This window comes from Pseudoalteromonas sp. D15MCD-2, assembly GCF_038562745.1.
In the GTDB taxonomy this organism is placed as follows: Bacteria; Pseudomonadota; Gammaproteobacteria; order Enterobacterales; family Alteromonadaceae; genus Pseudoalteromonas.
The window spans coordinates 959,952-1,017,622 of record NZ_JBCFQE010000001.1; the positions used below are offsets into that span (position 1 = coordinate 959,952).

Annotated in this window: 54 protein-coding genes (2 of these 54 cut by a window edge); 35 read left to right on the forward strand and 19 right to left on the reverse strand. The window is 40.2% G+C overall.

Annotation, left to right across the window (positions count from 1 at the left end; translation table 11 throughout):
* Together AADY36_RS04360 and AADY36_RS04365 are read left to right on the forward strand one after the other, a co-directional pair.
* Nucleotides 1-1,313 carry the 3' portion of a hypothetical protein gene (locus AADY36_RS04360; RefSeq protein ID WP_342408553.1) on the forward strand. 556 nt of this gene lie to the left of the window's left edge, so 1,313 of the gene's 1,869 nt are visible here — the last part of the coding sequence; its start codon lies beyond the left edge, outside the window; the stop codon is at nucleotides 1,311-1,313.
* Between the two features lie 18 nt (nucleotides 1,314-1,331).
* Nucleotides 1,332-3,089, forward strand: a complete 1,758-nt coding sequence (locus AADY36_RS04365; RefSeq protein WP_342408554.1) for a HEAT repeat domain-containing protein — start codon at nucleotides 1,332-1,334, stop codon at nucleotides 3,087-3,089.
* 541 nt (nucleotides 3,090-3,630) lie between these two features.
* On the opposite strand, the gene AADY36_RS04370 is transcribed toward AADY36_RS04365, so the two are convergent.
* Complete coding sequence (locus AADY36_RS04370) at nucleotides 3,631-4,320, reverse strand: alpha/beta fold hydrolase (protein ID WP_054560750.1); 690 nt, start codon at nucleotides 4,318-4,320, stop codon at nucleotides 3,631-3,633.
* Between the two features lie 471 nt (nucleotides 4,321-4,791).
* Here AADY36_RS04370 and AADY36_RS04375 point away from each other — a divergent pair, with 471 nt between their 5' ends.
* From AADY36_RS04375 to AADY36_RS04405, 7 genes are all read left to right on the forward strand, one after another.
* Nucleotides 4,792-5,658 (forward strand): hypothetical protein, encoded by an 867-nt coding sequence (locus AADY36_RS04375; RefSeq protein WP_055198075.1) that lies wholly within the window; start codon nucleotides 4,792-4,794, stop codon nucleotides 5,656-5,658.
* 9 nt (nucleotides 5,659-5,667) lie between these two features.
* On the forward strand, nucleotides 5,668-6,750 hold the full coding sequence (locus tag AADY36_RS04380; protein ID WP_054560748.1) for a DUF4785 domain-containing protein: 1,083 nt from the start codon (nucleotides 5,668-5,670) through the stop codon (nucleotides 6,748-6,750).
* Nucleotides 6,751-7,129: 379 nt separating this feature from the next.
* Entirely contained in the window at nucleotides 7,130-7,477 is a 348-nt protein-coding gene (locus tag AADY36_RS04385; RefSeq protein ID WP_342408555.1) for a hypothetical protein, read from the forward strand.
* An 11-nt stretch (nucleotides 7,478-7,488) separates the two neighbouring features.
* A complete protein-coding gene (locus AADY36_RS04390) occupies nucleotides 7,489-7,875 on the forward strand; it encodes a CPBP family glutamic-type intramembrane protease (RefSeq protein WP_342408556.1) in 387 nt (128 codons plus the stop codon).
* A 95-nt stretch (nucleotides 7,876-7,970) separates the two neighbouring features.
* Entirely contained in the window at nucleotides 7,971-8,693 is a 723-nt protein-coding gene (locus tag AADY36_RS04395) for a hypothetical protein (protein ID WP_054560746.1), read from the forward strand.
* Nucleotides 8,694-9,422: 729 nt separating this feature from the next.
* A complete protein-coding gene (locus AADY36_RS04400) occupies nucleotides 9,423-10,007 on the forward strand; it encodes an acyl carrier protein phosphodiesterase (RefSeq protein WP_342408557.1) in 585 nt (194 codons plus the stop codon).
* Between the two features lie 758 nt (nucleotides 10,008-10,765).
* Nucleotides 10,766-12,304, forward strand: a complete 1,539-nt coding sequence (locus tag AADY36_RS04405; RefSeq protein WP_054560744.1) for a glutamate synthase-related protein — start codon at nucleotides 10,766-10,768, stop codon at nucleotides 12,302-12,304.
* A 328-nt stretch (nucleotides 12,305-12,632) separates the two neighbouring features.
* On the opposite strand, the gene AADY36_RS04410 is transcribed toward AADY36_RS04405, so the two are convergent.
* Entirely contained in the window at nucleotides 12,633-12,941 is a 309-nt protein-coding gene (locus tag AADY36_RS04410) for a hypothetical protein (protein WP_058585610.1), read from the reverse strand.
* A gap of 159 nt (nucleotides 12,942-13,100) precedes the next feature.
* Between AADY36_RS04410 and AADY36_RS04415 the strand changes: the two genes are divergently transcribed.
* Nucleotides 13,101-14,414 (forward strand): hypothetical protein, encoded by a 1,314-nt coding sequence (locus AADY36_RS04415; protein ID WP_342408558.1) that lies wholly within the window; start codon nucleotides 13,101-13,103, stop codon nucleotides 14,412-14,414.
* Nucleotides 14,415-14,554: 140 nt separating this feature from the next.
* Here AADY36_RS04415 and AADY36_RS04420 read toward each other — a convergent pair whose 3' ends face one another.
* On the reverse strand, nucleotides 14,555-15,502 hold the full coding sequence (locus tag AADY36_RS04420; protein ID WP_055021315.1) for a GlxA family transcriptional regulator: 948 nt from the start codon (nucleotides 15,500-15,502) through the stop codon (nucleotides 14,555-14,557).
* Nucleotides 15,503-15,621: 119 nt separating this feature from the next.
* Here AADY36_RS04420 and AADY36_RS04425 point away from each other — a divergent pair, with 119 nt between their 5' ends.
* A complete protein-coding gene (locus tag AADY36_RS04425; RefSeq protein ID WP_055021314.1) occupies nucleotides 15,622-16,158 on the forward strand; it encodes a cysteine hydrolase family protein in 537 nt (178 codons plus the stop codon).
* On the opposite strand, the gene AADY36_RS04430 is transcribed toward AADY36_RS04425, so the two are convergent.
* Nucleotides 16,139-16,438 carry a LysR substrate-binding domain-containing protein gene (locus AADY36_RS04430; protein WP_342408559.1) on the reverse strand — a complete coding sequence of 100 codons (300 nt, stop codon included), beginning with the start codon at nucleotides 16,436-16,438 and terminating at the stop codon, nucleotides 16,139-16,141. The genes AADY36_RS04425 and AADY36_RS04430 overlap by 20 nt on opposite strands.
* Nucleotides 16,435-17,037 (reverse strand): LysR family transcriptional regulator, encoded by a 603-nt coding sequence (locus AADY36_RS04435; RefSeq protein ID WP_342408560.1) that lies wholly within the window; start codon nucleotides 17,035-17,037, stop codon nucleotides 16,435-16,437. The genes AADY36_RS04430 and AADY36_RS04435 overlap by 4 nt, the downstream gene beginning before the upstream one ends.
* Before the next feature lie 106 nt (nucleotides 17,038-17,143).
* Between AADY36_RS04435 and AADY36_RS04440 the strand changes: the two genes are divergently transcribed.
* Nucleotides 17,144-17,977, forward strand: a complete 834-nt coding sequence (locus AADY36_RS04440) for a type 1 glutamine amidotransferase domain-containing protein (RefSeq protein ID WP_055198442.1) — start codon at nucleotides 17,144-17,146, stop codon at nucleotides 17,975-17,977.
* Nucleotides 17,978-18,020: 43 nt separating this feature from the next.
* The gene (locus AADY36_RS04445) at nucleotides 18,021-19,175 is read left to right on the forward strand and encodes an iron-containing alcohol dehydrogenase (protein ID WP_055021311.1); all 1,155 of its coding nucleotides are present in this window, start codon (nucleotides 18,021-18,023) and stop codon (nucleotides 19,173-19,175) included.
* Nucleotides 19,176-19,353: 178 nt separating this feature from the next.
* Here the strand turns inward: AADY36_RS04445 and AADY36_RS04450 are convergent, their stop codons facing one another.
* Nucleotides 19,354-19,827, reverse strand: coding sequence for a YqhA family protein (locus tag AADY36_RS04450; RefSeq protein ID WP_054560737.1), 474 nt, complete (start codon nucleotides 19,825-19,827; stop codon nucleotides 19,354-19,356).
* Between the two features lie 199 nt (nucleotides 19,828-20,026).
* On the opposite strand from AADY36_RS04450, the gene AADY36_RS04455 reads away from it, so the two are divergent.
* Nucleotides 20,027-20,740: a hypothetical protein gene (locus tag AADY36_RS04455; protein WP_342408561.1), complete on the forward strand. Its 714-nt coding sequence runs from the start codon at nucleotides 20,027-20,029 to the stop codon at nucleotides 20,738-20,740.
* A gap of 69 nt (nucleotides 20,741-20,809) precedes the next feature.
* Here AADY36_RS04455 and AADY36_RS04460 read toward each other — a convergent pair whose 3' ends face one another.
* Nucleotides 20,810-21,478: a DUF1826 domain-containing protein gene (locus AADY36_RS04460; RefSeq protein ID WP_055021309.1), complete on the reverse strand. Its 669-nt coding sequence runs from the start codon at nucleotides 21,476-21,478 to the stop codon at nucleotides 20,810-20,812.
* Nucleotides 21,478-22,674, reverse strand: a complete 1,197-nt coding sequence (gene zigA / locus AADY36_RS04465) for a zinc metallochaperone GTPase ZigA (RefSeq protein ID WP_287199078.1) — start codon at nucleotides 22,672-22,674, stop codon at nucleotides 21,478-21,480. Before zigA ends, AADY36_RS04460 begins: the two co-directional genes overlap by 1 nt.
* Nucleotides 22,675-23,109: 435 nt before the next feature.
* Here zigA and AADY36_RS04470 point away from each other — a divergent pair, with 435 nt between their 5' ends.
* The 6 genes from AADY36_RS04470 to AADY36_RS04495 all read left to right on the forward strand — a co-directional run bounded on the left by AADY36_RS04470 (nucleotide 23,110) and on the right by AADY36_RS04495 (nucleotide 34,985).
* Entirely contained in the window at nucleotides 23,110-25,176 is a 2,067-nt protein-coding gene (locus tag AADY36_RS04470; RefSeq protein WP_342408562.1) for a catalase, read from the forward strand.
* A gap of 60 nt (nucleotides 25,177-25,236) precedes the next feature.
* Nucleotides 25,237-26,214, forward strand: coding sequence for a DNA topoisomerase IB (locus AADY36_RS04475; RefSeq protein WP_239963565.1), 978 nt, complete (start codon nucleotides 25,237-25,239; stop codon nucleotides 26,212-26,214).
* A gap of 137 nt (nucleotides 26,215-26,351) precedes the next feature.
* On the forward strand, nucleotides 26,352-27,350 hold the full coding sequence (locus tag AADY36_RS04480; protein WP_239963564.1) for a Kelch repeat-containing protein: 999 nt from the start codon (nucleotides 26,352-26,354) through the stop codon (nucleotides 27,348-27,350).
* Nucleotides 27,351-27,715: 365 nt separating this feature from the next.
* Nucleotides 27,716-31,906: a PKD domain-containing protein gene (locus AADY36_RS04485; RefSeq protein WP_055021306.1), complete on the forward strand. Its 4,191-nt coding sequence runs from the start codon at nucleotides 27,716-27,718 to the stop codon at nucleotides 31,904-31,906.
* A 478-nt stretch (nucleotides 31,907-32,384) separates the two neighbouring features.
* Nucleotides 32,385-33,761 carry a hypothetical protein gene (locus tag AADY36_RS04490; protein ID WP_055021305.1) on the forward strand — a complete coding sequence of 459 codons (1,377 nt, stop codon included), beginning with the start codon at nucleotides 32,385-32,387 and terminating at the stop codon, nucleotides 33,759-33,761.
* 222 nt (nucleotides 33,762-33,983) lie between these two features.
* Entirely contained in the window at nucleotides 33,984-34,985 is a 1,002-nt protein-coding gene (locus AADY36_RS04495) for a family 43 glycosylhydrolase (protein ID WP_054560730.1), read from the forward strand.
* A 67-nt stretch (nucleotides 34,986-35,052) separates the two neighbouring features.
* Here AADY36_RS04495 and AADY36_RS04500 read toward each other — a convergent pair whose 3' ends face one another.
* Nucleotides 35,053-35,874: a DUF2306 domain-containing protein gene (locus AADY36_RS04500; RefSeq protein WP_342408563.1), complete on the reverse strand. Its 822-nt coding sequence runs from the start codon at nucleotides 35,872-35,874 to the stop codon at nucleotides 35,053-35,055.
* Nucleotides 35,875-36,089: 215 nt separating this feature from the next.
* Between AADY36_RS04500 and AADY36_RS04505 the strand changes: the two genes are divergently transcribed.
* Entirely contained in the window at nucleotides 36,090-37,226 is a 1,137-nt protein-coding gene (locus AADY36_RS04505) for a helix-turn-helix transcriptional regulator (RefSeq protein ID WP_235575451.1), read from the forward strand.
* A gap of 3 nt (nucleotides 37,227-37,229) precedes the next feature.
* Here the strand turns inward: AADY36_RS04505 and AADY36_RS04510 are convergent, their stop codons facing one another.
* Entirely contained in the window at nucleotides 37,230-38,957 is a 1,728-nt protein-coding gene (locus AADY36_RS04510) for a response regulator (protein WP_055021303.1), read from the reverse strand.
* A gap of 1 nt (nucleotide 38,958) precedes the next feature.
* The gene (locus AADY36_RS04515) at nucleotides 38,959-39,498 is read right to left on the reverse strand and encodes a heme NO-binding domain-containing protein (protein ID WP_239963479.1); all 540 of its coding nucleotides are present in this window, start codon (nucleotides 39,496-39,498) and stop codon (nucleotides 38,959-38,961) included.
* Nucleotides 39,499-39,690: 192 nt separating this feature from the next.
* On the opposite strand from AADY36_RS04515, the gene AADY36_RS04520 reads away from it, so the two are divergent.
* Together AADY36_RS04520 and AADY36_RS04525 are read left to right on the forward strand one after the other, a co-directional pair.
* Nucleotides 39,691-41,295 (forward strand): sensor domain-containing diguanylate cyclase, encoded by a 1,605-nt coding sequence (locus AADY36_RS04520; protein ID WP_342408564.1) that lies wholly within the window; start codon nucleotides 39,691-39,693, stop codon nucleotides 41,293-41,295.
* A 116-nt stretch (nucleotides 41,296-41,411) separates the two neighbouring features.
* Nucleotides 41,412-42,998, forward strand: coding sequence for an RICIN domain-containing protein (locus AADY36_RS04525; RefSeq protein ID WP_342408565.1), 1,587 nt, complete (start codon nucleotides 41,412-41,414; stop codon nucleotides 42,996-42,998).
* 57 nt (nucleotides 42,999-43,055) lie between these two features.
* Here the strand turns inward: AADY36_RS04525 and AADY36_RS04530 are convergent, their stop codons facing one another.
* Complete coding sequence (locus AADY36_RS04530) at nucleotides 43,056-44,204, reverse strand: hypothetical protein (RefSeq protein ID WP_054560724.1); 1,149 nt, start codon at nucleotides 44,202-44,204, stop codon at nucleotides 43,056-43,058.
* A 264-nt stretch (nucleotides 44,205-44,468) separates the two neighbouring features.
* Here AADY36_RS04530 and AADY36_RS04535 point away from each other — a divergent pair, with 264 nt between their 5' ends.
* Genes AADY36_RS04535 through AADY36_RS04545 form a run of 3 tightly spaced genes read left to right on the forward strand, consistent with a single transcriptional unit; the run spans nucleotide 44,469 to nucleotide 46,083 of the window.
* Nucleotides 44,469-45,323, forward strand: a complete 855-nt coding sequence (locus tag AADY36_RS04535) for an alpha/beta hydrolase (RefSeq protein ID WP_235575450.1) — start codon at nucleotides 44,469-44,471, stop codon at nucleotides 45,321-45,323.
* A complete protein-coding gene (locus AADY36_RS04540) occupies nucleotides 45,320-45,877 on the forward strand; it encodes a DUF2975 domain-containing protein (RefSeq protein ID WP_055198419.1) in 558 nt (185 codons plus the stop codon). The genes AADY36_RS04535 and AADY36_RS04540 overlap by 4 nt, the downstream gene beginning before the upstream one ends.
* On the forward strand, nucleotides 45,877-46,083 hold the full coding sequence (locus AADY36_RS04545; protein WP_054560721.1) for a helix-turn-helix domain-containing protein: 207 nt from the start codon (nucleotides 45,877-45,879) through the stop codon (nucleotides 46,081-46,083). Before AADY36_RS04540 ends, AADY36_RS04545 begins: the two co-directional genes overlap by 1 nt.
* On the opposite strand, the gene AADY36_RS04550 is transcribed toward AADY36_RS04545, so the two are convergent.
* Nucleotides 46,080-46,850 carry an AraC family transcriptional regulator gene (locus tag AADY36_RS04550; protein WP_239963475.1) on the reverse strand — a complete coding sequence of 257 codons (771 nt, stop codon included), beginning with the start codon at nucleotides 46,848-46,850 and terminating at the stop codon, nucleotides 46,080-46,082. The genes AADY36_RS04545 and AADY36_RS04550 overlap by 4 nt on opposite strands.
* A 156-nt stretch (nucleotides 46,851-47,006) precedes the next feature.
* Here AADY36_RS04550 and AADY36_RS04555 point away from each other — a divergent pair, with 156 nt between their 5' ends.
* Nucleotides 47,007-47,255, forward strand: a complete 249-nt coding sequence (locus AADY36_RS04555; protein WP_063528803.1) for a hypothetical protein — start codon at nucleotides 47,007-47,009, stop codon at nucleotides 47,253-47,255.
* A gap of 44 nt (nucleotides 47,256-47,299) precedes the next feature.
* On the opposite strand, the gene AADY36_RS04560 is transcribed toward AADY36_RS04555, so the two are convergent.
* Nucleotides 47,300-47,950 (reverse strand): tellurite resistance TerB family protein, encoded by a 651-nt coding sequence (locus AADY36_RS04560; RefSeq protein ID WP_342408566.1) that lies wholly within the window; start codon nucleotides 47,948-47,950, stop codon nucleotides 47,300-47,302.
* Nucleotides 47,951-48,132: 182 nt separating this feature from the next.
* On the opposite strand from AADY36_RS04560, the gene AADY36_RS04565 reads away from it, so the two are divergent.
* The 5 genes from AADY36_RS04565 (at nucleotide 48,133) to corA (ending at nucleotide 51,877) form a co-directional block, all read left to right on the forward strand.
* On the forward strand, nucleotides 48,133-48,516 hold the full coding sequence (locus AADY36_RS04565; RefSeq protein WP_054560717.1) for a hypothetical protein: 384 nt from the start codon (nucleotides 48,133-48,135) through the stop codon (nucleotides 48,514-48,516).
* Between the two features lie 168 nt (nucleotides 48,517-48,684).
* A complete protein-coding gene (locus tag AADY36_RS04570) occupies nucleotides 48,685-48,897 on the forward strand; it encodes a helix-turn-helix domain-containing protein (RefSeq protein ID WP_054560716.1) in 213 nt (70 codons plus the stop codon).
* A gap of 31 nt (nucleotides 48,898-48,928) precedes the next feature.
* Entirely contained in the window at nucleotides 48,929-49,543 is a 615-nt protein-coding gene (locus AADY36_RS04575; protein WP_342408567.1) for a hypothetical protein, read from the forward strand.
* Between the two features lie 28 nt (nucleotides 49,544-49,571).
* Nucleotides 49,572-50,804 (forward strand): serine hydrolase domain-containing protein, encoded by a 1,233-nt coding sequence (locus AADY36_RS04580; protein ID WP_342408568.1) that lies wholly within the window; start codon nucleotides 49,572-49,574, stop codon nucleotides 50,802-50,804.
* 116 nt (nucleotides 50,805-50,920) lie between these two features.
* Nucleotides 50,921-51,877 carry a magnesium/cobalt transporter CorA gene (corA, locus tag AADY36_RS04585; protein WP_055021294.1) on the forward strand — a complete coding sequence of 319 codons (957 nt, stop codon included), beginning with the start codon at nucleotides 50,921-50,923 and terminating at the stop codon, nucleotides 51,875-51,877.
* Between the two features lie 78 nt (nucleotides 51,878-51,955).
* Here the strand turns inward: corA and dps are convergent, their stop codons facing one another.
* The 4 genes from dps to AADY36_RS04605 form a co-directional block, all read right to left on the reverse strand.
* Nucleotides 51,956-52,474, reverse strand: coding sequence for a DNA starvation/stationary phase protection protein Dps (gene dps, locus AADY36_RS04590; protein ID WP_054551887.1), 519 nt, complete (start codon nucleotides 52,472-52,474; stop codon nucleotides 51,956-51,958).
* Nucleotides 52,475-52,701: 227 nt separating this feature from the next.
* The gene (locus tag AADY36_RS04595) at nucleotides 52,702-53,121 is read right to left on the reverse strand and encodes a CBS domain-containing protein (protein WP_054551886.1); all 420 of its coding nucleotides are present in this window, start codon (nucleotides 53,119-53,121) and stop codon (nucleotides 52,702-52,704) included.
* Between the two features lie 79 nt (nucleotides 53,122-53,200).
* Complete coding sequence (locus AADY36_RS04600; protein ID WP_287199048.1) at nucleotides 53,201-54,106, reverse strand: substrate-binding domain-containing protein; 906 nt, start codon at nucleotides 54,104-54,106, stop codon at nucleotides 53,201-53,203.
* Nucleotides 54,107-54,313: 207 nt separating this feature from the next.
* Nucleotides 54,314-55,462, reverse strand: a complete 1,149-nt coding sequence (locus AADY36_RS04605) for a GGDEF domain-containing protein (RefSeq protein WP_285220791.1) — start codon at nucleotides 55,460-55,462, stop codon at nucleotides 54,314-54,316.
* A gap of 145 nt (nucleotides 55,463-55,607) precedes the next feature.
* On the opposite strand from AADY36_RS04605, the gene AADY36_RS04610 reads away from it, so the two are divergent.
* Entirely contained in the window at nucleotides 55,608-56,279 is a 672-nt protein-coding gene (locus AADY36_RS04610; protein ID WP_342408569.1) for a penicillin-insensitive murein endopeptidase, read from the forward strand.
* Between the two features lie 19 nt (nucleotides 56,280-56,298).
* Here the strand turns inward: AADY36_RS04610 and AADY36_RS04615 are convergent, their stop codons facing one another.
* Complete coding sequence (locus tag AADY36_RS04615) at nucleotides 56,299-56,889, reverse strand: LysE family translocator (RefSeq protein WP_055198399.1); 591 nt, start codon at nucleotides 56,887-56,889, stop codon at nucleotides 56,299-56,301.
* Nucleotides 56,890-56,988: 99 nt separating this feature from the next.
* Between AADY36_RS04615 and AADY36_RS04620 the strand changes: the two genes are divergently transcribed.
* Complete coding sequence (locus AADY36_RS04620; RefSeq protein ID WP_055021289.1) at nucleotides 56,989-57,438, forward strand: Lrp/AsnC family transcriptional regulator; 450 nt, start codon at nucleotides 56,989-56,991, stop codon at nucleotides 57,436-57,438.
* 98 nt (nucleotides 57,439-57,536) lie between these two features.
* A protein-coding gene (locus tag AADY36_RS04625) for a hypothetical protein (RefSeq protein WP_342408570.1) crosses the window boundary here: on the forward strand, nucleotides 57,537-57,671 show its beginning. It continues 675 nt past the right edge of the window; the window shows 135 of its 810 coding nt (coding positions 1-135); the start codon lies at nucleotides 57,537-57,539; its stop codon lies off the right edge, out of view.

Genomic DNA, 57,671 nt, shown 5'->3' on the forward strand with positions numbered 1-57,671 from the left:
CTATTTTTCCTGGCCCGGGTAAAAGAGATACCACAGGTACTGGTGAACCAACACAGAAAGTACCTGATTTAATAGGTTTTATTAATGCCACCAAATTTGGTAATTCAGTCAACGAGGCTGACATCAGTGCAACAATAACCATCGGCGAAACGACTTATCATGCTCACTTATGGAATGAGCAAGCGCAAGCTTATATGGAGACGATGCGTATTAAGTTTCCTGATCATGAGCAATCTCATTACTTTCCTTGGGATGTTGCAGTAAATGGCGTATTGCTAAAAGCGATACACGATGATTTTGATCACGATGGTGGTGAAAACAGTTTTAGCATGACATTTACCTTCCACGACAACTCTGATGAAATTGAAGCTCATAGCGAAAATAATAGTATTACCGTTGAAGTACCTTATGCGCTTTATCATGATGAAGTGAGTACTGCAGAATCGGTAGAGCTAAATAGTAATAAAACAACAATAGCTTCGGTATCAGCGATGCAGACTACTGCTGCTACAGCAACAACGTTGGCCAAAGTTGGCAGTTGGAGTGCTACTTATGGTGACAGCGATGCTGTGGCAATCAGCCCTTCTTTTTATAGCTATATGAATGTTTCTTCTAGTAATGGTGGTTCAGCCGAGGGGCTAGTTGAAGCAGATTTAGATCTTTACCTATTTGATAAATCAGCGAGTTTGGTTAGTGCCAGCGCTGAAGCGAGTGCAAATGTAAGTGATGGTGAGATTTCTTATGCAGCAAACTTTAGTGTGCTGGGTGACACTTTAATTGACGAGGGCGACACGTTAACGGCCTTAGACAAGTCTTTAGGATATAGCTGGAGCGAAGAACAAAAAGTGGTTGAAACGACGTTCACCATTGTGATTGTTCCGGTGACAGTGGAGGCAGGTGTCACTGGTAGCTTGGATTTAGGTGTTGGTTTAGCTTACAGCAATAGCCGAATTGACTTAGGGGGAGATATTGTTACTGCCAGCATGGATGCTTATGCTACCGCAGAAATAAATTTGGGCGTTGCAAGTGGCGGTGTTGGTATCGACTTCTTAATTATTGCAGATACATTTAATGCCACACTTTATGCGGATTTAGCTAAAGCTATCACTGATTCTAAAATAACCTTAGGAATTGATGTAACAAATGATATTGAGGCTATTTCCGGTGAATTTTATGTTTATGTGAAATACCCTAAATACAAGTGGTGTTGCAAGATTAAGACAAAAACCAAAACTCAAACTATCTACGATACCAGTACCTTGTACGATAAAAGCTGGACAATTTTAGACGAATCAGCAACCTTAAATTATTAGTTTGAAGGCAAAGGTATAATGCGTTTAATTAAACTGAGTTTATTATTTGGCACTTTATTAGGCTATGCTTCGGCCGCTTATGCAGTGCCTCATTGTACTGTTTGGGGTGAACTTCAATCAAAAGCAGATACGAATATTGTTTCGATGAATAACCCCTCAAAAAGCCAGTTTGACTTGCAAGGGCGGTTAATTTACCGACCTTTGTTAGTTGAAGAGAAATTTCACTGGTTGGGTTTTGAGCTGTACCAAGCTCAAGCAAAGTTGAATAAAACAGTGAGTACCAGCAATGAGTATTCTGTGCCTTTTGCTGTGAAAATTAGCAATAACTCAGGTGAAGTTTTAGATTATCGGTTTAACGCTAAATTAAAAGTGGGCGATCAACAAAAGCTGATTGCTTTATACCGTGCTTTTCACCGTGCAAAACCCCCTGAAAACTTACAAGGGGATAAATATTGGGTTAAAGAGCGAGATGATATTGGTCAGTACAAATCACTCTACACAGTGTTAGCTGATAACAAACTAAAGCGAAATAAACTCAGTTATTTAGAACCAACCGACACTAGGCAAAGTACTAACGCTGCGAAAAAGCTAATGCAGTTGGAAGCGGCGAACATTATTAGTGATGAGTTTACTTTTGAAAACGATAAGTGCTGGTTAACAAAAACCCTTGGAAATAGTCATATTCAAGTCAGTAGTAGTGATGGAAGTATGAATATTGAGGTACTGCAAACACTAAGTTTAAATCGCTCAAATCAATCGATACCTGATGATGCAAGGTTACTACAATTACCCGAAGACCCTAATCAATGGGAAAATTTAAGCACAGATTGGGTTTACCCTAAAGCGCCGCCTCAACCATTAAAAAATACTGAAGCGTTTATCACTGCTTTAAAAAGTATGGATTGGCTAGAGGGAGACCGAAAAACGCTTTTGCAATTTCTTTATGACAATGATCAGTATTTGCTGAGCTTAAAAGAGCTTATTTCAACTAAATCAATTGCAGATCCCTTAGAAAGTAAATTGTTTATGTACCTAGGTAAGCATGACTCAGTTAATTCAAAACAATTACTGACAGAGGTATTTGTTGAGCCTGATTTATTTTCACCAAATCAGCGCTTTAGAAGTTTAATGGCGCTAAAATACAGTGAAAAGCCGTTAACGGACATACAGGTAGAAGCGATTTTTGAGTATTCCATGTCATATGGTCTTGATGAAGAAAATTCAAAGCTGGCTCATAGTGCTTTAATGGTAATGGGGGCGATTGCAAAAAATCAGCAGGGCAGTGAGTTTTCAACTCAGTTAACACAAAAGTTAGCTGATTCATTAAGTTCAAGTGCAACGGAGCAAAAAGCATCAGCCCTAATCACCGCACTGGGTAATAGTGGTGACTATGATCATCAACAGCTTATTGGTGATTATTTAGCTGGCGACAGTCCAAGGTTACGCCTAAATGCGGCAGAGGCACTGGCAAAAATGCCAAGTAAAACCAGTTTGAATTACTTGAGTAATCAACTAAATCAAGAAACTGATAGTAAAACGCAAGGGGCGATTTTAAAGGCAATGGGTAATAATGAGTTAGACGCAGAACAAGTAGATAGTATTTACGCCTTTGCTGACGCTAGTAACCCAAGAGATATTCGCAGCGCCGCTATATCGGCGTTAAGTCAACAAGCGAAGTCAAAACCAGAGGTGAAAAGCCGTTTAAAAGCACTGGTTAAGACGGAAACTAATCAAAAGAACCTGCGCCAATTGATGAAAGCGCTATATGGTTCGTAAAAGCATAAGTTAGCGAGTTGCGAGATACGAGATACGAGATACGAGGGGCGAGTTGTTGGAAGTGTTTTAACGCCGAACAGGTAGCTGCGGGTTTACCCCGCGTTCTCAAATTTAAAATACCCAAGTTAGCGAGTTACAAGGGGAAAGGTACGAGTTTCGAGGAACGAGATACGAGGTGTAGGAGGCGTTTTAACGCCGAAAAAAGAGATACCAGTCGTCAGAAGTTAGATTGGATTGTGCCTGCGCATAGTTAAATTGAAATGCTCATCCGTAGGCGTGAAATTTATTTCGCGCGATGAGCATAAGATCTATCAGATTGAAAAGTTAGCGAGTTAGAAAGAGTAAAGGGGAAAGTTTGCGAGATGCGAGTTGTAGGAGGCGTTTTAACGCCGAAAAAAGTCATAGGGGAGGCACAACTAACACTACGCTGTTAGCACCTAGCACCTAGCACCTAGCACCTAGCACCTAGCACCTAGCACCTATAACCTATAACCATTCCTACGCGATATAAAATCGCTGCTAAAATCTCGCTAACTTGCAGCTACTGAATCAAACTCACTTGTTTTTCATACGTGTCAGTTTGCAAACCAAAGTGGCCGAGTACGTAAGTGTAGGTGGCATTTTCATTCCATAATCGGCTGCTGTGAATGCCGTACACATAACAAGTGCCAGTTGAGCAGACGATTTGATCAGAGTAGCTTTTTATTGAATACACTTTGTCGCCTAATGCTTCTCCATAAATACTATTTAATAATGGGCTGCCAACCGATAAGCCATAGTAACCACATGTGTTATTCCACACATTGTATGGGTAAACACCACAACTAAGCAGGCCGCGCGCGGCACCTGCAACACCGACAAAGGTATCAACATCTGATGCCATGCCTAGCTTATAAATTTGCTGGGCTGCGAGTGTGACACCCATTGAATGGCCGATTATATCAATCTTACCTGTGCAAGATTGGTTGATTGCAGTAAGAATGGCGTTACGTACGGGCGTTTCTTCACTGCCGTTATGATCGTTGCAACTCGCGCAAGATTTAGAGCCCCAATCTGGGGTGAAAATCTCACTGTCGACATACCCTTTTCGTTTTAATTCGTTGATTGTGTTATTCCAACTCGAAGGGGAGGCGGTATTACCATGTACTAGTACAACGTTATCTTTACATGCTGCAAAAGCAGTTGTGCTCATACCTGCGCAAAGCGCAATCATCGTCAATAGGCGTTTCATTGTGTGTTCTCCTGTCTAACATTTAATTTACAACGTATGAAATTTAAACAGGGCTGGATATAGTACTTTCGTGCAGCGATACTATTTCGCATTGTGCAATGTATATCGTTATATTTTTCTAGCACTGTAGGCGTGAAATTTATTTCGCGCGATGAACAAAAGACCTATCAGCTTTTAGCCGTCAGCTATCAGATTGAAAAGTTAGCGAGTTAGAAAGAGTAAAGAGGAAAGTTTACTCGCACCTCGCATCTCGCATCTCGCACCTCGCACCTCGCACCTCGCACCTCGCACCTCGCACCTCGCACCTCGCCCCACTTTTTCTCCTAAAATCTAATAATTTGTACTTAAAAAACGCACAAAAGTTAAATTAATGTAAATTTATTCTTGCTTTCGTACCTGTTTGGTCTATGTTTTTGGTCGGAGGTCACTCCTCCAACCTGATAGATAAAATGACAATCAACAGGAACACACATGAAAATAAAAACACTCTCACTAGTGCCAGCTTTAATGTTGGCAGCGGGTATCAGCCACAGTGCTATTGCTGCGCAAGGAGTCGCATTTGTGCACGGTACAGGCCAGCAAAGCGATGCGTATAATGACTATTGGACAGGCAGTTTTGTCGACACGGTTCGTCAAGGTTTACCAAACAGTAGTAATTACACGGTCATTAATTGTGACTTTGATCAATACATGTGGGCAGACGCGGCATCTGGCTGTTTAGCAGGGCAGCTCACTACATTTATCAATAATAAAAACATCACTGATTTAACTCTGATCACTCACTCTAACGGTGGCAATGTGGTGCGTTGGATTTTATCTAACCCAACATGGGATAGCCGTTATCCAAATATTATTAGCAAAGTCACGCGTACTATTGCTCTGGCTCCTTCAAGTGGTGGCACGCCGTTGGCTGATGCGGTTATTGCGGGTAATTCGTTCGAGCAAAGCTTGGGTTGGCTTTTAGGTTACGGCAGCGATGCAGTAAAACAACAGCAAGTATCTTGGATGGAATCGTATAACGCACAGTGGCTGTATGGCACACCGAACCGCCCAAGTTTACCATCTCGATTCGAAACCGTGGTGGGCAGTGATGTTGAATCAGCGGTATGGGATAGCGACAGCTATTGTGGGGGTTATCAAAATCAAGTGGGCCTTGAAGTAACGCAAAACTGGTTAGATAGCTGCTCAGATGGCTTTTTAAATTGCAGTTCTCAGTCGTTAGCTGGGGTGGTGTGGTTTACTGATAAATCACGAACCCAAGGTGGTGAGCCTTTGAGTCATCAGCAAAGTCGACGTAACTGTTTTGGCTTGCCAAACATGCTTAAAAACCGAATTTAGGAGCTCGCTATGATTAATAAGTTAACCACAATTGCAGCTGCAATAGTGCTTGTAAGCACAGCAGCGAAAGCTAATGAGCAAACGGTTTATCAGTTTCCTCAAGTTCAACCAGCATCAAGCGCTCAACTACAAACACTTGAAAAAGACAGTGTTGAATATTGGCAGAAAGTTTCGGGTAAAGAGCTTAAGCGCGGTGTGCCTGTCTTTGTAAACCAAGCTGATAACTTTATTCGCATTGCACCAAAAGCACGCTTTGATAGTGGCGAAGTATTTAAGCCTCATGGTTTACAGCTAGATAAGCTGTCGGTGCGAGATGACAACTTTAGACAAATGCCAATGCAAGCCATGGTTGCACGTGAGCAAATGGAAAATGCAGGATTTAGCGATGGTAGTGTTGGCTTAAAGCTAGGTCAGGTAAATGGCAAAGCAATGTTAAGAACAAGCCAAGCGCTTAACGATAATGACACCTACTTGCTGCACGTGATTGAAAAAGGCTCGAGCAATGCTTTACATGCTAAATCGCAGTTTAAAGTGAAAGATCAGCAACAACGTGTTGCTATGCAGCTTAGTATGGGTAAAAAGCGTTTTAAAGATAGTGATGTGAAGTTAACGCTTTCAAGCCCTGATGGCGAAAAGCTAGATGTACGTTACGAAAATGGTGAAGCTCTATTTAATTACCCGCTTGAAACTTTGGGTGCCGCAAATGGTTACTATGAGCTTGAGGCCAGTATAGACACTAAAGTGAATGGCCAAACGGTAAAACGCTCTATAAAAATGCCATTTGTACATAGCTCACAAACCATCAGTATGGATAAAGCCAAAGTCACTGCGCTTGGCAATAATAAATACCAAGCCAAGGTGCCAGTGCAAGTGACCGACTCAGGCCGCTATGCTATTCGTGCAACCTTAACAGGCAAAGGTGATAAAGGTGAGCGCATCAAACTGGCAACGGTTGAAGTAGCAAAACAGATTGATAGTTACGGCAGTTTCACCATGCCTTTTGCGGTCACTCAAGCAGCCAAAGCTCCGTTCGAGCTGGTGGATATTGAGCTTACCGACCAAACGCGAATGTTAAAGTTTGCGGGGGAGTAAAGGATAGCTCTAATTGTATGTTGGGTGGAGCGAAGCGAAGCCCAACAAGTTAGTGAGTTGCTAGGGGGAAGGAGCTATCAGCTTTCAGTCGTCAGCTATCAGATTTTAAATACCCAAGTGAGCGAGTTTCGAGGGACGAGATACGAGGTGTTTTAACGCTGAACAGGTAGCTGCGGGTTTACCCCGCGTAATTTACAGTTTTTCTCTGCGTAGCGCGAAGCGCCTCTATGTACTCTGTGGTTCAATATACTTTGAAAATAAAAATATGCTCAATGTGAATTTGAACTCAAACAAATATCTGTTTAATAGGTTGTTTTTGTGTTTATTATAGAAATTAAACAATAATAAAGTTTGGGCTGCATGCTCACCAAGGACGGTTATGCCAGATATGTATTTTGGAATGCTTGCCAATTTAGGCGTTGTTCTATTCCTCGTTTTAATTTTAAAAGTATTCAATAAAGTAACTATAAACCTAACTTGGTTGCTTGCTACTCTGTTAATTCTATTTTGCTATTTCTTAGCTTTATTTAAAGGTAAAGAACTCATTTCCCTAGATTTAATCTTTACAGATCTCAAATGGAATTGGTCAGGGAAAATAGTCGCTATTTCTCTTTGGGCTTTGGTTTTGGCTTTATTAGCAGCATTTAAAAATGACTTTAAAATCAGGGATGCTGGTTTTACTTTTAGGAAAATAAAAGCTCTATTAAGCCTGCACTCGTTGTTTTAACCCTGTTTGTTGTGTTGCAGATTATTGTAACGCTTAGCCTAGGCGATGGACCAAATTACGATTTTGAAACGCTACTCTATCAAGCTTTTATCCCAGGACTCGATGAAGAGCCAATGTTTAGAGGTGTTTTACTATTTTGTTTTTCATTGGCTGTTGTTTCATCGCGCATCAACTTTTTTGGCTCGCCAATAAACATTGCTGGGTTACTTTTAGTTTTATTATTTGGTCTAGTTCATGGGATTATGTATATCGATGGTGAGTGGCATTTGTCTGTATTCAGAATCGTATTAACTGGGAGTTATGGATTTATTTTGCTGTGGTTAAGAGAGCGGACTGGTAGCCTTGTGTTTCCAATTGTAGCGCACAATATGGTTAACTTTGTTGGGCAGTTAGTTTAGTGCTTGAAGGTATGAGAAATGTACCATTAAGTAGACAGGTTGGCTTAATGGGAAAGTAATGGCAAAATTGTGTTTTAAAAATGGAAACTTAAATAATGGATTATAATCAGCCACTTTCGAAGCACTCCCTAGATTTAAACCTGAGCGACCGAGTTTGGTTTAGGTATTCAACTTTCTATAAAAAGCCAGTATTGCAGGCTGATTCTAATACAAAACTAACGTCGCTACCGGGCCTAGCTGTGCTGTCGGGCGGAGCTGAATTTTTATTTTTCTTTATGACTATCGCTATTGCTGTAATGAGCCTAGTGCTTCAAGAAACGATGCAGCCGATACCTGCTTTTGTAACTTGTGTGAGTTGTTATCTCTGTGTATTTGTTATCAAGCGAATTGTGATTTATAACAAATTTGGATTTGGTCGTAAGTGGGTTATGAGTATATCTAAAGATTCACTCGAAATAGATAGGCAAGCAATAGAGGGCAAAGCTTCAAAAGTTTTGCAAATCGCTAAGGACGATATCCAAGAAATCATTTTTAATTATACTTTGCATGGCAGAACTGGCCATATTGTGAACGAAAAAACGGCCAATTTACACGCTTGTGAAATTCATCAAAAAAGTGGCGATGTTGTTACGCTAGATAGTATGCGAGTAGGTCTTTTTGATGTGCTGTATCTTTTAAAACTCTACGAATACCCACTACTATTCAGAGGTACAACTTCAGGCGGTGCAGGTAATATAGTTATTTTGATTATGCGGTTAATTTCTCTTTCTGCGATCATTTCGGCTCTTGTAATGTTGGCATTTAATTTAAAGTCATAAAGGTGAGTTATTTTTATGGCTAATAGCTGGTAGGTTGGTTAGAGCGGAGTGAAACTCAACGTTTGGAGCCATCAGCTATCAGACGAAAAAGTTAGCGAGATTCGAGTTGTAGGAGGCGTTTTAACGCCGATATTCCAACCCAAAACCAACGCTATGATGTTAGCACCTAGCACTGTAGGCGTGAAATTTATTTCGCGCGATGCTTATCTAAACCACAGAAGCAAGATGTAGGTCGGGCTTTAGCCCGTCAATGTTAGCGATTATGTGTCGCCATAAATGACGACCTACAGTGCTTGATTCATTAGCTCGTAGGTTGGTTAGAGCGGAGCGAAACCTAACTTTGGAGCCATCAGCTTTCAGCCGTCAGCTATCAGATTGAAAAGTTAACGAGATGTGAGGTGTAGGAGGCGTTTTAACGCCGAAAAAAGTCAAATTGGTAGGTATTCCAACCCAAAACCATCGCTATGATGTTAGCACCTAGTACTGTAGGCGTGAAATTTATTTCGCGCGATGATCTATTTAAAACGGGCCATGCAAGCATAACGCTTACCAGGCATTTGATTACGCGATATAAAATAGCGGCTACAATCTTGCTAACTCGCTAACTCGCTAACTCGCTAACTCGCTAACTCGCTAACTCGCTAACTCGCTAACTTGCACCTCGTGCCCCTAGACCCTTTCACCTGTATTCTTTTACAATGCATAAAATGACTTAATTTAGAGAATGCATTGAACTACTTGGCTCACCTTTACTTAGCACAACCGACGGCTGATTCACACTTTGGTAATCTGCTAGGGGATTTTGGTGGGCGTCGGTATTCAGGGCAGTTACCTAATGCGGTTAAAAATGGCCTTGAAAATCATTATTTGGTTGATAGGTTTACTGACTCTCATCCCCTTGTAAAAGAGGCTAAGCAGTACTTTTCGCCAGCACGTAAACGCTTTGCAAGTGTCGCCATTGATGTAGCGTTCGATCACTTTCTTATTCAGCATTGGCAGCGCTTTAATGACCAACCATTGGCTGATTTCAAACAGCACAGTTATGGTCTTTTAAATGCACGCCAAGCCATGATGCCTTCACGCATGCAGCAAGTTGTGATCAGTATGACCAACAATGATTGGTTTAAAGAATATGAAACACTGGATGGGGTCGGCCTTGCCCTTGATAATATCGCCAAGCGAATTCGCTTTGCCAACAACTTTACAGGAGCTGCCGAAGATATTACTCGCCACTACCAACAGTTAGACGCGGTGTTTTTAGCGTTTTTTCCCGAGCTGGTTGAGCATGTGAAGCAAAAGGGGGTGGAAAAGTAAAAGCTTTCAGACATCAGCCGGTAGGTTGGCTAGAACGGAGTGAAACCCAACAAGTTAGCGAGTTACAAGGGGAAAGAGTAAAGGGGGAAAGAGTAAAGGGGAAAGAGTAAAGGGGTAAAGAGGAAAGATACGAGTTTCGAGGGACGAGATACGAGATGTAGGAGGCGTTTTAACGCAGAACAAAAATAGAGATATTAGATATCAGTCGTTAGAAATCAGATTAAATCAAAAGAGCTTTAAGCTATAAGTTTTAGATGATTGTGCGCCATATATAGCCATCAGCTATCAGATTTAAAACCCAACAAACAAGCTGAAACTTGCCCGTAGGCGTGAAATTTATTTCGCGCGATGGTTATTATCAAAGAGGTAATTTGTAAGTCGGGCTTCAGCCCGTGAGTGTTAACGGTTGCTTTTCGCCATAAATAACGATCTACAATGGGTTATATCTGTGAAGTTTGCTTTTAATAATTCCTCTTAAGCGCAGCGCCTCTTATCCTCTTTGTGAAAATCCCCCTCACTGTGGCTTACAAACCGATTTACCTCTTACATTAAAATACGAAATGGCTGATATCTTGGCTGCTTGTTGCGGTTATATAGTCGATTAGTGATAGCTAAGTGAACTTCTAGGCGCTTAAAAGCTCGTTATTTAACTGAGCTGAACTACCCTTTGTAAAGCAAGTAAGCCTTGAATTAATACTTACCTCAATCGCAGTACCTTGAACATAGCAATGTAATGTAGCAACCGTGAGGGAACAATAATGAGCAAACCCATAATTGCAGCCGTTTCGCCGAAAAAAGTCACCTTAGAGCAGGGGCAAGAATACTATTTTTGTGCCTGTGGGCGTTCTAAAAACCAGCCATTTTGTGATGGCTCACATGCCGGAACCGATTTCAAACCCAAAGCATTTACAGCAGAAGAGTCGGGCGATGCCTATTTATGCCAATGTAAGCACACTGCCAATGCGCCGTTTTGTGATGGCAGTCACAAACAATTTGATAAAAGCCAAGTTGGTCAAGAAGGGCCAGGCGTGCAAATTCAAGCCTCTGATTTGCCAGTTGCTACTGCAACCAAAGAAGAGCCCACCGTTGAGCTTATCCATCAATTAGCACGTGAAGGATTATCTAAGCTTGGGCACCATGGCCCTATGGTGTCGATGGGCGTGCCACGATATCAATTACCTAAATGGGATGATTTACAGCTAATGGTGGCGCAAATGGCAACGCAACCTTTAATGGAAGATGTTGCTGTTAATACTGAGCTTGTGATTGGCCCGCGAGCGAAAAAGCCATTAAAGCTGGCTATTCCATTATTTGTTTCTGATATGAGTTTTGGGGCTTTATCTGAAGAAGCTAAAGTATCTTTAGCGAAAGGAGCAGAACTTGCTGGCACAGGTATTTGTTCGGGTGAAGGCGGTATGCTTCCTGAAGAGCAGCAAGCCAATTCACGGTACTTTTATGAGTTAGCAAGTGCAGGCTTTGGTTATAGCGAAGATAAATTAAAGAACGTTCAGGCCTTTCACTTTAAAGGTGGACAAGGCGCAAAAACGGGTACTGGTGGGCATTTGCCGGGCAATAAGAATGTTGGCAAAATCTCTGAGGTTAGAGGAATTGAAACGGGTACTTCGGCGATTTCACCACCAACATTTAAAGACTTACACAGTGCGGCCGATTTCAAAAAGTTTGCTGATAGAGTACGCGAGGTAACGGGCGGTATTCCAATCGGTTTTAAACTGAGTGCTAATCATATTGAGGAAGATATTCAATTTGCGCTCGATGCGAGTGCCGATTACATCATTCTTGATGGTCGTGGAGGCGGTACAGGCGCAGCCCCTGAGATTTTTAGGGATCATATTAGCGTACCGACTATTCCTGCACTTGCCAGGGCAAGAAAGTACTTAGATGAACAAGGTGCAAGTGATGTTACTTTGATCATCACTGGCGGCTTACGCTTGCCAATTGATTTTGTAAAAGCACTTGCGCTTGGTGCTGATGGGGTGGCGATTTCAAATAGTGCAATGCAAGCAATCGGCTGTGTTGCTGCGCGTATGTGTAACACCAATAACTGCCCTGCAGGGATTGCCACACAAAAGCAAGATTTACGTCAGCGCCTAAATATTGAAAAGTCGGCAAATCAATTAAAGAACTTTTTTGAAGCTTCAACTGAGTTAATGTCGGTAATGGCGAGGGCATGTGGTCATGACTCTTTAGCTAAGTTTAATGCTAATGATCTAGCAACGTGGCACAAAGATATGGCGTTGTTATCTGGCGTTAAGTACGCAGGTGTTGGAATAAGTTAGCGAGTTAGAAAGAGTAAAGGGGGAAGTTTGCGAGATACGAGACGTTTCAACGCTGAACAAAGATGGAGCTATTAGATATCAGTCGTTAGAAGTCAGATTAAAAACTCAACGAGTTAGCGAGTTACTTGACACTAGTGGTAGGTACTCTAGTGTTTTTAACTTGCTAACTTGCTAACTTGCTAACTTGCTAACTTGCTAACTTGCTAACTTGCTAACTTGCTAACTTGCTAACTTGCTAACTTGCTAACTTGCTAACTTGCTAACTTGCTAACTTGCTAACTTGCTAACTTGCTAACTTGCTAACTTGCTAACTCACAACTCATTCCATTTAATCGTCTGGGCCTTTTAGGGTAAACACTAAATGCCTGCGCATGTCTTTTAAAATCACGCCTTTTTTCAGCATTGCGCCACTTAGGCGTTTTTGCCATTTTAATAGTTCTGGGGTCGCTGCATCGAGTGATTGCTGGTTTTCAAATTGAAAACATAATAGCAATGAGCCTGGGAATAAGTGGTATTCCACATCAAACCAGCATTGCAACATGCCTTCAAGTTCTGCGCGACCTTGCTCTTCAAGGGCGTCGGCAACATTTAATACAAGGGCTTGCTGTTTTAATTGTACTTTAGAAAGCTTTTTCATTTAAAAACCAAAATCGAGTCGAAAAACTAATTATACCTAAGCTTTGATTGCTGCAAAAACTTAACGTTCATTTACACTGAGTGAAAAATAAAACTTGCTACCGTATTACACAAATATGGATAATAAAGATTGAATATTTATAATTTAAAGGATTAATAAATGAAGCAATTTCTTAAGCTACCTCTACTCACTGCTATCGTACTTGCATTGACTGGATGTGGGGGGAGTTCATCAGACGAAAGCAGCTCTGGAAACCAAGGTTTAGGTGACAGAGGAGCTAGTGATTTACAAACAATATCTTTAAAAGCGCGCAATTATAGCTTTCGATGCTCTGATGTACCTTACCAAGCCGATATTGTCTTCCATGCTGAAAATGGTTCACCGATTGGTTTTGCTAAAACGAATGAAGAGGGAGTGTTCTCTGATACGGTTCCAAAAGGCACTAAACACATCTCAATCTTGGGGGAGACAGTAGAAGACGCTGAAAAATATACGTTTATTTCTTCTGAACTAGATATTGAAGGACGCTCAAACTTAGGTACCTTTAGTTTTTTTGACTCTAGCTTAAACTGTAGTTGTGAAGATTATCAACTTGACACTTCGCAATTAGGAAGTATTTCCTATGACTACACTTTAGGTTTGGATAATGGTACGACATTAGGTGATACTTATTCAGTGTGCCCTGAAGACAATAAACTTTATATTCAAGCTAAATCTAAATATGGCTACGATGCAAAAGCCGCGATTATTGAAATCCCTAAAAACTCAAATACGATAGAAATAAAAGAGTCTGATTTTATCCACCAAGGTGTTGAAGTTCTTGCTGATTATAACCCATATATCGACTATACCAGCACCCGAGGTTATTTTTTAGAAGAGCACCAATATCACCTTATTGATTTTTCATTTCTTAGCAACTCTGAATATCTTTATGTATTCCCATCAGCAACTGAACATAATTTTCATGTTCAAGTAAATTCTGAATCACAAAGTATAGAAAGTGGCACTATGAGAACCACTAGTTATGCTAGAAGTCGTGTGGATAATGACGGTAGCTTTGAACTAACAGCTTTGCCTGAAATTTCAAATGAAATTGGAGACAGCTTACTAAATTTCGTAAGTAGTTCTGATTTGAATTATGATTTTAGTAGTGCTGACAGTCGCTTTGCTCGTGTTTATTGGTCATTTAGCTTTTTAGTTGATGATGCAGCCGCAACGCGTTTTGATTGGCAAATTTCTGGAGGGATCCGAGGTGAAATACCTGACTTATCGTTTGGTAGTGTTTTCGCGGAACCTGTAGCTGACGTTACGGCAGAGAAGGTGAACATTTTACTTTATGGTTATGCTGGTAATAATACAGATAAACAAACTTATGAGCAGCTGTTAGAAACCATTGCTGAGGGGGGGCATCTCGCAAACCCTAAATTTAGTAACTATGTGTATTTATCAATAGATGCGGCAATTAATCGATAACTTCATAAGCCACCTTAGTTAAGGTGGCTTTTTAGAAATTGGCAACATTTAATACAAGGGCTTGCTGTTTTAATTGTACTTTAGAAAGCTTTTTCATTTAAAAACCAAAATCGAGTCGAAAAACAGATTATACCTAAGCTTTACGCTTGGCGGAATGCATTACGCCAGTCTCGCGGTGATAAACCAAACTGAGAGCGAAAATGATGGCGTAAAGTAACAGATGAGCCAAAGCCGCATTGCTCGGCTAAATGTTCTAATGGTAAATCAGTTGACTCAAGAAGTCGCTGTGCGTGGTTTAAACGTTGATTTAACAGCCACTGCCCAACGCTCTGACCTGTAAGCGATTGAAAGTGGCGGGTAAAGGTGCGTCGGCTCATGTGCATTTGCTCTGCGAGTGTATCAATCGTATGGTTGCTGGCTAAGCTTTCTAGCATCTGTTCAAGTAAGCTTGCTAAACGCTCATCAGCAACACTTTCGGGGACGGGTAGGGCAATAAATTGTGTCTGCCCACCAGTGCGATACGGAGCCGTTACCATCATTCTGGCAATAGCATTAGTTTGCTCGCTTCCTAAAAATTTGCGAACCAAATATAAGCAGCAATCAATAGCTGCTGCTGTTCCTGCCGATGTATAGAGCTGGTCATGTTCAAGGTAAAGTACTTGATTGTTAAGTTTCACTTTTGCAAAGCGAGCTTTAAAGTCATCGCTGTATGCCCAGTGGGTGGTTGCTTCAATATTATCTAAAAGCCCAATGTGTGCTAACGCATAAGCTCCTAAACAGAGCCCTACAATAATAGCGCCACGGCTATGAGCGTTTAGCAAACTGGTTGCTAATTCTTTAGAGGGGGCTGTTTCAGGGGATGGCCAAGACGGAATAATTATAATATCTGCCTGATCAAATTTTGTTATTGAGTGGTGCGCTTGAATATCAAACCCCGCACTTGAGGGCATTACCTGTTCACATTCGCTGCACACTGTTAAATTAAATTCTTTGATACCTGCCGAGCGAGCGCCCTCACCAAACACCATACATGGTACTGCAAGATGAAATGGGCTGATATTAGGAAATGCGAATACTGCAACATTCATGGTAAAGCCTTATTAAACACTTTGGCCCAATATTATCGATAAATGGTATTTGGGTCACTGTTTGATACGTTAAAAATTCAGCAAACTAGGGTTCAATAAAATGAAAAAGGGCTCATACAATGACAAACACAGCATTACTAATTATCGACTTACAGAATGATTATTTTGAAGATGGTGCATTTCCTTTATGGCAGGCTAAACAAGTAAAAGATCAGCTAGTAGATGTGATCAAACAAGCAATAGAACGCGGAGTTTTACCTATTCATATTCAGCATGTTGCTGATCCTTCTCTTGGTTTAGCGCCATTTTTTAATGAAGGTACAAAGGGTGTTGATATTCATTCTGATATTTTAAATGCAGCACCAGAAGCCCCTGTGGTTGTAAAACACTATGCTGACAGCTTTCATCAAACCAATTTAGAAGATGTGTTAAAGCAGCATGGTATTAAAAAACTTTTGATCGCAGGTATGATGACGCAAAACTGTGTGACTCATACAGCTATCTCAGAGCAAGCTAAAGAGTACGACGTAGAAGTTTTAACGGATGTGAGCACCACAGTATCTGAAATGCTACATTTAATCGCACTAAATGCGCTTGCCCCACGAGTAAAACTGTTAGACGCAAAGCAAGCCTTGCTTAGTTTGCAAAGTAGTTAATATTTGCAAAGGCCGAAATAACATCTTTGGCAAATGCAATACGGGGGTGCTTTAATGCCCCTTTGTTCCAAACTAAGTAAATTATGTTTTCTGGGCCTTCGGGCCCTAGTTGCACAAGCTCTCCGGCTTTTATCTGATCGCGACATAGGTAATCGGGTAATACAGAATAGCCAATGCCTGAGCGAATAATATTGCTAATAGCACGTATGTCCGGGCAAATAGCAATGACATTTGAGTGGCATTTTGCGTTGAATACAGCTTCAAAGTATTGTCTTATCAAAGGCAGCTCTTCATCATAAGCAACGACATTGTAGCTTGAGAGTAATCTGCGGTAATGGCGCTGTCTTTGATTTCTCGGCCATGTAAACGGTTCATCACCAAAATGAGCTTTTCTTTGTCGAGCACAAGGCTATCAAATAGTGCTGGATCAGGCGCTGATGCGGCAATAGCAATATCTGCAGTACCTGATTGCAAGGCATCAAAAATTCTCACTTTATTACCAATATGCAGAACAAGATTTACATTGCCAGATTGCAGTAAGTTGGCAATTTGTGGCCCCGATACACTACTAATATATTCGGCAGGTCCTGCAATATTAACAGTGCCATGTGCGGCATCAGAACGTGCCCGTATCGACATGATCTTTTGCTCTAATATATCGATATGACCAGAAACCTGAAGTGCTAGATCATGTGCTGCTGCTGTGGGGGTAACGCCACGGGCTTTGCGCTCAAATAAAGATTTACCAACTACAGCTTCCATTGCTTGAATGTGTGAGGTCACCGAAGGCTGAGATAAGCCTAAATTAGCCGCTGCCTTCGTAATATTTTTACAACGATAAACTTCAACAAAGGTTTTTAATTGCGTGAGATAAGACATGTAAAAGTACGAGCCATAAATATTCTGATTGCTCCTCTTAATTTATCCGAATTCTACTCGCCCCGCAAACCAACTATGATGGCTGTACTTTCTTAAAGGATGAGTTATGAAAAAGATATTACAGCGACTAACGCTTGTTGCTGCATCAACTATGTCGATGTTTGCAGTGGCGGGTGAAGGCGAAGTATTGGTTATTTTATCAAGTGAAACAACCATGGACTTAGCTGACGGCCAGAGCATCGAAACAGGCTACTACCTAAATGAGTTTGGTGTGCCTGCGAAAGCATTAGTCGATGCGGGTTATGAGCTTGTACTTGCAACACCCAAAGGTAATGCGCCTCAAGTAGATAAAAAATCAGTGAGTACCGACTACTTTGATGGTAATGAAGCTAAAATGCAGAGCATTCAGCGTTTTGTAGCATCACTACCAGATATCAAAGATACCGCAAGTTTAAGCGAAATTTTAGCGGGTGACTTAAGCCAATATGAGGCTGTGTTTATCCCAGGCGGCCATGCGCCTTTAATTGATTTAGCAAACAACCCAGAAGTGGGTGAAATTTTGCGTCACTTTAATAAGCAAGGTAAACCAACAGCGGCAATTTGCCATGGCCCAATTACGTTGTTGTCGGCACAAGTTCAGCCAAATTCTTATTATCAAGCGATAAAAGATGGCGAAAAGGCATCGGCCAATAACTGGATTTATGATGGCTATAAAATGACTATTTTTTCAGACCCTGAAGAGCGTGTTTTTGAAAGCAGTTTAGAAGGTAAAAAGCTTAAGTTTTATCCTGCTATGGCAATGGAAAACGCCGGTGGAAATATGGCATTCGCTAGTGAGTGGCAGCCAAACGTGGTTGTTGACCGCGAACTCATTACGGGGCAAAACCCGTTTTCAGATAAATTATTAGCAGAAAAGCTTTTAGAAATGTTAGCTAAGTAAATTAGCTAATTAGCAATTTAAACCTAATTTAAGGGGCATTTAAATGTTGAACTTTATTTATAAAAATCAAACCGAAATTTTGTTTGGTAAAGGTCAAATGAGTGAGATCACGTCACGTTTACCAGAAAACGCTAAAGTACTATTACTTTTTGGTGGTGGCTCAATAAAGAAAAATGGCGTATACGACCAAGCAATGAGTGCATTAGCCGATGTTGACGTGATTGAGTTTGGTGGTGTTGAACCTAACCCAACATACGAAACGCTGATGCAAGCTGTGGCAACTGCTAAAGAGCAGAATGTTAACTTTATTCTAGCTGTTGGCGGTGGCAGCGTTATTGATGGCGCTAAGTTTGTTGCAGCAGCTTATAACTTTGCAGGTGAGCCGTGGGATATCCTTGTTAAAGGTGCTGAGTTTAGTAACCCGCTTCCTATTGGTGCAGTTTTAACTTTACCTGCAACTGGCTCTGAGAGTAACGGTAACTCAGTGGTTACTAAAAAAGAGACGTCGCAAAAACGTGCTTTTTCATCACCGAGTGTGCAACCTGTTTTTGCAGTACTTGATCCTGAATATACTTTTTCGTTACCAGAGCGCCAAGTAAGTAATGGTGTTGTAGATGCGTTTGTACACGTTATTGAGCAGTACTTAACTTACCCAGTAAACGCGCCATTACAAGACCGCTTTGCAGAAGGTATTTTACAAACCTTGATCAGCGAAGGGCCTAAAGCACTAAATGAACCGCAAAACTATGATGTAAGAGCCAATGTTATGTGGTCGGCTACAATGGCACTGAATGGCTTGATTGGTCAGGGTGTACCGCAAGATTGGTCTACGCATATGATTGGTCATGAATTAACAGCCCTTTATAACCTTGATCACGCACAAACACTAGCGATTGTTTTACCTGCGCTAATGCATGTTCAAAAAGAGCAAAAGTCTATTAAAATACAACAACTTGGTGCGCGAGTGTTTGGTTTTAATTATAACGATGAAGCTGAGCAAATCGATAAAACGATTAAAGCAGTGCAAGACTTCTTCGAAGCAATGGCTGTGAAAACGCGCCTTGCTGATTATGACCTTGATGAACAAGCAATCGATGCGGTTGTTAAAAACTTAGAAAAGAATGAGATAACTACGCTAGGTGAACACGGTGATATTGATTTAGCGAAAGTTAAGCAAATATTAGCGCTTGCACTTTAGGACTTAAATTTAAAGGCGTAACATGAAGTGTTACGCCTTTTTAGTGCTTAAAAATCGATTTGCTAGAACTGGCTAAAGATAGCCAAAAGAGCGGTTTACTTGAGCAGTTTAATGCGTGATGAAAGAGCAATATCAGCTACGTTACCCCAATAAATAAACTAATGTAGGTGAGTGTTCACTATTTCATTGAGCGCCATGCAAAGGTCGAAGCTGCAACAACAATCGCAATAGAAATACCAAGGTAGAGGGTTTCAATTGTGCCACCAAACTCAACGGCGTGCTCTAAAAACAGAATCACCAAAATGACAGATGTTACTTGCACTAAAGTAATTTTTAAGTCATGAAAATCTTCGATATGAAAGGCGGCCAAAAACTGGCTACTCTTTGTGGTTGCAGGCGAAATGAATAGCCGGTACAGGCTGATGGTAATAACTTGAAGAGTAATACCAATGAGTAATAGATCGAGAATTTTTAAAAGCTCGACTATCATCTCTTTCCCTCCCTTAGCAGAGTCAGGCAATGATATAAGTGTCGTTTTAACAACATTAAAAACGATGTTCACACAGGTTATGTAAACAAGTAACGATGAAATTGCTGTAGTGATAATCGCGATGATGACTAAAAACCGACTATTTTGAAAAAGGCGCTCCATATCAGCTCACATATATAAATTTCTTTGTTATACCAAGCTTAGCTGGTTTTTGATTATATACAGCACGTTCATTAGCTAAGGGGGCTTAACTTATTAGTTCTTTAAGTATTTACGTGCGAGCTCTGGTTGTGTATAAGTTTAAGGAACAAAAAGGTTGCTTCTATTAAGCATTAATACAAAAGGGATTTTTATGGGCTCGATGGCTAAGCACTCACTCGAACTGGATTTAAATGATAAAAAATGGTTTCGATATGCTGCCTTTAAAGGAAAATCGTCACTAACTGAAGAGTCAATAACAGAACTAGAATCTCTCCCAGGCTTAGCGACGTTATCTGGGTGGGCCGAAGTGTTTTTTGCGCTTATAGTATGCGTAATTTCGCTATCTAGTTTTTATTTAGTAGATGCTTTTAACCCATGGCTGGCTTTTTTAGTTTGTCTTACAAGTTTTTTGGTCGTGTTTATTACCAAGCGCATCATGACTTACAAGAAGTATGGCTTTGGTTCTAAATGGGCAATGAGCATAAGCAAGGATGAGCTCAAAATTGATAAATTGACTTTTAAAGAGCACCAAAATCACACTCTCACCATTGCTAAAAACGAAATCGCAGAGGTTTTGTTTCACTACACGATGGATCTAAAACGCAAACGAAAGTTTGGCGAACCACGAATTAGATTACCCACTTTGCATGTTTGTGAAATTCACTTAAAAAATGGCGATACCTATGAAATTGACGGGATGCGGGTAGGACTTTTTAACGTGTTATATGTAATGGTTTTTCATGGCTACCCATTAAGCTTTAAAGGCACTTTTGCTGGTGGCGCAAGGAATGCCTTAATTTTGTTACTAAGGATGTTTGCCCTATCGGCAATTGCAAGTGCGCTCAGTATGCTTTTCATTAATTTAAAGCCTTGAGCAGTTGTAGCGTGTTCTTAAATGAAATAGCGCCTATTAGAATTAATAGACGCAGTTGGTACGCTCGTATTAAGCAATAAAGTCGAGGGTTACAAGTAGCCGTTTTTCGCCAGTAGCGAGTGCTGGTGAGCGGTGCACAAGGCCTTTGCCTTCGTTATCTTGCCAAGTTTCGCCTTTTAATAGAGCTACATCACCCACATTAAGAGAGTGAATTTTAGTATTTGCTGTCATTAATCCTGATTCTTCATCACTTAATCCTTGGTGACCTGCGCCAAGTTTAGTGCGATCAAGTCCTGCATTTTGCAACCACTGTGAGCCACTACCACAATATGTACTGACTAACCGACAAGGGACTCTGTCAACATGAAAACGTGGGCACATGGCTCGTTCAAGTACTCTTAGGCGTAATCCGGTACGTTTTAATTCGAACAAATAACAAAACATATCAACGAGCTGAGCGAGATCGGCTTTAAGCTCTTCTGCTTGAGGTAGTTTTTCAAGGGCCTTATTTATGTCAGCCACAATGGTATTTTGATTGATCATAGCGTTAATACTGAGATCTGGGTTGGCTGTAATACTCTCAGCTACTTCTGCTTGCAGCTGTTCAGTTAAGTTACGCTGCCAAATTGCAATGTTATGCTCAGGTTTATATATTTGTGAAAACACCACAGGGCTTAGCGCTGTTGCTGCCGCTGATGGTAGGTTATCAGTGTCATGTTCTAATGCGTAGGCTGTCATTATGCTTCCTCCCAAACAGGAAATGGATCGGGCAGGGTTTGCCAAAGCGCTTTGCCTGCTAATAGTTCATCGTCGCTAAGTAAGCAGCTATCGAGAGCTTGAATGATCGCTGCTTGATTGAGGTTTTGACCAATAAAAACCAGCTCTTGGCGCATATCACCAAAGGGCTCTTGCCATACTTGGTTAATTGAATCTAAGTAGTCGCTATCTGTTGGCCACTGATCTTTCGGTAAGGCTTTCCAAAATATCCCGCCAAAACCATAGCGGGCTATGCCGCCTGCTTGATTCCATTGGCAAGCAAATTGGGGTCGAGAGGCTAGCCAAAAGTAGCCTTTAGAGCGAAGTAGTTTGCCTTCGCGTTGATTGTTATGAATAAAGTTATAAAATTTTTCAGGGTGAAAAGGGCGGCGGGCCTCGTAAGTAAAGCTGCTAATACCGTATTCTTCGGTTTCTGGGGTATGCTCGCCGCGTAGCTCTTTTAGCCAGCCAGGTGCTTGCTGAGCTTTTTCAAAGTTAAACAGGCCCGTGCCGAGAACTTTATTGATATCAATTTGGCCATTTTCAATGGCAATAAGCTCTGCAGAGGTATTTAATGAGCTTAAAATGGCTTTTAAACTCTCAAGCTCATCGGCGCTAATTAAGTCTGTTTTACTAATTAAAATGACATCAGCAAACTCAACTTGATCAATGAGTAGGTCGGCCACGCTTCGCTCATCTTCATCACCTAAGTGTTCGTTGGTTTCTTGTAAAAATTTGGCTTCGTTAAAGTCGTTTAAAAAGTTAACGGCATCAACGACCGTGACCATGGTATCAAGTCTTGCAACATCAGAAAGTGACACGCCATCTTCATCGGCAAAGGTAAATGTTTCGGCAACCGGAAGGGGCTCTGAAATCCCGGTTGACTCAATAACCAAATAATCAAATTGCCCCGTTTTCGCTAAAGCGCGTACTTCAATGAGTAAGTCTTCACGCAAAGTACAGCAGATACAGCCATTGCTCATTTCTACTAGTTTTTCTTCGCCGCGGCTTAGCGAAACATCGTTTTTAACTGTTGCTGCATCGATGTTTATTTCGCTCATATCATTGACGATTACAGCCACTTTTTTGTCTTCACGGTTATTTAAAATATGGCTGAGCACAGTGGTTTTACCTGCACCTAAAAAGCCAGAGAGCACGGTGACGGGAAGTTTGCTCATGGTAGTGACCCTTAATTAGATTAAACAAAATACGGTAAATGTTTTGTTATAATATATCAATAGAGGGGCGGTTAGGAATAGTTGTTATGTATTATTGCAAGATAAAGGTTAACGATAGTGAAGTGTAATACGCTATCGCATTGCTTTTTATTAGTGAAAGCTGAGCTTTGCTGTGTGCTTACCTAAAAAGACGAAGTTAATAAATGCCGAATGTTGAGTGTATTTTATGGTGGGGAGGGTAAATCTAAAGTAGGAGGTTTAGATTGTTTTAGTTAGAAAAAATTACACAAATTGTGTAATAAGTTTATTTACATGTTATTTAATTTGATTTTAACTTATTGATATTATTGGTTTTAATTTTGGCTTTTTACTTGCTACTAGTTTTCCTAAATTTACGTAATAACAATTTAACGAGTTTAAAATAAAGGGAAACTTATGCCGGAGTCATTTAAATATTCAGGTCAAAAGGGGCATGGAGGTGAGCTACATCAACATGCAAATAATCAGTATTCAACAATGACTACAGCACAAGGCTGTCCTGTTAGTGATAATCAAAATTCCTTGTCAGCAGGGAAGCGTGGTCCAACATTAATGGAGGACCATATTTTTCGTGAAAAAATGTTTCATTTCGATCATGAGCGTATTCCTGAGAGGGTTGTGCATGCTAGAGGTTATGGGGCACACGGTTACTTTGAAACTTACGAAACACTTGAAGAGCTGACATGCGCGGATATATTTCAACGAAAAGGCGAGAAAACACCTGTATTCACTCGGTTTTCAACGGTAGCTGGTAGCAAGGGCTCGCCTGATTTAGCAAGGGATGTGCGCGGATTTGCTGTTAAATTTTATACAAAAGAGGGAAACTGGGATTTAGTTGGTAATAACATTCCTGTGTTTTTTATCCAAGATGCGATGAAATTCCCAGACTTGATCCATAGCGCTAAAGCTGAGCCTGATCGTGGTTTTCCGCAAGCTCAAACGGCTCATGATAATTTTTGGGACTTTATTAGCTTATCGCCTGAATCTATGCATATGGTCATGTGGGCGATGTCTGATAGAGCTATTCCACGTTCATTACGCTTTATTGAAGGATTTGGCGTTCACACATTTAAGTTTATCAATAAAAATGGTGAGCAAAAGTACGTTAAATTCCATTGGAAACCTAAATCAGGCATGCAATCAGTGGTTTGGAATGAAGCTGTTAAAATTAATGGAGCAGATCCTGACTTTCATCGCCGTGATATGTGGGAATCAATTCAAAATGGCGATTACCCTGAGTGGGAACTTGGCGTACAGGTATTTGACCAAGCTTTTGCCGATGACTTTGAGTTTGATGTATTTGATGCCACAAAGCTTATCCCTGAAGAGCAAGTACCCGTTAAGATCATTGGTCGAATGGTTTTAGATAGAGTGGTTGATAATTTTTTTGCAGAAACAGAGCAGGTTGCTTTTTGCACACAAAACATAATTCCCGGAATCGATTTTACACCAGATCCACTATTACAAGGGCGTAACTTCTCATATTTAGATACTCAAACAAAGCGATTAGGAGAGCCAAATTTCACTCATATCCCTATTAATGCACCTAAATGTCCAATGCACCACTTTCACCAAGATGGTCACATGGCAATGCATAACCCCAAAGGAAGAGTAAATTATGAGCCAAACTCTTGGCAAAGTGATGAAAACAATCCAAGAGAATGTCCTGTTCATGGCTTTAAAAGCTCTGATGATGAAGCGCAAGGTAGCAAGCTAAGGTATCGATCAGAAACCTTCAGTGATCATTACAGCCAAGCTAGGCAGTTTTATCTAAGTCAAACTAAGATAGAGCAATCACATATCCAGGACGCATTAATTTTTGAACTGTCAAAAGTGGAACATTTAGCTATTAGGGAGCGTGTGGTGTCTCATTTACTAAATATTGATAGCGAATTAGCTAAGTTAGTGGCCTCTGGTTTGGGTTTGCAAACAATGCCTGAACCTGCTGAGGCTGCACTAAAAACTCGCCAAGATTTACCTGTATCTGATGCACTGAGTATTCAAAAAAGTGCTTTGGCTACTTTTGAGGGAAGGAAGCTCGGTATTCTCGTTAGTGATGGCTTTGACGATCAGCTATTTAATTCATTAGTTAGCGAACTAAACGAGCAAGGTGCGAACTTTGAAGTCATTGCAGCCCAGATCGGTGGAGCGAAAAGCTCTACTGGTGTTCACCTTGGAGCAGAGCAAGTTATTAACGGCGGCCCTTCTGTTTTATATGATGCAGTTGTTTTACTGACATCAGAGGAAGGTGCTAAAGAGTTAATTAAAATTCCAGAGGCGAGAGATTTTGTTTCTGATGCGTACTCACACAAAAAATTTATTGGTTTTACTGAAAGCTCAATTGAGTTGTTAAAAGCTGTTGGCTTAAATGAAGACCAAGACGACGGCATCATTAACCTAGAAACGTGCAAGGCATGTGACTTTCTTCAGACACTAACACAACTTCGTTATTGGCAACGATAACTCATCTTTCAAGGCGAGGGCTACTCGCCTTGAGTAATAATTATATAGTGAGAAGGTGCAGTGAAATTAATTTATGTTGATGATAATTTGCCCGGTATTACTCGAAAAAGTCACTCTAAATGTTGGCTTTACTACGACCCAACAGGTAAGCGGATTAATGATAAAAGTGAAATCGCCCGTTTAGATGCACTAGCATTCCCTCCTGCATACAAAGATGTTTGGTTTTGTCCTGAAGAAAATGGCCATATTTTAGCAACTGGTTACGATACAAAAGGGAGAAAACAATACCTTTATCACCCAGATTTTAGAGAGCAGCAGGAGATAAAAAAGTTCGAAGTGTGTGAGCTTTTCGGAAATAAATTACCCTTACTTAGAGCAAAGTTAGCTGAATATTTAGAAGGTAATACACTTGATTATCAAAGGACAATAGCTGCAGTTGTTAGATTGATGGATTTAGGCTCTTTAAGGATAGGGTCTAAACGTAACGCGAAAGAAAATAATAGTTTTGGAGCGACAACTTTACGTCGCCGCCATGCGAAAATAACAGGGAAAAATATTCGCTTAGAATATAAAGCTAAATCAGGCAAAGTGAGAGAGGTTAACCTTACAGATCGCGTTTTGAGCTCCATTATTAAAGAGTTGCAAGATTTACCCGGACAAAACCTGTTTCAATACAAAGAGGATGGTGAATGTATTCCCGTGACCTCACGTGAAGTTAATCAATTTATCCAGCATGTAATGGGAGAGGAGTTTAGTGCAAAACACTTTAGAACCTGGCGTGCAAGTGTTTTAGCATTCGAAGCTTTTTATAATGCAAAGAAAAAGCTCCCTTTGTGCGACATGCTAGAAACGGTATCGAGCCATTTGGGTAATACGCCAACGATAGCCCGTAATTCTTATATTCACCCGGCGCTTATTGATTTATGTAAAAAGGATGAAAACAACCAGGTTGGTTTAAGAAAGCAGTTAAAACTGCCCCGTAAAACGAAGTATTTGAATAGATACGAGCGAGGACTTCTACTCTTTCTCGGCCAGTAGATATTTCTATTTCTGGTAGTCAAGAAATACCAATTCCTGATAGCAACAATGACAGAATAAGTAAGACTATTTGGCAGTGTACTAATCGGTACAACTAGTTTAACTTTTTGCTAAATAACTGCTCATTAAGGATTTATATGCGTTTAGCCAAACTGTTGTTAGCATTTTCTATTACTTGTTTACCTTATACGTTATCGGCAAAAGAGCCATTAGCACCAAAGCTCCCAGAGGCTATACAAGAAATTTACCCTACAGTAATGAACCAACATATTTGGGTTGCAGGGGGGATCTCTACCGAGCTGCCAGCATCAACGGGTAATATGACTGCAAAAGTCCATTATTGGTCACCCGAGTATGCAAGTTGGAAATCAGCTCCTAGTTTGCCTGAAGGGCGTCATCACACGTATTTAATTGCAGTAGAAAACAGATTATTTGCCTTTGGTGGTTTTGTTAATACACAAGGCCAGTGGACCAATAGCCGTGATGTGTTAATGCTAGATAAGGGCGCTAAAGCATGGCAAAAGGTGGCGAGTTTGCCTTTTGCGTTAAGTGAGACTGTGGGCGCAGTGCTTAATGGTAAAGTACATTTAGCTGGTGGCCGTAGCCCAAATAGTGAGAAAAATGGGCAATGGCAACATAGTTTAGATGTGAGTGCGCATTTAATTTTTGATCCTAAAAGCTTCACCTTCAAAGAAGCCGCGCCCTTACCTTCGGCTAGAAATAGTGCGGCGAGTGCACAAGTAAACGGCCGTTGGTTTGTGTTAGGTGGCAGAACAGTTGGCGGCGAGCCTATCACTGACATGCTCGAATACTTACCCGAAACAAACACCTGGCAAGCACATGCAGCACTCCCTAAAGCACGAGCAGGGCATGCGGCGGCAGTTATTGATAATGCTATCACTGTGTTTGGCGGTGAACATAGCCAAGGAGTTGACCGTGAGGTTTTTAGTTATGATTTAACCAAGCAGCAATGGCGCAAAACTTTCGAATGGCAAACACCTCGCCACGGTTTAGGAGCTGTTACATTAAACGGCGAAATTTGGCTAGTGGGTGGTGCCACAAAGGTAGGGCTTTCTGAAACGAGCCGTGAAGTTAATAATGCACAAGTGACGATAAGCAATACCAAACCGCAATAATACTTAATCATTTTGAGGGATTAAACCTGTCGCTATCTGCGTTAAAAATTTCTGACTTACGACTGCATGGATGCAGAAGGTAGAGCAATGCAGGTGCAATTGCTGAGAACAACTAAATAACGAAATTTTTGCCTTGCTATCAACGAGGTTTTATTGCCTCAAAATAGATCACTTAATTAAGCAGGTTGGTATAATCTAAAATAGTTTTTCAGAACACTTCACCATTCAATGGAACAAAATTAACAGTAAGACTTAGGTGCGAAAAATGAAACTTTACTGTTAACAAATGTTAAATTGCTATCGTTTTATTAGGAACAAATGTATACTAATTGGCCGATAATAATTATATAAAGTGGAATAGTTTTATGAATGGAACTCGTTCAAAAATACTCTTTTCGTTGATCTTCCCTGTTGCTTTGCTTACCGGATGTGGTGGCGGTGGTGGAGGAGACTCTAAATCAGAACAACCTACAACTGATAACCCAACAACAACGCCAGATCCAGTCTTGATGACAGGCGTTTTTTTAGATTCGGCTGTTGCAGGCCTGAACTATACAACAAGTTCAGGTGAATCTGGCGTTACTAATAGCGCTGGTGAATATCAATACAAAGAAAACGATAATGTCACATTTTCGCTTGCTAGTATTGAGTTTCCTACAATTCCCGCTGCAGCCGTAGTCACACCTCTTGATATTTTAGACAGCCGAAACTTATATAGCCCGATAGTGCTTAATACGATTCGATTGTTGCAATCTTTAGATGAAGATAAAGACCCATCAAATTCAATAACCCTTGATAGTGACCTTGTTCAACAGTTAGAAAGCGCAGGTATTTCAAATGCTGATCTAGCGTTGCCGGCTGAGGAATTTGCTCAATTATTAATACAAAAAGGCCTTTTTTCATCTATTGCTGATACTGATTTTGTAACGCAAGAATTTGCGATTTCTCACTTTTCGAGCACTTTATCTACATCTAAAGTTATCGATTCAGATGGAGATGGCATCAGCAATGCTGCCGATACAGATGATGATAATGATGGTGTTTCTGATAGGGATGATTTATTTCCATGGGATAACAGCGAGAGTGCTGATTTTGATTTAGATGGTATCGGCGATAATGCTGATGCTGATGATGACAACGATGGTATAGATGATATTAATGATGCGACGTTGAGTATGAGCCATGCCCTCGATTCATCGATCAAACATATTACTCACATGGTCTATCATAAAGTTACAAATAGAGTATTCATTACCGACCAGATCAATAAATCTTTATATATTGTTAGTCCTGATACAGGAAAGGTTATTCAGACACTGCAATATGAAAAAATGCCAAGAAGAATGGCTATTGCAAATAATACCCTTTATGTGTCGCTACTTGATCGAGACTTTGAATATTACTCAGAAGTTGACGGTAGTGGTGAAATTGTTGTTTATAATTTATCGCGAAATAAAGTCCAGCAACAAAAACGTTTTAGCGTTGCCGTAGATCCATTTGATATTGTCGCGACAAACACAGGAAAAGTGATTGTTTCATCGGGATCTAGTCAATGGACCTCAATTCTTTCATACAGTGCAGAAACAGGATATCAAACGGGGAATGAGTGGATCAGACACCAGTCTTACCTCAGCTTAGATCCTTCGCAAAATTATGTTTTTGCTGCTGATACAGATATATCGCCAGCAGATTTTGAAAAGTTTGATATTTCCGGTGAAGGTATCATTTCACGCGGTGACTCTCCATATCATGGTGATTATAGTATTGGGGGGCGTATTTGGGTTTCAGAAGACTTCGTGTTTTCTCGTTGGGGCAATATATTTAAAGTCTCTGATATGACTCACGTTTCGCAAGTATTAGGGATGTTTACTATTGATGATATTCAGTTTGATGAGAAGAACAAGGTTGCTTTTGCAAGTTCAAATGGAAATATATATTTAATAAACCTCCAGTCATTAGAAGTTTTCAGAGCGATTACTCAACCTGGAGATGTTCAGCAGGTGTTTCTTGCTGAGCAATTCACATACTCAGTGACCGAAAATGATAATACTCTTTATGTGATTAAAACACCTTATCAATGCGCTGATTGTATCGGCAATACAGCTCCTGTAGCTCAGTTTACTTATACGCCAGATACTGGTTTAACAACTGATATGTATGAATTTGATGCTTCGAGTAGCTATGATACACAGAGCTCTGAACTGCAATATCGCTGGGACTTTGATGATGATGGTCAATGGGATACTGATTTTACGACGAGCTCAGATACAAGTAAAAAGTTCATAACTGCAGGTACTCATTTCGTAACTCTACAGGTAATGGATACGGTTGGTGCTGTAGACAGCGTTACAGTTGAAATTAATGTTTCACAAGGGGAAGATTCGGGCAGTGACGTAACTGATGGCTCTGCATACGAATTACAATTTAATGTAACAGCAAAAATTACCGATGTACCTCGACAAAAGCTTTACGTAACAGATAAATCAGCTAAGCGATTATATGTTGTAGACATAGCTGATGGCGAAACTAAAAAGTACTTCGAATTTGAGTTTATGCCGGAGCGAATGACATTATCACCTGATGGTAAGCTACTTTATGTTGCTCTTCTTACTCAAGAGCACAGTTCATATTGGTGGAGTGAAGAACAAAATGGCTACATTGCGGTCTTTGATTTAGAAAAGCAAAGCCAAGTCAATTTATTTGAAATACAAACTGACCCGTATGATCTAGTCATAAATGATCAGAACAAACTTATCGTATCTTCAGGTTCTGGACAATGGACGAACATTTATGCGTTTGACGCTGAGAATGGTGACTTTCTTGGTAGCTCTTCGATTTATCAGGGTGCACGTTTAACTCTACACCCATCGGGGAATTATGTCTTTGCTGCAGATACTAACTTAACTCCATCTGATTTTGAAAAGTTTGATATTAGTGGAGCTGGTATTACCTCTGTTGGGGACTCTCCATATCATGGTGATTTTACAATAGGAGGTCGTGTTTGGATAACGCCTGATGGTAACTATCTAATTAGTCGTGGTGGTCATGTATTCCGTACCGACAATATGACTTACGTTCAAACGCTAGAAGGTTTTGAAGAAGGGGATGAGCTGATTACAGCATTGAATTTTGACTCTCAACAAAATCTAGCTTTTATTGTTACTGATAAAGGTGAAGTGCCTTATTTTAATCTGTCTACATGGTTTAAAGCTGGCAGTATTGAAGTAGAAAATGCATTCGATGTGATTGTTAATGATAACCAAGTAATAGTGTTGAGTGCAGAGTCGGCAGTAACAACTATGGTTGTGGTTGAACATCCTTGTAGCATATGTGGTACTAACATGGCGCCAGTTGCTGATTTTACTTATACACCAGAAAATGGCACAACGAGTGATAACTATGAATTTAATGCTGCAGTAAGTACTGATGCAGAAGATGGTGCAAACTTGCAATATCGCTGGGATCTTGATGGCGATAACCTATGGGATACTGACTTTAGCTCTGATCCCCTCATCAGCAAAAAGTATATTCTTTCTGGTAGCAAAAATATTACTCTGCAAGTAAAAGACTCTGCAGGTGCTTCCAATATTAAAATGATTACAATTGAGGTAGCTCAAGGCACAGACTATGGAACACAAGTGACCGATAGCACGGCCTTTGAATTGCAATTTAGAGTGACAGATACAGCTGTTGATTCGGTGAGGCAAAAGTTATATGTCACAGATAAACAAGCTAAGCGACTTTATTTAGTTGACTTATTAACAGGTGAAACCGAGAAGTATTTTGAGTTTGATTTCATGCCTGAAAATATGACGGTCTCTCAAGATAGCTCGCGACTTTATGTATCTTTGCTTAAACAAGAGCATAGTATGTATTGGTATACAGAAGATCAAAGTGGTTACATTGCTGTTTTTGACTTGGCTGAACAAGCGAAAATAAACGTGTATTCAGTGCCAACTGACCCATTTGATCTTGTTATTAATCAACAAAACAAACTCATTGTCTCATCAGGATCAGGGCAACATACTAGAATATACGCACTTAACGGGCTTAACGGTAATGTGTTCAGCTACACAGATATTTACCAAAAAGGGGTTTTAGATTTACACCCAACGGGTAATACTGTTTTCGCTGCCGATACTGGATCATACCCATCAGATTTTGAAAAGTTTGACATTAGTAGTGATGATATAGAAGCATTGGGAGACAGCCCTTATCATGGTGACTATGAAATAAATGGCCGTGTTTGGGTTACACCTAATGGTGAGTTCGTGATAAGTCGCGGCGGTGATGTGTTTTACAGTAGCGACATGACCCACGGTATGGCTATTGCAGGGTTAGATTCTGATATTATTGAAGTTGTTTTCGATGAAACACAAAACCTTGCGCTGGTTTTAACTGACTCAAAAGTCATTCGTCTAAACCTTTCTAATTTTGTTGAGCAAGACAGTATCTCTTCTCAGTCTAGCGGACATTTACTTGATGCTAATAATCAGTTTTATGGTTTAAAAAGAGATGGCATCATCACTCGTTTAATTAAACATAGTTTTGATTAAATAAGATTTACTTAGTAATAAGCCGCTACATTTGTAGCGGCTTTTTTATAACCCAAAAAAGCATCCAGAAGGAGGCTTTGGTTTAGGTTTATCATCTACAACATAATTATTTAGAACTTCAGCTATTAACTAAAGCGTATTGGCGACTTTTAAGACGAATTTAAATCAATATTCTATATAAAGCGCTAACATATTGTTTGTCAACGAATCAGAAAATTCACATAGTAAATGTTTTTTTACTTTTTAAATTTCATATATTTAACCATTTTATGTTGAGTGGTGTGTTGGGTTTAATGACGATTTCCCAGAGTAATCTTATTGTTGATTAAATGTAAACAGTTAAACTCGTAACAAGTTTTAGCTTTCATCTGGTTTGGTTATTTTGAAAAGTCGGCCCTATAAAATTGTATCTGGTATAACAGTAGCAATTACTATTTTACACTCGAGTGCGTCTCTGCGAGCAAGCGAAGTTAATTGGATGCAAGATGCAAAGTGGGGGATTAGTCATCACTATCTTGCTGGTGGCACTTTAGATAATGCATGGTATCAAATCACAGACTATAACGAGTGGAATAACTATGTAAATGGTTTTGATGTTGACGATTATGCGGATAAAGCAGCCAAGCTTGGTTATGCTTATGTAATTTTTACCATTACTCAAAACCGTGGTTACCTGTCGACGATGAGTGACATTTATGATTTACACTCACCGGCATGTCCGAGCAAACAGATTGCACCAGGTTGTATTACCCAAGTTAACTCAAATCAGGCTGATTACACGCCTAACCGTGACCTTGTTTTGGATTTAGCGAAAGCACTTAAACTAAAAGGTATTAAGTTAATTGCTTACCTACCTTCGCACTCAGGGGATAGATGGACGGGTACAAAAAAGAAAGTACCTTACCCTGATTGGTTTATAACTGGTTTTGTCAGCGAAAGATCGCAGGCTTGGGGAGCTAACATCGCTGGCTGGTGGTTTGATAATTGGTTTAAAGCAGATGAATCGAAACAAAAACTCGAGGCAAAGAATGCTTACCCTGTTGCAGACCAACTTGCTCAGTCTGCTCGAAGTGGCAACCCAAATGCGACGATCAGTTTTCATGCTGGTGACGAGCATAGCTTTGTCCCCAAAGATCCACACAGTCAATATACATCAGGTAAAACTAACGAGTTACCTAAGGCTCCTTCTTCTAAAAAAGTCATAACAGCTTTGGATACAAAAGTGCAGTGGCATGGATTTACCTACACTTCTGACGGAGGATGGGGAGGCTTAAAGAGCAGCTTAAGATATTCGAACACAGATATAGCAAATAGGGTAAAACAAATTGCAGATGAAGGTGGGTTGATAACATTAGATGTGGCAATTAACCCTGACGGTAGCTGGATTGCCGATCGATTGGTGCAAATTCAGACTATCGGTAATACCCTCGGCACAACAAGTGATATAACCTATTCAGGCCTCGAGCTGATAAACGATAATGACCCTCGAATTCAATATAGTGAAAATGGCAACTGGATGAGGTCTGAGCACACAAATACTGGCGAATACCAACAAGATTTACACATGACAACCGTTAATGGTGCGTCGTTTAGTTATGACTTTAGTGGTTCAAGCATTGTTTTTGCGACTTCAAAAGGTATTAACCATGGCGATGTTGAAGTTATCTTAGATGGTAAGTCACAAGGCATATTCTCTATTTTCGATGGTAATAATTATCGCCAAGTACAAAGTATTGTGTTCGAAAAACATGACTTATCAGCTGGCTCACATACTTTAATTGTGAAGAAGGTATCGGGCGATGTTATGCCAGTTGACCTCGTTTTATCTAAAAAATCTAAGAGGGGCTTTAAATAAAGCTTGTTTTAGTGATCCCAAACAAAGGGGGGAAGCCCCCTTTTTTCCAAATGCTTTCGATAACGAGCTAGCTTTAACTCCTTTGCTTAGAACGGGTATCTTGAAACTCACAGCTCAAGCTTACATTTCTTTTCACTGTCTGTTAAAAATAATGTTATATTTGTGTTCTTACTTAAAAGTAATAAAATAATACAAATTAAAATTTAACGATCAGGTTTCAAGATGACATTACAAACAAATAGTCCGTTAGTAGAGCAGCGTGCCGATCCATTTGTGCATAAGCACAGTGATGGTTTTTATTATTTTACAGGTTCTGTACCAACTTATGATCGCATTGAACTTCGTAAGTCTGCGACATTAGAGGGCTTAAAAGACGCTGAAACCTTTGATATTTGGTTTAAACATGACAGCGGCCCGATGAGCCGTCATATCTGGGCACCTGAAATTCATTACCTCGATGGCAAATGGTACATCTACTTCGCAGCCAGTGAAGAAGATGATATTTGGGCATTACGCCCGTATGTGCTTGAGTGTAAAGGCCAAGATCCGCTAAATGATGAGTGGGTTGAACTTGGCATGATGCAAGCCGCTGAGGGCGATGAAAAGTCGTTCACCGATTTTTCTTTAGATGCCACTATTTTTGAAAATAACGGTAAGCGTTACTTCTGCTGGGCAGAGAAAACCGGCGGTCAATTTGCTGCATCAAACCTGTATTTAGCTGAGATGGAATCTCCAATTAAGTTAAAAACAGCGCAGTTTATGCTGACTACACCTGATTACGATTGGGAACGTGTCGACTTTTGGGTAAATGAAGGCCCGGCAGTACTTAAAAATAACGGTAAAATCTTTATTGCTTTCTCTGCAAGCGCAACAGGTGCATGTTACTGCATGGGCTATATGGAAGCCGATGAAAACAGCGATTTACTTGATCGTAATTCGTGGACTAAAACACGTATGCCTGTGCTTGAAACAAGTGTTGAAAAGAAAATTTTCGGCCCAGGTCATAACTGTTTTACAGTAGCTGAAGATGGTGAAACACCACTGTGTATTTACCATGCTCGTGACTATGAGCACGCAGTTGGTGAACCAAGTGTGGTGCCAAAAACAGACACCCGTCCACTTGAAGAGATTGTAAAAGATCCGCTTTACGATCCAAACCGCCATGCTCGAGTTATGGAAGTGAAGTACGACGAAAATGGTCGTCCACTATTTGAACTGTATTAATTTTATAGTGACGTAAATTATGTTCATAAAGCCACCAATTTAGGTGGCTTTATTGTATGAGAGTTAGTTAGCCAACAATCGCAGGGTACCAGTTTGCCAAAGTCACCCCAAATAAGCCGATTAAGAACACGATTGATATTAGCGTCATTAAACAGGCAGTGCCGATAGTGATAAACGTAATATTTGTACGAGCTGCATAGCGAACAAGTTCGGCTATTAAAAGTGGTACTAAGTAAGAACAAAGGCTAACAGCAAGCACGGCAGGCCCAGTGAATGTGGCGGTATCAACGCCTAAGGTGCCAAATACTAAAAACCATGCAAATATCAATAATCTAAAAAACAACACACCATTAGCCGCAAGATATAACCGTATAGCCCACCTTTGATGAGCATTGAAGTTACGAGCCCGTGCTGTTTTCACTGCAAATATACTTGATACAATAACCACTAAGCCGCCAAACATTGTCAGTGCATGCATCAGTGTATTACCAACGGTGCCCCTTACTATCATTAAATACATGCCAGCAAATGAAATACAGCAAGCTAAAACAACAAATACACGACCATTGTAGCGATGGAATGCTCTGTATTTTGTCCTCAGTTTTTCAATGAGTTGTAAGCTTCCGCCAAGGATCATCACTACCGCAAATAATACATGCACTGCATACATCAAATTCCCTGTGGCATCATTAGCAACATAGGCGGTGTTATTAAGTCGGTTCCAACCTGATAGACCTGTAGTTAACGCTGACATTCCATAACCAAGAATGAGATAAACTACAAAGCAAGTTTGCGCCATTAGCAGGCTAATAAACCAAAGCTTTTTACTGTATTCGAGCGCTTTTAAAGGTGTGATTTTGCTATCTTTGTTAAACATCATCAATTCCATTACATTTTTCTAATACCGCTAATATAAAGGGCTAGAGCAAGATTTCTTCTCAAATTCGAAATTTGATCAATGAAATATTGTGTTTGTTTTTGAGAGCTCACACAGAGTTTGACATATTCACTAACAAACTCTTTTTGCTATGTTGATCTTGAAAAAGTAAACTTATCTGATTGGTAAATAATTCATCAAACTCCCAATTTAAGGTATGTAGAGTTATGCAAAATACTTCCCCTTATTACTTACTCGTTTTTGTTTGTATGGGGCTCATGCTGCTAAATGGTATGAAAAAAGAGAAGCAGCTTATTCATTATCTGTTTGCAGTATTTTGCGGTTCGCTTTGCATGGTTGGGGTGCAAAAAATCAGTGCACCAACTATTGGTGTTTACAGTTATTTAATTGGCTTATTTACCTGCGCAACCTGTAATATGTCTTGGCTTATATCACGCACTTTGTTTCGTAAGCATAAGCCTATTGCTTCGGTACATATTGCCGTGGCAGTTGCTATTGCGGGTTTAATTATGTTTAACCAAACTTGGCATTATTTGGTGAGTATTGATGTGCAAGTTTTCCCTGATAGCCAATTCATGTGGCGTTTAAAGCAAGGTATGGTCGAAATAACGGTGTTGCTATCTTCGAGTATTTTGGTGCTCTCTTTTTGGGAAGCATTACGAGGCTATAAAGAGAAAACACAAACGCAAAAGTTGCAGGCAAATATTTTTGCTAGTTGCTACTTTTTAGCGGTATTTAATGCCAGCATACTGCCTAAATTTTTATTCAGTGAAAGCGAATTTCAACAATTTGAGCCGCTTATAATTGCCTCATCAGCATTGTTGATTGTACTTGCAATGCAGTTAGTGATGTTTTTGCAAAAACGTGCCCACAACACAGTGCCTGAAGCTATTGATAGTAAAGTGGTGAACTCTGAAAAGGTAATGAAAGCTATCCATCAGGCTGAACAATCTGAAAATAAAGAGGTAGAGCCTGAGCTTATTACTGGCATAGAAGCACTCATCAATAAGCAGGTTTATTTGCAAACTAATTTGAAAATTTCTGATTTTGCTCAAGCATTAGCAGTACCTGAGTATAAGATCAGCCGGGCTATTCGTTATCATTTTAAAGCCGCAAATTTTAATTTGTTTATTAATCAGTACCGAATACAGCATGCGCAAGGGCTGTTATTAAAAGATGAAGCAAGTCATTGGAGTATACTCAGTATTGCAATGGAAAGTGGCTTTTCTTCGCTTGCTACCTTTAACCGTGTGTTTAAAAGTATCGTTGGGGTTAACCCAAATGAGTTTCGTAAGCAAAACAACTCATTAGTAGAACAAAAAATCATAGAGCTTACTGACTAGAAATTACAGCTGCTTTTGCATTAAATGCTCTGCAATGACCTCAAACATGGTTTGCACTTCAATTGGCTTGGCTATATAGCCTTGCATTCCTGATTCTTTCGCTTTTGTAAGGTCGGCTTCCATAGTGTTGGCGGTCATGGCGATAATAGGGATATGGGCAAACTTTGATTGCTGTTTAATTTTATTCGCTGCGGTATAACCATCCATTTTTGGCATTTGGCAGTCCATCAAAATACAATCGAAAGATTCTTTTTCGACAGCTTCAATCGCTGCTATGCCATCTTCGGCAATATCAACCACAAAGCCATTTGAGCGTAGTATTTGCGATGCAACTTGTTGGTTAAGCGGGTTGTCTTCAACTAGCAGTATTCTTGAGCCCGCAAGCTTTTTAAAGCATGTATTGTCGACTCTGGTCTCTTTTTTCGTAGCGATACCCATCACATGCTCGAGGGTTTTCAATAGGTTCCCTTTAATAATCGGCTTTAATAATATTTCTTCAACGGTTTTATCTAGCGTACTTAGCGTGTCTTTAACTTCTTGGTTTTCATAAGAAGCGAGGATAATGGTTTTTTTAATGTCGATAGAAAGCTGCTTTTTGAGGTTCTCTAGAATGTTATTTTGTTCGCAGTTTAATACGTGCCAGTCTAAAAAAATAAAGTCGTAGTTGTGACTAATATCAGCGTTAGAAAGCTTTTCATCCATGCAATCAATCGTCTGTACATTGATGTCTAATGCATTGAGCATGGTATTTAAAATAGCTTCAGGTTGGTCGCTTTGCTCAATAATAAGAGCGCGTTTATGTTTGAAAATATCTGTGTCGTGGCAGCTTTGCATAACCGATAGCGAAAATAACACATCAAAACTGAAGCTACTCCCTTTGTCTAATTGGCTTTTAACCTCAATATGACCTCCCATAAGCTCGATAATTTTTTTACTGATAACAAGACCAAGACCTGTGCCACCAAATTTACGAGTTGTTGAAACATCGGCTTGTGAAAAAGGCTTAAACACACTATTAACTTGCTCTTCAGACATACCAATGCCTTGGTCAATGACCTGAAAATTAATACAAATAGAGGTATCGGTTTGTGATTTTTTTGTCAGTTTCAGCGTGACATCTTGCTGGTTTGAAAACTTAATGGCATTGCTCAGTAAATTTAATAAAACTTGATTAAGCCTAAGAGCGTCACCGATTAAAAACTCTGGAATGTCATCATCAATATCAAAAATGACTTCGATGTTATTTTTCTCAATTAAACTACTGGCTAAATTAGCGAGGTTCGCAAGAAAGTCATTTAAGTTAAAATCACTGTTTTCAAGTTCAAGCTTGTTGGCTTCTATTTTAGAAAAATCGAGAATGTCATTAATAATCCCAAGCAGTGATTTGGCCGAAAGCTGAATTTTTTCAACGTAATCATATTGTTTATCGGTTAATTCAGTATCAAGGGCGAGGTGTGCCATGCCCAAAATTGCATTCATAGGGGTGCGGATTTCATGGCTCATATTGGCTAAAAACATTGATTTAGCTTGATTGGCGGCATCGGCCAACTCTTTTGCTTTATTTAAATCTTGTGTGCGAAGAATAACTTCTTTTTCTAGATTTTCGGCCGCATGTTTTAGCGTCATATTGGCTTCATATAACTCTAAAGACTTCTGTTCTAACAGGGCTTCGGCTTGTTTTCGAGCCTGGCGCTCTCGTTCTATTCTACGTTTGTAGAGTTCTTCATCCACACTAATCTTCTTTTGTTAAAGTAAAGGTTGCCGACATATGATCAGCGCTTATATCCTTTTGAATCGTAATCTTTTCATTAAATTTTTCACATGCACCTTCAATTAATCCACCTGCTAAACAGGCGAAAGGATTTCCAGAGCGATAGAACATTTGCATTTTGCGCTCACTAATACGTTTTGTTTCAAAGCTTGGTAACTCAGCATCGCTATAAAGCTTTTTAACTTCTACATGAACATGGCGGTCGATGGTATCTAAAAAGTCAAACGTAGTTGAAACACTGGTGAAAAAGTGAGGAAAAAGGATAAAAAAACGATTTAATAAATACTTACCATAGTGCGTGGCTAATTGTTCTGCAGGCGTATTGACGTGCTTACTTAACGAAGTAATAAGCATGATCATTTCAGCGTTGTCGTAATTACCAACACTGGTATAGGCCCCATTTGAAGCAAGTGAGTTTTCTTCAATGATTTTGTCTGCCACTTCATAAGAAAATTCATTTTCGACCATGTCTAAAAACTCGGTAAAGACGATACCTTTCATACAGTAGCCCTTCAAAATTTCATACTAAAAGTTTAGATATAAACAGGGATTTTACAATTTATCAGTCACCAACTTTAGTAGAGGTTCTGCCTTTATGAGACTGATTTATTAAAGCTTGGCAAGCAAACTGAGTAAACGTGGTTATACTTTTTAATACTAATGTACTTTTTATTCTGCTTGGTTTGGTATTTTATGGTGATTGGTGCGAGGCTCAAAAAACGCTTATTACTTGCTTTCACCGCGGCGTGCTTTGCTATTTTGTTGGCGCAAACAATTATTCGGCATTTTTGGATATTGCCAACTTTTGAAGCGATGACAAAACAAAATGATCGGATTGATATTCAGCGCGTGGAGTCACAACTTCAGCAAGAGGTTGATGCGCTGTCAAAAATGGTCTTTGACAGCGCTGCTTGGGATACCATGTATGAAGCTGCACAGCAACGTGATACCCAGTGGTTTAATAGTGACTATGTTATTGCAGACGCACTACAGCGGTTAGACGTAAATGGTTGGTATTTATATGATACACAGGCAAATATTATTGGCGGTGGCAGCTTTAATAGTGATTATCAGCCTTACTCACCAACGGTTTTAGAAAGCCCCAATTTGTTGATAAAAAACGACCTAATAATCTTATCTGGCGATATAGACAATAGCCAATCTGAGTTAACTCATAAAGTCCGGTTTATTACCATAGATAAAACGCCTGCCGTCACCGTCGCTTACAATGTAACGAAGTCCGATGGCACTGGTGAATTTGTGGCGACATTATTGCTTTGGAGCTTTATTGATGAAGACTTTGTCGAAAATCTAACACCAGGGTTAGCAAATGATATTAGCTTTTATGGCATTGATGAAGCACCTAAATATAGGGATCATCTAATTAGGGTGTTTGGTGAAAAAAGGAGAGCAGTCGAGACGACTCAACACAATCGACGGCTTTACTTAGGAGTCAATGATCAAGCAGGAGACTTACTATTTGTGCTATCTATCGCATCCCGTGAACGAACTTACGACCGAAGCTTGTTTGATAGCTCTTTAATTACCGGTTTATTGATATCTGGATCTGTGTTTATTTTGTTTTATTTATATATAAATCAACAGGTTTTAAGGCCACTCAGAAAGCTTTATACATTGGTGAATTCAGCAATCAGTAATAACGATTTTAGCGCTCGGGATGAGTATTTTGGTAATAACGAATTGCACCAGCTCGGGCGAGGTATGAATGAGTTATTTACTTTGATAGAAAATCAACGTGATGAAATACTAGAGCGCCACCAGAAGTTAAAACATATCAGTTACACCGATTCAATGACGATGCTTGCCAATCGTCGGGCATTAGATAAACATTTTGCGATGCTTGCCAGCGATGCAGATTTAGCATCGCAACCTATCTCAATGATTGTCGCCGATATCGATCATTTTAAACTCTACAATGACTTTTATGGGCATGATCAAGGTGACAAAGCGTTATGTGAGGTCGCCAATCTTCTTAAAGAAAATACCCAGCCAAGTAATCACTTTGTTGCTCGGTATGGCGGCGAAGAGTTTGTTATTGTGCTCAGCAATACCGATAAGCATCAGGCACTCAAAGTGGCTGAAACGCTACGAAACGCCGTTGCATCAGCTCACATAACTCACCAAGGCCGTGCAGACTTAAGCTATGTTACCTTATCGATAGGTGTTGCCAGTAAGGCTGCTAATGAGGCGTTTGATTCAGATAGCTTGTTTAAAATAGCAGATGACGCGCTTTATAAAGCGAAAAAGCAAGGTCGAAATTGCTGCGTTGCTGGGTGATTTTTAACATTTGTTTACATAAAATAAACATAAACAGGTGCTTTTAGGTACGTATAAATTAAACTATCTCTTTAATAATGTAATTTTATATTACAAATATAATAAAGGAGATAGTCTTGAAGATTTTAAACCAAACTAAACTGTTAGCATTATGCCTACTAGCAGTTGCGTGTTTTGCTCAGAGTGCTGTTCATGCACAACAGTGTAGTGCTATGCCTGAATCTGGCACTGTATATTCCATTATTAATAGAGGCTCTGGCCTTGCACTTGATGTAAATACCAGTGATTCTAGCTCAGCCCCGAATATTATTAGCTACGAATACTGGGGTGGAAATAACCAAAAGTTTCAGCTTATTCAAGAAGCAGATGGCTATTGGATTATACGCTCTAAATTTAACAATAAAGTTATTGATGTGTTGAACTCATCGCAATCAAATGGTGCAAATATAATTGCTTATGATGATTGGCAAGGGGCTAATCAACGTTGGTTGTTAAAAGCATCTTCATCGGGCGGCTTTAATATCGTCAATAAGTTAACTGGTAAATCTTTGACAGTTGCAGGCTCAAATAATACTGCAAATGTTTATCAAAATGATGATGCTGGGATCAGTTCACAAAGATGGTTTATTAATCCAGTAAATGGCGACTGTGGGACTACCGGAACCACTCCCAGTGACTTAATAGGCTTTGCATCTCAAGCAGGTCAAGATGGATTGAGCACAACGACCGGAGGTGGTAATAACACTGCCATCACAGTATATAGCTGTGATGATTTAAGTACTGCATTGAGTTCTGGCTCTGCTGCGGTTATTCAAGTTCCTGATAACACAGTGATTGATTGTCGAACCGCCAATAGAACGGTACCAGCTTGTCCACTTGATTGTGGTCAATGGGGAGATTACGGTAAGACGTGGTACAGAATTCCCGTTGGTAATCAAAGCTGTAGTGAGTTGGGAAGTAGCTCAAACTCAACCGTGAATGTTACCCGTAATGATAGACGTATCATTGTGCAATCAAATAAAACCCTGCAAGGGTTAGGTAAAAACTCGAAAATAATTGGTGCTAGCCTCGTTATTAGTAATCAGCGAAATATTATTATTAAGAACATTATGCTTGAGGGTATTAACCCAGCCCTTGTAGAAGCAGGTGATGCTATTTCAATAAATGATAGTAGTCATGTATGGGTTGATCACATGGCATTTAATAAAATCAGTGATGGATATATTGATGTAGACAATAGTCAAAACGTTACTTTAAGTTGGAATCGCTTTTATGGATATAACCCTCAAGTTTGCGCTAACCAGCATTGGTATACCCATTTATTTAGAAACTCTCAAATAACAGCGCATCACAATTTTTGGGGTACAGCTGCAGGGCGAAACCCTAAAGTAGACGGCTATAACTCTCGTGTGCATATGTTTAATAATTACTGGAAGAACATTACTTATTTTTCAATTAGTGCGGGGAATGGCGCAGAGGTTTTAGTGGAAAATAATTACTTTGAAAATTCAGCGAAACCTCACTGGAATCAAGGCTCTGGTTATTTTAGTGCCTCAGGAAATGTTTACACTGGAAGTTCTGCAACTGATCAATATCGTGATAGCGGGGCAACAGTATTCGGTGATATTCAACTTTACCCATATCGATTAGATGATCCAAGTTCTTTGGGCAGTAAAGTGAATGGCGGAACAGGTCCACAATAAGTATCAATTGTGAATTGGAAAAAGCTCAGCTATTGCTTTATAGCTGAGCTTAACGCTTTAAATTGCAACCAAGCTCTGCTCAAGCATTGCTTTAATTTGCTTAACAATTTTCGCTTCTGTTTCTGGCTCAAATTGTTGAATACGTGGGGTGTGAATATGCCCCGTTGGGATGTCTGAATTAAGCTCATCACGCAGGCGAATACTACGGTACGAGATTTCATTAGATAAGTAGCCTCCGCCACCACCTTTTACTGCAATCGCACCTTCTAACTCTTTAAGTGATTTTGGCTCAAATGCTTTTTCAAGCGTAACGACTTTATGATTGTCGTTGATTGGGAATGGCCCTTTGGCTTGTTGCATTTGCTTAACTGGTAAGCTGAACGTTACAAACTCATTGCCCGGAAGAGGGCGGTCGTTAAGGCTCGAAATTTTCGGTGCAGTTGCTGTGCCGCCATACACAATATTGGCGTTATCGGGCGCCGTTACACTGCGGCGTTTACCCGGAAAGCGTTCAAGGTCAAAGTCTTTGCTGCCCATACTGATAGTGGCAATCATATCGACATTGTTAAGTGCATAATATGGCGCAAGTAATGATTCGATAATACCCTGGTCAAAGTCTTCGTAGCGTACTGGCACCATCACCGTATTGATCTCGGCGCTAATGCCATTGTAATTAATTACTTGGCCATCAAGTAATAATGCTGCAACACCGGATGGGTTACTTTGATTAATATTTCTATCTAATAAGAATGGATCAAAACCTGTAATTAAAATGCGTTTGTCGGTTTTTTTACTGTAATCAAGGTCGGTGCGGCCACGGCTGCCATTTTCGAGCATTGTTAATAACGCGGTTTGTTCGCTGTCGGTCATTGCAAACTGGGGTTTGCTGGTACGAATAATCTTGCTTGAAAGTAAACGTGCCCAATATAGCTCTCGGTCGTCGAAGCTGTTGGTTTTAATTATACGTGTTTTGGCATCGCGCCATAATTGTTTGGCGTAATCATCAATAAGGTCACTTGCTTGCTGATAACTAGCAGCCGCTTGCCACTGTTTTTCAAATTGGTTTACTTCATTAGAAAAAGCATTTAACACCTTTGGCATGGCTTTGCTGGCTTTTTCAATACGCAGTTCTTCAACGGTTAAATTGGCTGCAAATGCAGTAAATGACGAGGCGATTAAGCCGGTGGCAAGTAAAACTTTTTTCATGATTATCCTATTTAGTTACAGCTCGTTTAGTAGGCTTGCGTTAACTATCCTATGGATAAATGCCGAGCGCAAATAAAATCGCTCAACACAGAATTTGAAAAATAATGAATTAAAGGAGATAGCGCTTTTGATCAAAGCTATTTTTCAAAGGAAGGGCTTTTAATGTTCGATATTGAATAATTAATTATCGTTTTTCGGTAATTTTAGTTTGTTTTTTAACTTATCTAGTGCCATAGTAGTTTTTTTACTAGAAGGATCGTGAAAATGAAATTTGGTTCTATTGCAGTGGTTTCGCTGATTGTGCTGTTATTAACTGGTTGTACGACAATTAAAGTTGAGGAATCTCACTTTTTATATCCGGATAAAAAAATAACGATGCAGGAAATACAAAGTGTTAATGCCACCGCCAAAACGCAGGAGATAACTTTAAACACCGATGAGGGTACTAGACTTAAGGGTACCCTTATTAAAGTTGCAGATGCTCGTGCTACGGTAATTTACTTCGGTGGTAACCAGTTTCGCGTTAGTGCCGCAGGTGGGGAACCAGCCAAGCTACTTTTACCTTTTCAAGTTAATATTTTAATGATGGATCATCGTGGTTATGGGCTTAGTTCTGGAGTACCTAGCGTAGCTAATCTGCAAGCTGATGCATTACAGGTATTTGATTATGTAAAAGGCAGATCAGACCTAAATACTTTGCCTGTGGTGATCCATGGTCATTCTTTAGGAAGTATGATTGCAGGTTATCTTGCCAGTCAGCGTAACGTTGATGCTCTGGTACTCGAAGGGAGTGTGACAAATGTTGAACAGATGACAGCAGCACGTATTCCGTGGTTTGCTAAACCGTTTGTTAGTGTTGAGTTTAGTGAAGAGATTAAACAAGTCGATAATTTAAAAGCGTTACAAGTTTATCAAGCACCGCTATTAATAATCACCGGTGAAAAAGACACTCAAACTCCACCTGAGTTAGCTAAATCACTATATCAATATGCAAAATCTCAGCAAAAGCAGATTTACATTGCAAAAGGGAAGCACCATTCTAATGCGTTAACAGGTAAGCAGTTAGCGACTCATTATGAGCAACTTCTAAAACAAATAACACTGAGTAAATCGTCATGAAAAAAATTGTTTGGATGAGTTCGTTTATCCTAAGCCTGCTAATTTTTACGCTTATTAGCTTGTTAGTAACAAGCATTATTGTGCTTTTCAGTGACAGTAATGTTTTAAGTTTTACACAAAGTAATGGTGCGCATATGTGGATTGGTCTTGAAGTCAGCGGCTCCTGGCAAGGAGTAGCACAAACATTAAATGAGCATGGTTTTGATAGTGTTTTATGGCTTGGTCTTGTGCAATTGCTACCGTTTATTCTGATCAACATAATTTTGATTCGGTTATTTTTGCTTTACCGACGTGGATCCTTCTTCGCTATTGAAAATATACAATGTTTTAAATGGTTAGGTGGCGTATTATTGGCGCAATTTGCACTAGTTGTGTGCTACCCGTCACTACTTATAACTCTTCTTAACTTGGCAACAGGATCAGATATCGGAAGGGTCGTGGCTATACAAGATACTGATATTATAGGCTTAGTGATGGGATTAATTATTTATGTTATTGGTTGGATCATGGGTCAAGCGCAGCAGCTACAAAAAGAGCAAGAGTTAGTGATTTAATGGCGATTATTATTGATTTAGATGTAGTGTTAGCTAAGCGAAAAATGAAGTCTGCAGAATTAGCTGAAGCGATAGGTATTACGCCACAAAACTTATCAGTTCTTAGAGCTGGACGAGCTAAAGCTGTGCGCTTTACGACCTTAGATGCAATTTGTAAGCACTTAGGCTGTCAGCCTGGTGATATTCTGCGTTTTGAGGATGACTAACGAAAAATAAGCTTTGTTTGTTTAGTTTGAGAGTCTTTCAATAACTTGCGATATTTTGCTGGGGTGATGTGCATTATTGCTTTGAATTCTTTGATTAAATGAGGCTGATCGGTAAAGCCACATTCAAGTGCAATATCTGCAAAGCTCATTTCAGGGTTATCTTTAATTGCTTGTTTAGCAAGTTTTACTCGGTAGATACGCTCAAAATACTTAGGGGTAACGCCGCATTGATCCTTAACTTGTCTTTCGAGCTGTCGTTGACTGAGTGGGGCAAGTTGGTAAGCAGTTTCGAGTGGCGTTAACTCTATAAGGTTACTGATTAGGTGTTTTGAGTGCCTGTTGCTGTGGTTAATGTTTTTATTATCAGTAAAGTGGTGGCTAATAAGTGCAACAAACGCGGCTAAGCTGGCATCATTTTGCAGATCTTCGGCAATTTCACATAGTGACTGCTCTGCAATGAGTGGGTGAGCATTACGCTTTAGTTCAGACAATACGGTTGGGTTAAAACGAATACCACAAAACTGCGCATCGTGTGAAAATGTGACTTTAGATGCTTGAGTCGATGTTTCTTGCACTGCATAAGGGGCAGCAAGCGGCTTGTCATCAAGTAAAACTTCACCAGCAACAGGAAACACAAGCCCTGTGGCACCATCGCAGGCAAGCCATTGCTCTCCTTGAGAGTGCGCTGTGGCATACCAAATAGCTTGTATGCTATCGGCAAGATTGCCCTTTGGAGTCATTAATTCGAGCGTTAAATGGTTACTCATTAAACTTCACTGCCTCTATCGATAGCGAAAGTATCATCAATTGAATAGCGTTGTGTCAATTTTTAGTCCAAAAGTTAGCTAGATTAGGGGCTGTTATTCGCACCCTGTTTTTAATCCTGCTATGCTACGCCCATTAGCAATCACTGAGTATTTGAGATGATTAACGATAACGATGTAATTGAAACATTAGACGAGTTAGAAACATTTTTACGCCTAGTTGAAACTGGCGGTTTAGGGCTAGAGAATGTAACAGGTGTAGCCCTTGCAACCAATAATAGTGATGGCCGCCCATTTATTGCGGTACTTGATGATAAACATCAACTTTTACTTGGCCGTTACGTGACAACTGAAGTGTATGAAAACGGTAAAGATATGGTGCGTTACGGCACTAAAAAGCCGCATTAATCATCACTGTTTACCAATAAAAATAGGGCGAAGACGCCCCATTTTTATTGGTATTCGGCAAGCTCTCTGTGAATGCTCATTACCAGTTCACTAGGAATGCATAATTGATTAGCGAGCGTGTCTAAGTAGTGTTTAGAAATAGCTTGGTTTAAATCAATTGCGCTGGCACTAGCTGCATATACTTCAATACCCATTTGTGCGTTAGGCACAGCGGCAACTAACTCTGATAGTTGCATTGGTTTTCTTAGCTCATCGAACAGCATGGCCTTTTCTTGCACAGACAATTGCATTGTTTCTACTTGTGCGAAGATTTTTTGTCTTTCCGTTTCATCAATGTGGCCATCAGCATAGGCGGCTGCAATCATAGCGCGCATCAGTAATAATTGCCCATCATTATGGTTATCGTCGATTGCATCATTAAATGACTGCTCGGGCAGCGTGGCGGGGGTAATATCAAAACCACGAGAACTAGTTTGCTGAACTGGAGCCGCTTTTTGTTCTGAGTATTGTTTATAGGCTTTCCAAGCAAGGCCACCGACAGCAGCAAGCGCACCATATTTTACGGCTTTTTTACTGCTCTTTTTACTTTTTCCGCCCATTAAGCTCGTTAGTCCGCCGCCAGCAACGCCTCCTAAAAAACCACTCAGCGCACCTGATTTATTTAAATTACCCACTAACTTTTGTATGTCTTTCATTGTTCTCTCCTTGCAGTTATGTGCCCAGACTAGGTGATTTAAAATGAAAAGGAAACGAGATAAATGTTACAAAACACATCAGGTAACAATTCTCTGCTTTAGGTACTTATCTTTAGCTTGCTTAAAATACACTCAGTACTATAAGTTAGGGTTTCTGTTTGATTAATAATAAGGAAAAACTCATGGCAGATAATTACACTCCACCTGAAGCAAGCCTTGAAATGGCATCTGAAAATAACTCAGGGCAGGGGAAGGTAGACGATTTACCCGAGGGCATTAAAGGCTTTAGTTGGGGCGCTTTCTTGCTAAGTTGGATTTGGGCAATTGGCAACAGCACTTGGATTGGCTTATTGGCCTTAGTGCCTTATGTTGGTTTTATTGTGTCGATTTACCTGGGCTTTAAAGGCCGAGAAATGGCATGGCAAAATAAACGTTGGGATAGTGTTGAGCATTTTCAACGAGTACAAAAACAATGGTCATTTTGGGGCGTGTTGATCATTGGTGGCATATTTTTATTGGGTATTGTAGCGGCGATAGCTATCCCTGCTTACCAAGCCAATGTCTAACTTATAAACAGAGCGAAAAGCCAGTATTTACTGGCTTTTTTTTATGCCTGAAATGGTCAAAATATGGGTTTAATTACTTACTGAGTTATTATGTTTTTCATTCTTTGTTTTATGATAATCGTAAAATAAAGTTTGACAATCATAAATCCGCTGTGTACTTTTTAGACTATGAAAATACGAATCAACCTAGATATAGAATTGGCAAAGAACAAAATGCAGCTGAAAGAGCTATCTCAGCGCATTGATATTTCTATGACCAATTTATCATTACTAAAAAACGGAAAAGTGAAAGCGATCCGCTTTAGTACCCTTGAAGCTATTTGTGAAGAGCTTAATTGCCAACCCGGCGATATTTTGGTGTACGAACGCGATAGCGAATAACTTTACAACGCAACAGGATTTTGGAGGGCATATGCTCAACCGTGATTATTTACTACCCGGCATAGCAGCGGGGTTACTTGCCATAATTTTTCCTATGTACTGGATTTCAGTATTTGGCGAAACACTTGATGGCTTAGGCAAGGCGCTTAAGCTCGATTTGCAAAGCTTAAACTTTTCAGACCTTGTGTTTGTACTCATTGGTGCACTTGAAATCTATGTGTACCTGAGTTTACGCAAGGCACTAAAAGATATGTTCGATGTTGAAGGTGTACGCATACTGTTATGTGTGTTGGCGGTGTTGGTATTAGCTTTTCATGCCACTGTGTTATGCGATGTTTATCTTGCTGTTGCAGGTGATAAAGCATCGAATGATGTAGTAGAAAGTATTTCAATTATTGCCATGGTGGTCTCGGCTGGGAGTTTAGGCTTGTATGCGTTAGTGGGTTTGATCACAGCCGCATTATTACTAACAAAGCGCCATGGAATGTCATCGTTGCTAACGGTGTTTTCTATCCTATTGTTGCTAATGTGCATCTTACAGCTAACGGTGATTTTTGCTTATTTAAATGTGTTTTTATTCCCAGCAGCATTATTAATTTTAATGGTGTTCTTTATCAAAAAACCTGAGCAAATCGAAGTGATTTAACAGCGCTTTGTAACACAAGGAATAGGGTATGAGCTGGTTTAAAACGATTCTGTTAACGCTATTTTTGTCATTTGTTTGGGCTGCTACCTGTGTATATGGTGGTGTCAGTGGTTGGTTTTTAAAACCCATTGCCGAAACGGGCAACACTGAGCAATTTATTGCTAATAGTCAGGCGCTGATTGCCAACAATCAAGCAAACATCGCTTATGTTTTGATTGAAAATGGCCAAGTGGTTTTTCAAGATTACTCAAAAAGCAAAGATGAAATAACTGCAAATACTTTGTTCCCAGTGGCATCGCTCAGTAAATTTATTACCGCCTATGGTGTGATGAGTCTGGCAGAGCAGCAGCAAGTCCGTTTAGATCACGCTATTAATGAGCAACTGACGGGTTGGCAGTTACCTGAATCAGAGTTTGATAATCAAACCGTTAGCCTTGCTCATCTGTTATCTCATACTGCGGGGCTTGGTGATGGCTTAGGCTTTGCTGATATTCCTCTAAATGAAACCGTACCAAGCTTGCTTGAGTCGCTCAACAAGCCGCTATCATCAACGGGTGTGCGTGAAATAAAAGTCACCAAGCCTGTGGGCGATTTTAAGTATTCTGGGGGCGGCTATTTAATGCTGGAGCTGCTGGTAGAAGAAAAAACGAATCAACGCTTTGCAACTTGGATGGCTGATAACGTCTTTAAGCCAGTCAATATGACTGATGCCAGTTACGATGTACTCACTGAGTTAGACAACATCGCACCTGCTTATGATAAAAGCGGGCAAGCTGCTGGGCATTTTCAATACGCATCGGCAGCGGCAACAGGCTTACTGGCAAGTAGCCATGACTTAATCGCTTTAGTGCAAGCATTAACATCACCTCAAACAGGGCAGTTAAGCCCGCAAATGATCAGTACCATGCGAGCGCCTTTGGCAATTAGCTTAGGCGCACCAATTTGGGGGCTAGGTACCATGCTTTATGCACCAACAGCATCGGGAGATTTTGTGTTTGGCCATGATGGCGCGAATGAGCCAGCAATAAATAGCACACTTCGCATCAACCCAGATAACAATGATGCAATCATCATACTGAGCAGCGGCGGTGAACATATTGCATCAAAGCTCGGTTATGAATGGACGCTTTGGCAAACCGGTTACCCCGACTTTTTAGCGTTTGATGTTGCCTTGCAAAGTGCTTTTGTACCTTGCTTAATAGGCCTTGGCATCATCTTGATAGGTATGATTATTGTGCGTTTCAAAAAACGAAATAAGTAAATGATGTTAGGTCTTAATTATTTTCTACTTTACCCGGTAATTAGTAGCATTGTCATTGTTCATTAACGTGAACAGCTATAGTATTTGCTATACATTGATTATTCAGGGTAGGGCGCATGTTACGATTTTTTTCTATAGACCAAGGTGTGATCACAGAAACTGAGCCAGCTGCTGATACACCGCTTGTTACTTCTATTAAAAATGCCCACTGGATTGATACCATAAATCCGACTGAAGAAGAACGACAAGCGCTGGCAAGCACGCTTAATATCACCTTACCTGGTGCTGATGATGTTGAAGAAATCGAAGCCTCTTCCCGTTGTTTTATTGACCATGAAGGTTTGCATGTGCATGCGCTTTTCATGTCACCAAATGAAGGGCGCTTTAATACGGTAACCGTGGCTTGTTTGCTACAAGACAACTGCTTGCTGACAATCCGCGATGATGAACTAGCCGATTTTCGTCTTTTACGACTGCGTGCTCGGAAAGGGCAGGTAGCGTGTGATAATCCAAAGCAACTTTTGGTGACTTTATTTGATCAAAAAGTCGAAAACCACGCTGATATGCTTGAAGACATGCATCACCAGTTAGAAAAACTCAGTGCCTATGTACTTGAAGAGGATGACTCAGACTTAGAAGAAGCTGTTAGTCGAATTTCGCGCCTTGAAGATAATAACGGTAAAGTGCGTTTATGTTTGATGGATACGCGCCGGAATATCTCGTTTTTACTGCGCCACCTAGGAGCGCCGACAGAAGACCGCGAGTCACTTCGTGAAATTGTACTCGATATTGATACCCTTATGTCTCACTGTACATTTTTGTTTGATAAGGTGAATTTCTTAATGGACTCGACTCAGGGTTTTATTAACATCGAACAAAACCAAATTATAAAAACCTTTTCTATTGCCTCTGTGGTGTTTTTACCGCCGACCGTTGTCGCCAGTATCTATGGGATGAATTTTAACAGCATGCCTGAACTGCAATGGGCATGGGGTTACCCGTTTGCAATTGGCATTATGTTGCTGTCTGGCTTTGCACCTTACTTGTTCTTTAAACATAAAGGTTGGTTGTAACAAAGCATAAAAAAGCCCAGCAAATGCTGGGCAAGGGGTCTTCGGATAGACCTAGGGGGTTTAACCTTTAAATGGGGTTTAACCTTTCAATTCGCCGGTAGACGATTCGATATGTGCACGAACAAACCATTGGAATTGTTCTAAGTCAGCCAGTTGGCCGGTGATCATATCTTCAGAAACTGGGTCTAGCTCACCAAGCTTATCGATAGCTGCACGGTGGTCTTTATTGACTCCGTTATACACTTTATCAAGTGCTGTTAGATGGTCAGTAACTAAGCCTTTACCAATTGAATAATCTTGCCAAGTACGGCGTTCTACAATTGATTGAGGTGTGCCAACAGGTACGCCGCCCATGGTTGCAATACGCTCTGCAATCGTGTCAGTCATCTCTTGCACTGCGCTTACTTGTGGGTCTAACATTTCGTGTACACCGATAAAATTAGGGCCAACAACATTCCAATGAATGTGTTTTAAAGTGAGGTGTAAATCGATTAAAGCGACCATGCGCTGGTCTAGAATAGCAATCGTGTCAGCTGCAGCTTGGTCTTTAACACCGGGTGCTGTAAATTCTGCGATTTTTGATGATGAATTACTCATTACTCCTCCGAGATTATCTGTAAATTTCCTTTCGCTTTTAATCTAAAAAGCATGTGTAATTACATAGAAGCAAGCGTTGTGCCTAATAATTTTTAAATTATAAGGTTCTGAATTTAAAGGGTTAATTTAATTTGGGTCTTGAGTGAGGGTGATACTAGCTAAGAAGAAGTATGAAAACTCTGCACACCTTCTGTAAAAAATTCAGTGTGCAGATACTAATTTACGACTTAAGAAAGTAAAGCCGCCGCTAAACGAACAAAATCAGATGAGGTTAGAATGCCCACTAGGTTGTTATCTTTATCAACCACAGGCATGCAGCCATGACGGTTTTCAACAAAAAACTTAGCAACTTCGTGTAGCGGTTGCTCTGGCGAGATACTGGTAAAATCGGTAGCCATAATATCAACCACTTTAGTTTGCTTTTCCTTGCGTTCGAGGGCGCTGGCACTGTAATTAGCCATGATATTCATTACCTGAGCAATCATGATTTTTTGCGTTAACATGCCAACCAAACCACCATGCTCATTGATCACTGGAATATGGCGGACATTTTTCTCTTTCATTAGATTATGCGCGTCATGCAGGGTATTTTGGGCGCTAATGGCGAATGGGTCTGGCGTCATCAAATCACTAACTAGGTGTGTCATGGCTACATCCTTACAATTAATCAAGTTGTGGTAAGTCTAGCGCTTATCGAGTTAATTGCACTTTAGTGAGATCAAAGTTTTAGTGATTAACGGTGCAAGTACCTGCATTATTTTGCTGACAATAATGAAAGTCTAAATAATAGTGAGACTTAGCTGGTCGTTCACCTTTAGTGAGGTATTGATACATCAATTCTGCAGAAAGTCGGCCCATTTCAAATGGGTTTTGACCAATATTGGCCGATGATAATCCTTGCTGTAATACTTCTAATTGCATTTGCTCAGTATCGGCAGAAACGATCACCACCTCTTGATTAGCAATACGTTGCTTATGTTTAGCAATCACGTTTGCATAATTAGGGTTAAATTGGGCAAAGCCCGCTACCGCTAAAAATAGTGGTGGATTTTCAAGGTTAAGAAGTTTGTCGAGTTGACCGAGGGAGACCTCTCGCTTGCCTAAGCTATATAAAGGGCATCTATCAAACTCACTCCAGCCATTTTCACCACTTAAACGTTTATTTTTTTGCCCTGACAACGCATAGCGAGCACCTTCAATGCGCTTGTTTAAATTAGGTGTTGTTGAGTGTCCTGATTGAATACACACCTGGTTATTTTCTTTGTTGGTGAATTTTTTTAATTCGTTACCTAAGGCCACACCATAGTCAAAATTATTGGTACCCACATAGGCTAAACGGTACTGCTGATCTTCCTCAAGCAGATCAGAGTCAAAAGTGATCACAGGAATGTTGTTATCTTTAAGCTGTTTTAACGCTCTTTCAACAAGGTAATTGGAATCTGTGGTTGCGATTAATAAACCACTAATGTTGTTCCTGCGAACAAGGTCGGTGATCACTAATACTTGCGTGCGAATATCTTGAAAGTCTTTGGGGCCATCGTAAATACATTCAAAATCGAGATGCTGTTTTGCAAATTGCTCACACCCTTTAAAGGCTTGCTGATAAAAGCTATCGTTTTTGGTTTTACCCACAACTGCCACCACATATTTAGCCTGAATTGGCAGGGCAAAAAGCCAAAAACTGGTACACAAAAGTACCCAGTTTAATTTAAAATTTAATAATACTTTTAAGGACATAGCACTACATATTGCAAGTTAAGCACGAGCTAATTATAGTGACAGAGTTGGAATTTACAAGATTGATAGAAAGGTATTTGTTTTCGTGGCGTCTCTAGTTGTTTACTCCTTGTTTAGGCTGTTTGTTTCTATGCGATTACGACCATTATTTTTCGCTGCATAAACGGCTTTGTCTGCGCGGTTTACTAAGCTTTCAAAGCTGTCATTTGGTTGCCAATTGGTTAAACCAAAGCTAGCAGTAACCGATATACGATGTTCTCGATAAGCTATTTGACTGGTTTCAAATGTTTTACGTAGGCCCTCTAAAAATTGCTTAGCCGAGCTGATGTCGGTAGCAAAGAACAACAGTAAAAATTCTTCACCGCCGAGCCTGCAACATAAGTCTTCTTTTTTCAAATGGTGTTTCATTAGATCAGAGAACACTTCGAGGACTAGGTCACCGCCATCATGCCCGTAACTATCATTAATACGTTTGAAGTAATCAATATCAACTACGCAGGCGAATAAGCTAGATGTTTGACTTGGGCTGAATAGTTGCTGTTGTTCAATAATGAATTGCAGCCCGCGGCGATTGTAGAGCCCGGTAAGCGGGTCTTTTAGAGACAATTCCAAATAACGCTTTTTTTCATCCACCAACAGGGTGGTGATGAGACCGAGGCCAGTCATAACAAACACGGTTGCATGGGCAATGACGGTCAATGAATACAAGGTCGCTAAGTTATGTTCATGGGTAATAATACTTAGCTGTGAAATGGGCACTAATAGTAAAATGCATTGCGCCATTGACAACACAGTGTTGCCAATATTCTTTTCACATACAGCGCGTTTAGTGGTGAAGTAAATAAGTGCGGGTAATACGCTTAATGTAAAGCAGGCTTCGACAAGGGCAAGTTGATTGATATTTTGAGTGAGGAGGGCAAATACAGAAAAAATAGCACCATGCGCAATGATTATCTTATTGAATCGGCTGGGTTCGTCGTGGTTATAAATGGATAATTGTAGCAACGTCATGGAAATCATATAAATCACCACACCAGAGCGAAAACTTGGCGCAAGGTCTAATAAGTCTTGGATCCACAGCCATGCAAAGCCAATTACACCAAGGTAAAAAAACAGGTTAAATAAGTAAATCGAGCGGTTATTAAAACTACTGCGCATCAGGCGCGTGGCTATAATGGAGCAGGTTACTACCGTAATGAGTAAGAAGACAAAAAAGCCGTGGTAAAAGTAATTCTCTACGTTACTAGCCATGAGTCGCACTGAAAAGCTCTAGGTAAATAAAGCTTAGCACAGGAAAAATTACTCACCTTTAAATCCTACCTATGATTCAAAAATGCTTTAATCGTTAGTTCATTTATTGATAGCTAAGCTTTAAATTTTTAAAGAAGCTACTGCAATGAAAACATGTTTATTTTTAGCCTTATTATTTTGCTCTGGGTCGGTTTTGGCTAATAGCGTCTGTGGTGGAACGACTGCCAATGGCTATGTACGCAATGCAGTAAAACTACCCAGCAAGGGTGATAACTTTACCAGCTACAGTAAAGTGGCTGAGCTGGCAGGGCGTACGTATGTTCATTCGCAGGTAAAAAACATTATTGTTGATGCCTACCAAGCGCTCCAGAAATCCCATCCAGATAAACGATACAAATACGCTGAAACGGGCTTAGAAAATGGCGGGAAATTTAGCCCGCATAAAACCCATCAAAATGGTTTGTCGGTTGATTTTATGACACCTGTTATTAACAAAAAGGGGCTATCAGTTCATTTGCCTACACATGTGTTTAATCGTTTTGGCTACGATATTGAATTTGATAAACAAGGTCAGTTTGAACAGTTTAAGATTGATTATACCGCTTTAGCGGCTCATATTGTTGAGCTGCATAAATCGGCTACAGCAAAAGGTTACGATCTTTGGCGAGTGATCTTTGACCCAACCTTGCAAGCTGGGCTTTATAAAACCAAGTATGCCGACTATTTAAAAGAGCATATTCAGTTTTCGACTAAACCATCCTGGGTGCGACATGACGAGCATTACCATGTCGACTTTTTAGTGCCGTGTGAAAAATAAGCTAAGAAAGCTTGCTCATTTAAAACAAACTAAACATCACTGAAGCAATTAATAGTATTGCCATTAGGTAGTTAAATGCTTTTAAGCGCTTTGGGCTGGCAAGCCAGTGTTGCAGCTTTTCGCCAAGTAAAGTCCACGAGCTGACACACGGCAGGTTAATTAAGCCAAATACGAGGCTTACGATTAACACTGAGGTGAGGTTTTTGTCTGGGGCATACAAACTAACCGCGCTTAATGCCATTGCCCAGGCTTTTGGGTTCACCCATTGAAATAGTGCAGCCTGAATAAAAGTAAACGGCTTACTTTCACTACTGGCTTTTTGTTGTGCGTTACTTGTGGCAATTTTAAACGCCAGATATAGCAAGTAAGCAATGCAAAATACTTTTAATATCAAATAGCTTGGAGGGAATAAGTCAAATAGCTGCATGATGCCAAGGCCCACCAAAACCAGCATCAACATAAAGCCAAGCGTCACGCCAAGTAAGTGTGGTGTGGTTCTTTTAAAGCCAAAGTTAGCACCTGAGCTCATCAACATTAAGTTATTTGGTCCAGGGGTAATTGATGACACCAAAGCAAATAATGCCAAGGCTGTTAAAATTTCAAAACTCATCGCTATCTCTCCATTTGAATTAAGATGCAATTATAAGTTGTAATACGCGCAATTTTTGCGCTTAATGTTGTTGTGTATGTTTATGGTTCACAATCAAAAATGAAAAAAGATAAAATTAACGACAGAATATTGCATGAGCTTAAACGCAATGGCCGAATTGCCAATGCCGAGCTGGCAGATAAAGTGGGTTTATCGCCATCGGCATGCCTTCGTAGAGTGCAAGAATTAGAAAAGCTTGGGGTTATTGCAGGGTATCGGGCGGTTATTAATAATCAGGCTTTTGGCTTAGGATTTATCGCTTATGTTGGGGTTGGTTTAAATGAGCACTCAACAGTATCTCAGCGAGCATTCGAACACGCTCTTGAGTTTATTGATGAAGTAAAAGAGTGCCACAATGTAACTGGCTCGTTCGAATATTTGCTGAGGGTTGAGACGGCGGATCTCAAGTCCTACAAAGCGTTTCATGCAGATGTACTCGGCTCAATTCCACAGGTACGAACCATTACCACTCACGTGGTGATGGAATCACCTAAGGATGAACGCGCTTAACAATAGAGTTCGTACCTTTTTTGTTATTAATTTATTGCGAGCTATAAGGCCTTAGTCTAGAATCTTCGCGTTAAAATAATAATATATAAGGAAATTACGTGAAAACGTTTAAGCCTTTTTTGGCGTTTATAGCTTTAGGTTTATTAGCTGGCTGTCAATCGACAACCGAAACAGGTGTATCGATGGCACGCTTTGAGGGCCCAGAGATCAACAGTGACCCCTTTCATTTTCGT

Excerpts from the sequence above, each read along its gene's own strand:
- AADY36_RS04365 (WP_342408554.1), top strand. The coding sequence starts at position 1,332 with ATGCGTTTAATTAAACTGAGTTTATTATTTGGCACTTTATTAGGCTAT.
- AADY36_RS04370 (WP_054560750.1), bottom strand. The coding sequence starts at position 4,320 with ATGAAACGCCTATTGACGATGATTGCGCTTTGCGCAGGTATGAGCACA.
- AADY36_RS04375 (WP_055198075.1), top strand. The coding sequence starts at position 4,792 with ATGAAAATAAAAACACTCTCACTAGTGCCAGCTTTAATGTTGGCAGCG.
- AADY36_RS04380 (WP_054560748.1), top strand. The coding sequence starts at position 5,668 with ATGATTAATAAGTTAACCACAATTGCAGCTGCAATAGTGCTTGTAAGC.
- AADY36_RS04385 (WP_342408555.1), top strand. The coding sequence starts at position 7,130 with ATGCCAGATATGTATTTTGGAATGCTTGCCAATTTAGGCGTTGTTCTA.
- AADY36_RS04395 (WP_054560746.1), top strand. The coding sequence starts at position 7,971 with ATGGATTATAATCAGCCACTTTCGAAGCACTCCCTAGATTTAAACCTG.
- AADY36_RS04405 (WP_054560744.1), top strand. The coding sequence starts at position 10,766 with ATGAGCAAACCCATAATTGCAGCCGTTTCGCCGAAAAAAGTCACCTTA.
- AADY36_RS04410 (WP_058585610.1), bottom strand. The coding sequence starts at position 12,941 with ATGAAAAAGCTTTCTAAAGTACAATTAAAACAGCAAGCCCTTGTATTA.
- AADY36_RS04415 (WP_342408558.1), top strand. The coding sequence starts at position 13,101 with ATGAAGCAATTTCTTAAGCTACCTCTACTCACTGCTATCGTACTTGCA.
- AADY36_RS04420 (WP_055021315.1), bottom strand. The coding sequence starts at position 15,502 with ATGAATGTTGCAGTATTCGCATTTCCTAATATCAGCCCATTTCATCTT.
- AADY36_RS04425 (WP_055021314.1), top strand. The coding sequence starts at position 15,622 with ATGACAAACACAGCATTACTAATTATCGACTTACAGAATGATTATTTT.
- AADY36_RS04435 (WP_342408560.1), bottom strand. The coding sequence starts at position 17,037 with ATGTCTTATCTCACGCAATTAAAAACCTTTGTTGAAGTTTATCGTTGT.
- AADY36_RS04440 (WP_055198442.1), top strand. The coding sequence starts at position 17,144 with ATGAAAAAGATATTACAGCGACTAACGCTTGTTGCTGCATCAACTATG.
- AADY36_RS04445 (WP_055021311.1), top strand. The coding sequence starts at position 18,021 with ATGTTGAACTTTATTTATAAAAATCAAACCGAAATTTTGTTTGGTAAA.
- AADY36_RS04450 (WP_054560737.1), bottom strand. The coding sequence starts at position 19,827 with ATGGAGCGCCTTTTTCAAAATAGTCGGTTTTTAGTCATCATCGCGATT.
- AADY36_RS04455 (WP_342408561.1), top strand. The coding sequence starts at position 20,027 with ATGGCTAAGCACTCACTCGAACTGGATTTAAATGATAAAAAATGGTTT.
- AADY36_RS04460 (WP_055021309.1), bottom strand. The coding sequence starts at position 21,478 with ATGACAGCCTACGCATTAGAACATGACACTGATAACCTACCATCAGCG.
- zigA (WP_287199078.1), bottom strand. The coding sequence starts at position 22,674 with ATGAGCAAACTTCCCGTCACCGTGCTCTCTGGCTTTTTAGGTGCAGGT.
- AADY36_RS04470 (WP_342408562.1), top strand. The coding sequence starts at position 23,110 with ATGCCGGAGTCATTTAAATATTCAGGTCAAAAGGGGCATGGAGGTGAG.
- AADY36_RS04480 (WP_239963564.1), top strand. The coding sequence starts at position 26,352 with ATGCGTTTAGCCAAACTGTTGTTAGCATTTTCTATTACTTGTTTACCT.
- AADY36_RS04485 (WP_055021306.1), top strand. The coding sequence starts at position 27,716 with ATGAATGGAACTCGTTCAAAAATACTCTTTTCGTTGATCTTCCCTGTT.
- AADY36_RS04490 (WP_055021305.1), top strand. The coding sequence starts at position 32,385 with ATGCAAGATGCAAAGTGGGGGATTAGTCATCACTATCTTGCTGGTGGC.
- AADY36_RS04495 (WP_054560730.1), top strand. The coding sequence starts at position 33,984 with ATGACATTACAAACAAATAGTCCGTTAGTAGAGCAGCGTGCCGATCCA.
- AADY36_RS04500 (WP_342408563.1), bottom strand. The coding sequence starts at position 35,874 with ATGGAATTGATGATGTTTAACAAAGATAGCAAAATCACACCTTTAAAA.
- AADY36_RS04505 (WP_235575451.1), top strand. The coding sequence starts at position 36,090 with ATGCAAAATACTTCCCCTTATTACTTACTCGTTTTTGTTTGTATGGGG.
- AADY36_RS04515 (WP_239963479.1), bottom strand. The coding sequence starts at position 39,498 with ATGAAAGGTATCGTCTTTACCGAGTTTTTAGACATGGTCGAAAATGAA.
- AADY36_RS04520 (WP_342408564.1), top strand. The coding sequence starts at position 39,691 with ATGGTGATTGGTGCGAGGCTCAAAAAACGCTTATTACTTGCTTTCACC.
- AADY36_RS04530 (WP_054560724.1), bottom strand. The coding sequence starts at position 44,204 with ATGAAAAAAGTTTTACTTGCCACCGGCTTAATCGCCTCGTCATTTACT.
- AADY36_RS04535 (WP_235575450.1), top strand. The coding sequence starts at position 44,469 with ATGAAATTTGGTTCTATTGCAGTGGTTTCGCTGATTGTGCTGTTATTA.
- AADY36_RS04540 (WP_055198419.1), top strand. The coding sequence starts at position 45,320 with ATGAAAAAAATTGTTTGGATGAGTTCGTTTATCCTAAGCCTGCTAATT.
- AADY36_RS04545 (WP_054560721.1), top strand. The coding sequence starts at position 45,877 with ATGGCGATTATTATTGATTTAGATGTAGTGTTAGCTAAGCGAAAAATG.
- AADY36_RS04550 (WP_239963475.1), bottom strand. The coding sequence starts at position 46,850 with ATGAGTAACCATTTAACGCTCGAATTAATGACTCCAAAGGGCAATCTT.
- AADY36_RS04555 (WP_063528803.1), top strand. The coding sequence starts at position 47,007 with ATGATTAACGATAACGATGTAATTGAAACATTAGACGAGTTAGAAACA.
- AADY36_RS04560 (WP_342408566.1), bottom strand. The coding sequence starts at position 47,950 with ATGAAAGACATACAAAAGTTAGTGGGTAATTTAAATAAATCAGGTGCG.
- AADY36_RS04565 (WP_054560717.1), top strand. The coding sequence starts at position 48,133 with ATGGCAGATAATTACACTCCACCTGAAGCAAGCCTTGAAATGGCATCT.
- AADY36_RS04570 (WP_054560716.1), top strand. The coding sequence starts at position 48,685 with ATGAAAATACGAATCAACCTAGATATAGAATTGGCAAAGAACAAAATG.
- AADY36_RS04575 (WP_342408567.1), top strand. The coding sequence starts at position 48,929 with ATGCTCAACCGTGATTATTTACTACCCGGCATAGCAGCGGGGTTACTT.
- AADY36_RS04580 (WP_342408568.1), top strand. The coding sequence starts at position 49,572 with ATGAGCTGGTTTAAAACGATTCTGTTAACGCTATTTTTGTCATTTGTT.
- corA (WP_055021294.1), top strand. The coding sequence starts at position 50,921 with ATGTTACGATTTTTTTCTATAGACCAAGGTGTGATCACAGAAACTGAG.
- dps (WP_054551887.1), bottom strand. The coding sequence starts at position 52,474 with ATGAGTAATTCATCATCAAAAATCGCAGAATTTACAGCACCCGGTGTT.
- AADY36_RS04595 (WP_054551886.1), bottom strand. The coding sequence starts at position 53,121 with ATGACACACCTAGTTAGTGATTTGATGACGCCAGACCCATTCGCCATT.
- AADY36_RS04605 (WP_285220791.1), bottom strand. The coding sequence starts at position 55,462 with ATGGCTAGTAACGTAGAGAATTACTTTTACCACGGCTTTTTTGTCTTC.
- AADY36_RS04610 (WP_342408569.1), top strand. The coding sequence starts at position 55,608 with ATGAAAACATGTTTATTTTTAGCCTTATTATTTTGCTCTGGGTCGGTT.
- AADY36_RS04615 (WP_055198399.1), bottom strand. The coding sequence starts at position 56,889 with ATGAGTTTTGAAATTTTAACAGCCTTGGCATTATTTGCTTTGGTGTCA.
- AADY36_RS04620 (WP_055021289.1), top strand. The coding sequence starts at position 56,989 with ATGAAAAAAGATAAAATTAACGACAGAATATTGCATGAGCTTAAACGC.